This window comes from Kitasatospora sp. NPDC058444 (assembly GCF_042721415.1).
Taxonomy (GTDB): domain Bacteria; phylum Actinomycetota; class Actinomycetes; order Streptomycetales; family Streptomycetaceae; genus Kitasatospora.
In genome coordinates this window covers 1-57,671 of record NZ_JBHXLL010000003.1, presented here as the reverse complement: position 1 = coordinate 57,671, position 57,671 = coordinate 1, and the positions used below count along the sequence as shown (strand labels likewise).

Sequence of the window (57,671 nt, the reverse complement as noted above, 5' to 3'; positions counted from 1 at the left end):
TCGGCGGTGGCGCGGGCCTCGGACAGCTCGCGGCCGGCCTCGGCCCGGACGGTCGAGGCCTGCTCGTTGGCCAGGGCCAGCTCGGCGGCGGCCTTCTCGCGGGTGGCCTTGGCGTCCTTGGCGGCCTCGGCGCGGCGCTGCTCGGCGGTGGCCTCGGCGCGCTCCAGCGCCTCCTCGGCGGCGGTGCGCTGCTCGGTGGCGTAGCCGTCGGCCTGCTCGCGGACCTCGGTGGCGTGGGCCTCGGCGGCCTCGCGGACCTCGGTGGAGTGCTGCTCGGCGGCCTCGCGGACCTGGGCCGCGTAGGTGTCGGCGGCTTCGCGGACCTCGGTGGAGTGCTGCTCGGCCGCCTCGCGGACCTCGGCGACGTGCTTGTCTGCCGCCTCGCGGACCTCGGCGGTCTCGGCCGCCGTGCGCTTGGTGAGGTCGGTGGCGTGCTGTTCGGCCTCGGTGCGGACGCGGTCGGCGTAGGCCTCGGCGGTTTCGCGCTGCTGGGTGGTCTCGTGCTGGGCGAGGGCCCGCAGCTCCTCCGCGGCCTGCTCGGCCTCGGTCCGGGTCTGCGCGGCGTAGGTGTCGGCGGAGGTGCGCTGCTCGTCGGCGTAGGTGTCGGCGGAGGTGCGCTGCTCGTCGGCGTAGGTGTCGGCGGAGGCACGCTGCTCGTCGGCGTAGGTGTCCGCCGCCTCGCGGACCTCGGCGACGTGCTTGTCGGCCGCCTCGCGGACCTCGGCGGTCTCGGCCGCCGTGCGTTCGGTGAGGTCGGTGGCGTGCTGTTCGGCCTCGGTGCGGACGCGGTCGGCGTAGGCCTCGGCGGTTTCGCGCTGCTGGGTGGTCTCGTGCTGGGCGAGGGCCCGCAGCTCCTCCGCGGCCTGCTCCGCCTCCGCGCGGGTCCGTGCGGCGGCCTGCTCGGCCTCCTCGCGGGCGGCCTCGGCGGCGTCCAGGTGCTCGGAGGTCTCCTCGCGCTCGCGCCGCAGCCCGTCGGCCGCCTCCTCCCGCTCGCGCCGGCTCTCCTCGCGCAGCGCGTTCGCGGACGCCTCGGCCTCGGCCCGGGTCCGGGCGGACTCGGTGTCGGCCTCGGTGCGCACCCGTTCGGCGTCGGCCACCGCGGCGTCCCGGACGGCGTTCGCCTCGGCCTGCGCCTCGGTGGTCAGGGCCTCCGCCGCGGCGGTCGCCTCGGCGCGCACCCGCTGGTCGAACTCGGTTGCGTCGCGCCGGAGTTCGGCGGTCTCGCGCTCGGCCGCGGCCCGGTTCTCGGCGGCCGCGGCCCGGGCGGCGGCGAGCGCGTCCTGGCCCTGCTGCTCGGCCGCCTCGGTGATCTTCCCGGCCTCGGCGCGGGCCCGGGTCAGGGTCTGCTCGGCCCGGCCCTGGGTCTCGGCGGCCTGCTCCTGGGCCTGCTCGCGCAGCCGCTCGATCTCCCCGGCGGCACCCGCGCGCAGCTCGTCCGCGTCGGCCTTGGCCTTGGTGAGCAGCTCCTCGGCGTTCTTCGCCGACTCCTCGATCTGCACCACGGCCTGGCGGCGCGCTTCGCCGCGCACCCGGTCGGCCTCGGCGGCGGCCTGGGCGCGCAGCTCCTCGGCCTCGGCCCGCAGCCGGGCCGCCTCGTCCTGCATCCGCTCGATCCGCTCGCGGACCGCGGCGGCGTCGTCCAGGGCGGCGTTCTGGGCCTGCTCGACGGCGGCCTGGGCCTGCTCGCGCAGCCGCTGCGCCTCGGCGGCGGCCTCCGCGCGGATCCGCTCGGCCTCGGCGGCGGCCTCGCCGCGCGCCGTCTCGGCGTCCTGGTTGGCCCGGCCGAGCACCTCCTCGGCGGTCTTGGCGGCCTTGGCGAGGTGGACGGTGGCGTCCTTGGCGCCGGCCGCCCGGCCCGCCTCCTCGGCCTCGCCGCGCAGCCGCTGGGCGTCGGCCTCGGCCTGGGCGCGCAGCTCGGCGACGTCCCGTTCGGCCAGTGCGCGCAGTTCGGCGATCGCCGCCTCGGCGTCGGCTCTGAGCTCGGCGGCCACCGACTCGGCGGTGGCCCGCAGCCGTTCGCTCTCCTCCGCCGCGGCGGCCTTGGCCGCGTCGGCCTCGGCCTGCTTGGTGGCGGCCTGGGTACGGACGGCCTCGGCCTCGGCGCGGATCGCCGAGGCCTCCTTGGTGGCCTGGGCGACCATCCGGGCCACCTCGGCCCGGGCGGTCTGCGAGCGCTGCTCGTTCGCGGCCTCGCCGTCGGCGACCCTGCGTTCGGCGGCGGCCTCGGCGTCGGCCTGGAGCTGTTCGGCGGCCTGCTCGGCCTGGGAGCGCAGGGCGGCGGCCTCGTGGCGGGTGCGTTCCGCCTCGGCGATCGCCTCGGCGCGCAGCCGCTCTATCTCCGCCTTGGCCGCGGCGAGCTGCTGCTCGGCCCGGGCCTGCTCGGAGGCGGCCTGCTCCTTGAGCCGGCTGATCTCGGCGTGCGCGACGGTCAGCTGCTGTTCGGCGGCGACGTGCGCGGCGGCCAGCTCCTGCTGGGCCTGGCCGCGGGCGGCGTCCACGTCGGCGGCGGCCTGGGCGCCGGCCTGCTGGGCCTGCTCGGAGGCGGCGCGCAGCAGACGCTCGGCGTCGTTCTGGGCCCGCTGCAGGGCGGCCTCGGCGGCGGCCTGGGCCTCACCGCGGGCGGCGTCCACGTCGGCGGCGGTCTGGGCGCGGGCGTGGTCGGAGAGGGCGACGGCCTCCGCTCGGGCGGCGGCGACCATCCGCTCGGCCTCGGCGCGGGCCTCCTGGAGCAGCCGCTGGGCCTCCTGCTCGGAGCCGGCCCTGGTCTGCTCGGCCCAGCCGTTGACGTGCTGTTCGGCGGAGCGGCGCAGTTCGGTGAGCTCGTCCTCCAGCTGGCGCCGGCGGGCGGCGAGGTCGGCCTCCAGCCGGGCGGTGCGCTCGGCGGCCTCGGCCATGATCCGCTGGGTGGCGGCCTGGGAGTCGCGCAGCTGGCGCTCGGCGTCGGCGCGCAGCTGCTGGGCCTGCATCTCGGCGGTGCGGAGCATCTGCTCGGCCTGGCCGGAGACGGCGTCGAAGGCGCGCGGCTGGGCGAGCATGCGGCGGGACTCGTGCAGCTTGGCCCGCAGCACCTCCACCTGGTAGGCGAGGTCCTCGGCATGCTCGACTGCCTTGTCCCGCTCCTTCCGAGTCCGACCCATCTCGGCCTCGAACTGGGAGAGGTGATCGTCAGCCTCGTAGCGGTCGTTGCCCCGCACTCCGCGGTCCCATCCATCTCCTGGTCGCGTCCTCGACCCGGCCGGTGCCGGGCTCCGGTATCCCGGGCGCCGGTCCGACTGGCTCCTTGCATCCGCAGCCGGTGGACGGCTCCCCGTCATGCCGGGGCCGCCCGCCGCGGTCGTCGGAGTCCGGGCACGGGAGCGCGGGGGTGCCGCGTTCCCCCGTCCGAGTGGACTCCTGGGCGAACTCTTGCCTTGTGGAGAATGGTGACAGATCCGTCTTGCGACTGTTCAGCCGTGCCCGCGTAATGGACTCCCCTTGCGACGGGCCGACCACCGGCGGGCGGACGGGCCTGTCTTCGGCCGTGCCCGTCGCCTCCGTCCCCCGGAGCCTTCGCGCACCTGGGCATTGTAGTGGGAGCGCACTGCGGGGGAATGGCCGCAGGGGTGTTTTCCGGCTCTTCCCGCCAGGTTACTGACGGGTCATGACCGACGGACCGTCGGCCGCCCCCGGGGCGCCGCCCGCCCCGGGGCGGTCCGGGAGGGGGTCAGTGCCCGTCGTGGCCCTGCTGCGCGGAGGTCACCAGCTCGGTCAGGACGCCGCCGCAGTCCTTGGGGTGCAGGAAGGTGATCCGCGACCCCATCGAGCCGATCCGCGGCTGCTCGTAGAGGACCCGGACGCCCTTGTCCCGGATGGCCTCGGCGTCGCCGTCCACGTCGGCGGTGCCGAAGGCGATGTGGTGCACGCCCTCGCCGTTCTTCTCCAGCCACTTGGCCACGGTGGAGTCGGGCCGGGTGGGCTCCAGCAGCTGGAGGTAGGAGGCGCCGCCGTCGTCGGTGCCGTTGATCCGGAGCATGGCCTCGCGGACGCCCTGCTCCTCGTTGACCTCGGAGTGGAAGACCTCGAAGCCGTAGGTGGCGCGGTAGAACTCGACCGTCTTGTCGAGGTCGCGGCAGGCGATGCCGATGTGGTCGATTCGGGTCAGCACGACGGCCTCCGGGTGAGGGGAAGGGCGGTGGGAAAGGGTGCACCAAGTGCAGCGCATGCCCGCGCGGCACGCCAGTGTCCGGGGTGCGAGCCTGCTCACACGGCGGGCGGTTCACCCGGAGCGGGTCGGCACGGTGTTGACTGGAGGGTGCCAGTGCGCTCGATCACACCGTCGCTCCGGTGACGGCCGCGTAACGGGTCAGTACATTGAGCGCATCCTCACCTGGCCACGACGTGCGAAGGGGCCCGTCCCATGACCAACACCACCTCTGTGATCGTTGCCGGTGCGCGGACCCCGATGGGCCGCCTGCTGGGTTCGCTCAAGGGCTTCTCCGGCGCCGACCTCGGCGGCGTGGCGATCAAGGCCGCCCTGGAGCGGGCCGGGATCACCGGCGAGCAGGTCCAGTACGTGATCATGGGCCAGGTGCTCCAGGCCGGCGCCGGCCAGATCCCGGCCCGCCAGGCCGCCGTCAAGGCCGGCATCCCGATGAACGTGCCGGCGCTGACCATCAACAAGGTCTGCCTCTCCGGCCTCGACGCCATCGCGCTGGCCGACCAGCTGATCCGCGCCGGGGAGTTCGACATCGTCGTGGCCGGCGGCCAGGAGTCGATGACCAACGCCCCGCACCTGCTGCCGAAGTCCCGCGAGGGCTTCAAGTACGGCGCGATCGCGATGCTCGACGCGATGGCCCACGACGGCCTCACCGACGCCTACGAGAACATCCCGATGGGCGAGTCCACCGAGAAGCACAACACCCGCCTGGGCATCCCGCGCGAGGCGCAGGACGAGATCGCCGCCGCGTCCCACCAGCGGGCCGCCAAGGCGCAGGCCGACGGGGTCTTCGACGCCGAGATCGTCCCGGTCGCCATCCCGCAGCGCAAGGGCGAGCCGGTGCTGTTCAGCCAGGACGAGGGCATCCGCGCGGACACCACCGTCGAGGGCCTGGCCAAGCTGCGCCCGGCCTTCGCCAAGGACGGCACGATCACCGCCGGCACCTCCTCGCAGATCTCCGACGGCGCCGCCGCCGTGGTCGTGATGAGCAAGGCCAAGGCCGAGGAGCTCGGCCTGACCTGGATCGCCGAGATCGGCGCGCACGGCAACGTGGCCGGCCCGGACAACTCGCTCCAGTCGCAGCCGTCCAACGCGATCAAGCACGCGCTGGCCAAGGAGGGCCTGGAGGTCGCCGACCTCGACCTGATCGAGATCAACGAGGCCTTCGCGGCCGTCGCCCACCAGTCCATGAAGGACCTGGGCGTCTCCTCCGACATCGTCAACGTCAACGGCGGCGCCATCGCGCTCGGCCACCCGATCGGGATGTCCGGCGCCCGCGTGGTGCTGACCCTGGCGCTGGAGCTGCAGCGCCGCGGCGGCGGGGTCGGCGCGGCCGCGCTGTGCGGCGGCGGCGGCCAGGGCGACGCGCTGATCGTGCGCGTCCCGAAGGCCTGACCGGCCGATTGACCCCTAGGGCTGCGGACCGCGTGTGGCGGTCCGCAGCCCCTTTCGGCATTCGACGGCATTGCGCTAGGAGTTCCTGATGATCGATGTCGCCACGCTGGTCGAGCAGGCCCGGCAGGGCCGGCCGCGGGCGGTCGCCCGGCTGATCACGCTGGTCGAGAACGCCGCCCCGCAGCTGCGGGAGGCGATGGCCGCGCTCGCGCCGTACACCGGGCGGGCGTACACGGTGGGCCTGACCGGCTCGCCCGGGGTCGGCAAGTCCACCTCCACCTCGGCGCTGGTCTCCGCCTACCGGCGGCTCGGCAAGCGGGTCGGGGTGCTGGCCGTCGACCCGTCCTCGCCGTTCTCCGGCGGCGCGCTGCTGGGCGACCGGGTCCGGATGCAGGACCACGCCACCGACCCCGAGGTGTTCATCCGCTCGATGGCCACCCGCGGCCACCTCGGCGGGCTCTCCTGGGCGGCGCCGCAGGCACTGCGGGTGCTGGACGCGGCCGGCTGCGAGGTGATCCTCGTGGAGACCGTCGGCGTGGGCCAGTCCGAGGTCGAGGTCGCCGCCCAGGCCGACACCACCGTGGTGCTGCTGGCCCCCGGGATGGGCGACGGCATCCAGGCCGCGAAGGCGGGGATCCTGGAGATCGGCGACCTCTTCGTGGTCAACAAGGCCGACCGGGACGGCGCCGACGCCACCGCCCGGGAGCTCAACCACATGCTGGGCCTCGGCGAGGCCCGGGAGCCGGGGGACTGGCGCCCGCCGATCGTCAAGACCGTCGCGGCGCGCGGCGAGGGCGTGGACGAGGTGGTCGAGGCGCTGGAGAAGCACCGCGCCTGGCTGGAGGAGCACGGTGAACTCGCCGCACGGCGCCGCCGCCGGGCGGCCGAGGAGATCGAGGCGATCGCCCTGGCCGAACTGCGGGCCCGGATCGGCGACCTGCGCGGGGACCGGCGCCTGGTCGTCCTCGCCGAACGCGTGGCCGCCGGCGACCTGGACCCGTACGGCGCGGCCGACGAACTCGTCGCGGGCCTGACCGCGAGCTGACCTCCCGCCCAGCACCCCTCACTCCGCGTAGGAAGTCGGCGGGGCCGACTTCTGGTGCGGGCGGGAAATGCCGTCGCCGCTTCGGCGGGGCCGGAGCGGCGACGGGGGAGCTCGGTGCTGCGGGAGGTTACGGCTTGCCGCGCAGGCCGCGGAGGTGGTCGGCGATGGGGGCGAGGGCCTCGTACATGGCGTCGAGCTGCTCCGGGGTGAAGCGGTCGATGAAGTGGGCGCGGACGCTGCGCACGTGGTCCGGGGCGACCTGCTGCATGGTCTCCCAGCCGTGCTCGGTGAGGTGGGCGTAGAGGCCGCGGCGGTCGCCGGGGCACTCCTGGCGCAGCACCAGGCCGGCGGTCTCCATCCGGGTGATCTGGTGGGAGAGGCGGCTCTTCGACTGGAGGGTGGCGGTCGCGAGGTCGGTCATCCGCATCCGGCGGTCCGGGGCCTCGGAGAGCACGACCAGGATCTCGTAGTCGTTGATCGCCAGGTTGTGGGGCTGGAGTTCGCGGCTGAGCTGGTAGTCCAGCAGCTTGGCGACCTCCAGATGGGCGCGCCACATCCGCTGCTCCCTGGCGGTCAGCCAGGGAGTCTGCTCCTCGGGCTGCGACGGAGGGGTGTCCGCAGTGTCGATCGTGTGCGTATCCATGCCCTCTAGCATAGCCGATTTAGTTCAATCTTGTACAAGTTTACAGGCCGAAACGTCGCCCGAGGTCGCCCAGGTTACCGAGCCCGGGGATGTTGGGATTCCCGCCGCCGTGCCCGGCCGTGCCCGGCTGGGACGGCACGCCGCCCATCGGGACGCCCGCCTCGGCGCCGACCGCGCCGACCGACCGCTCCGCCAGCAGCTTCTCGCTGGACTGCAGCAGCACCTGGCCGGCGCCGATGAACTCGAACTGGTGCTCCTCGCCGGAGGCCCCGCCGAAGCCGGTCAGCCGGCGCAGGCCGCCGATCAGCCCGTGCATGTAGTCGTGGTCGTAGTGGTGGCACGGCGCCGGGCAGTCCGCCCAGCCGACCAGTGCCTGCGGGTCCACCCGGATCGGCGGCTCGACGAAGTGCACCGGCCCGTTGGAGGCGGCGACGAAGCGGCCGGTGCCGATCAGGGTCAGGAAGCCCGGGATGATCGACTGCTTGAGCCGCAGCGTCGGGTCGAAGGCCAGCAGGTTGCCGGAGCGGACGGTCAGGTTGCCCTCGTCCAGGTCGTACGAGTTGAGGTCGAAGGCCCGGTCGGCCAGCAGCAGCTTGCCCCGGCCCTCGGCGACCACCCAGTCCGCCGCGTGCATCGGCGAGTTGAAGTGCTGCCCGAGCATCCGGTCGACCGCTCCGGCGCCGACGCCCTTGAAGGTGATGTCGCCGTAGTAGGCGACCATCTTGCCCTTCTGGAGGAAGTACGAGCCGTTCAGGTCGACCGAGAAGGCGTACGGGTTGACGTTGTCGCCGGCCGGCAGGCTGTGGGCGTCCCACACCACCGGCCCGATGCCGCCGTGGCCGCTCGGCAGCGGTGCCACCGGTCCGCCGAACTGCTCCTGGGCGTAAGGCTGTTGCTGGGGCGGCGGCGGAGGCTGCTGGGCGTAAGGCTGCTGCGGCGGCGGGGGGTAGCCGCCGGGCGGGGGCGGCGGGTAGCCGCCCTGCTGCGGGCCGTACCCCGGCGGGACGGCGCCCGGCGGCACCGCGAAGCCGGGCTGGGTCGGCTGGTTGTGCGGCGAGCCGTACGGGGGCTGCGGCGGGTAGGACATCAGAGCTTCTCCTCGCTCGCCTGGACGTACACCGCGCCCTGCCCGGACAGTTCCAGCTGGAACGCCTCGCCCGAGCCGCGGCCGATCATGTCGCGCCAACCCAGCGCCGTGGACAGCTTGTTGCGCACGTCGCCGCGGTGCGCCACGTACGCCTGGGGGTCGACGTGCACCGACTGGCCGGGGACGATCGGCAGCTCGAAGACGCCGCCGTGGGCCATCACCGCGACCGAGCCCTGGCCCTCCAGCTTGGTGGTGAACAGGCCCTGCCCGGTGACCTGCCCGCGGACCATGCCCATCACCCCGCCCTGCGAGCCCATGAACATGGTGGACTGCCGCAGCGTGCCCTCGAAGGCGAGCAGCCGGTCCGCCTCGACGTAGAGGGTGTCGCCGAACAGGTCGATCACGTGGACGTGGTGGCCGCCGTGGCCGAACATCACCCGGCCCTGGCCCTCGACGGTCATCAGCGGGGTGTCCTCGTTGGCCACCCGGCGCCCGATCATCGACATCACGCCGCCCTGCCCGCCGGTGATGTTCGGCGTGAAGCGGACGTCGCCGCTGTACGCGAGCATCGCGCCGCGCTGGCTGAACAGGCGCTGCCCGGGGACGACCTGGGCCTCGACCATCTTGCCGTTGATCTTCGTGAAGCCCATCAGACGTCACCCCCGACGGTGACCTTCTCGGAGGGCTGGACGTACACCAGGCCCTCGCCGGTGAACTCGATCTGGACGGCCTCGCCGCCGCCCTCGCCGATGAGCGTGGTCCAGCCCGCGCCCGACTTCAGGCTGCGCTGCAGGGTGCCGGTGTGCGCCACGTACGCGCCCGGGTCCACCCGCAGCGGCATGCTCTTGTCGACCCGCAGGATGACGGCCGGCCCGTTGGAGGTGACGGCCGCCCAGCCGTGCCCCTCCACCTTGGTGGTGAACAGGCCGTTGCCGGAGGACATGCCGTTCAGCCCGGTGAAGCTGGTGCCGGTGTGCAGGGTGGACTCCGTGCAGAGCAGGTTGTCCGACTCGACGTACAGCGTCTCGCCGTTCAGCCGGACCAGATTGATCTCGGTGGCCTTGTCGGCGAAGTAGCAGGTGCCCTGTCCCTTCACCTCCATGACCGTCATCTTCTCGCCGGTCAGCCGGCGGGTGACCATGCCGCGCAGGCCGTCCCCGCCGCCGGTCAGTTTCTTGAAGGCCATCTGCCCGGTGTAGGCGACCATCGAACCGTTTCGCGCCTTGACGGCGTCACCGCCCAATTCGACGGCGAGCACGCGCGATCCCTGGAGTCTGAACTGTGCCACGGCCGCAATCTAGCCGCTGCGGCCGTGGCCCGGGGAGAGTGCGCGCGCCAACTGGTACCAGGCTGCGACAAACGCGCCGGTCAGGCCGGCGCGCACGCCCCCGCTCAGAGCCGGGCGTGCGCGCCGTGTCCGGGGCGCGCGGCGGTGCCGGCCGCCTGCTCGACCTCCAGCAGCGAGGCCGAGTGGCGCTCCGCCTCGAAGGCCACCACGCCGCCGCGCAGCCCGAACAGGCGCTTGGAGAGCAGGATCCAGAGCACCGCCGCGACGTTCAGCACCAGGGTGCAGACCTTCAGGGCGCTGACGTGGTGGCTGAGCTCGTAGCCCTCCAGCGGCAGGAAGGCCGCGGTGGCGACCACCGTCAGATACTCGGCCCAGCGCTTGTTCAGCCAGAGGCCGACCGCCTCGACGATCTCGACCACCGCGTAGGCGACCAGGGCGCCCGCGACGATCAGCAGGGTGCTCTTCTTGAAGTCGAAGGTCTTGCGGATCGTCTCGACGATCGGGGCGTGTTCGAGGTCCCAGTGGAAGTGGTCGGTGACCGGCCTGAAGACGGTGAGGTTCTCGTCGAACACCCGGTGCACGGCGTCCTGGCTGTTGGAGAACTTCCACACGGCCCAGGCGACCACGATGATCAGCAGTCCGCGCAGCACCCGTTCGACGGCCAGGAAGCGCAGGATGAACAGGTCCCGCAGCGCCTTGCCGCGCGGTACCAGCGGCGCGTCCTCGGCCGGGCCGGAGCCGTGCGGGGCGCCCAGCGCGAAGTCGCCGCAGCGCAGGCAGCGCCAGGCGTCGCCGAGGGCGGTCGAGGCGTGCAGCCGGGAGGCCAGTTCGGGCTCCGTCGGCGCGTAGGTGGTGTGGCCGCGCCTGGCGCAGGTCCTGCGGTCCCAGTCGAGCTTGAGCATGTGGCGACTACCCCCGTGTGTGATGCGTCGGCGCCCGGATCGGTGGGCGCGCGGGCAGCAGGATAGGGGTTCCCGGGGGCGGGTGGCCGCCCTTGGAGGCGTTCCGGCACACAGCTGTGACAGGGCCGGCGGGCGCTGTGAGATCGGGCACGGTGGCCACCCCCGGCCGGGGGGCCGCGGGTGTGCTCGGCGATAATGGCCGGAATGCTTGTGAGTGGCTTCACAAGCGCGCCCGCGCCTCCGACCCCCGTATTGAGGTATCCATCGTGAACAGCAGCGCCGTCCACCGCCTGCGCCTGGTCTCCGGCCCCGAAGGGGTCTCCTTCATCCTGCTGCTGATCTGCTCGGTGCTGAAGCGGACCACCTCGTTCGACGCCGTCCCGGTGATGGGCATGGTCCACGGCATCCTGTTCATCCTGTACGTGGTCTTCTGGATCCAGGCCTGGCAGGCGCAGAAGTGGGACGCCAAGCGCGGCGTCCTGCTGTTCGTGCTCGCGGTGGTGCCCACCGGCGGCTTCTTCGCCGAGCGGATGCTCGCCCGCGAGGAGCGGGGCGAGCCGAAGCCCGCCACCGCCTGAGCCCCGGCTCCTCGTGGACGGTCGACAGGCTGCCACGGCCTCCTCTCCCAAAGGGCCGCGGCAGCCTGTCGCCGTTTCTTACCGGGGGTGGCTCGTTCGCACCGGGGCCGGCGCGGGCCGGCCCGGCCGGCGGCCCGCGCCGTGGACGGCTAGCTGACGTTCACCGCGCTCCAGGCCGCGGCGACGGTGTTGTACTCGACGCTGCCCGTGCCGTACAGGTCGGTGGCGGCCTTCAGGGTCGCGGTGCGGGCGGCCTTGTAGTTGGTGGTGGAGGTCATGTAGACGGTCAGCGCGCGGTACCAGATCGCGGCCGCCTTGGTCCGGCCGATGCCGGTGACCGTCGAGCCGTTGGAGGTCGGGCTGTTGTAGCTGACCCCGCCGATGACCTTCGCGCCGCTGCCCTCGGACAGCAGGTAGAAGAAGTGGTTGGCGACGCCCGAGGAGTAGTGGACGTCCTTGTTGCCGACGGTGGAGGACCAGTAGTCGGCCGAGGCGCCGTCCTTGGAGGGCTTGTCCATGTAGCGCAGCGGCGTGCCGTTGCCGTTGATGTTGAGCTTCTCGCCGATCAGGTAGTCGCCCGGGTCGGACGCCAGGTTGGCGGACCACTCGACCATGGTGCCGAAGATGTCCGAGGTGGCCTCGTTGAGGCCGCCGGACTCGCCCGAGTAGATCAGGCCGGCGGTGGCGGAGGTGACGCCGTGGCTCATCTCGTGGCCGGAGACGTCGATGGCGGTCAGCGGGTGGGTGTTGCTCGCGCCGTCGCCGTACGTCATGCAGAAGCAGGAGTCGTCCCAGAACGCGTTGACGTAGTTGGTGCTGTAGTGGACCCGGCTCGCGGCGCCGACGCCGTTGTTCTTGATGCCGCTGCGGCCGAAGGTGTTCTTGTAGTAGTCCCAGGTGGCCGCCGCGCCGTACTGGGCGTCCACGGCGGCGGACTCGCGGTTGGAGGGCAGGCCGTTGCCCCAGGAGTTGGTGGTGTTGCTGAACAGCGTGCCGCTGCCCGAGGTGCCGCCCTTGAGGTCGGTGGTGGACTGGTTGCCCCGGGAGGCGTCCTTGAGCTGGTAGCTCGAACCGCTCTGGGTGGTGGTCAGCGTGACGGTGCCGACGTTGACGCCCTTGCCGGTGCCGGTGGCGGTCTGCACCTTCTCGTCGCTGGCGAGCACCTGGCCGGTGGCGGCGTCGGTGATCACCTCCTGGCGGCTCGGGGTGCCGTCGGAGCGCTGGCCCGAGACCACGGTGCGGTGGGCCAGCCGCGGGGTGCCGTCGGCGGCCCAGACGACCAGCTCGGGCGCGCCGGCGCCGTCGACCCGGGTGAGCGCCGCCTCGTCCGCGTCGGCGGTGATGCCGACGGTCGCCCGCACCGCGGCGGTGGCCGCCTCGGCGGCCTGCGGCGCGGCGAGGCCCGGGGTCAGGCTGGGCACCGACAGCTTGCCGGCGAAGGCCTGGTCGACGGACTTCACCGAGCCGTCGGCCTTCTGGTGGACGACCAGGTCGCCGCCGATCACCGGCAGGCCCGCGTAGGTCCGGTCGTACCGCAGGTGGCGCGTGCCGTCCTTGTCCACCACCACGTCCTTGGGCACCAGCTTCTCCTGGCCGCCGAGGCCGAGGGCCTGGGCGGCCGGGGCGCTCTGCCCGGCGGCCAGCGCGAGCAGCGCGGACTGCTGCTGCGCCGGCGAGGGGGCGGCGGCCTGGGCGGGAGCGGCGGCGATCTGGATGACGCCGGCCAGCAGGGCGGTGGCGGAGAGTACGGCTCCGACAGTCAGCTTTCGCTTCACGTGCGGGGGTTCCTTCCACGAGACCCGCGGGTGCGCTGCGGGTGCGCCGCGTACCGGGGCGCCGGGGTTGGCACCTTGGGGGCGGTAGGGCGCGGACGTGCCGGTCCCGTGCGGTTCCTGACGCTCCGCCGGAGTGGGTGGGGGCGGCGGAGGGTCGGACGGGACTTGGTCAGAAGCATGACAATCGTTGGCAGGGATGGACAGAGTGCCTCCGGGATTGGCCAGGAACCGCCAGTCCCGGTACGGATGGTTCGGTTGCCGCCCGTTGCCCGGTTTCGGCGGTTCGTCCCCCTGGCGGGACTCCGCCAGCCGGACGGCCTTGACAGCCCCGGGGGCCGCCGGGCACCCGCGCCCGCCGGAACGCCGGGCACCCGCGCTCCGGAACGCCGGAACGCCGGAACGGCCGGACGCCCGGGCCCTCCTGAGGGGGACCCGGGCGTCCGGTGCGCCTGTGCGGTGCGTCAGTTGACGTTGACGGCGGTCCAGGTCGCGGCGACGGCGCTGTACTCGGCGCTGCTCGCGCCGTACAGGTCGCTCGCGGCCTTCAGGGTCGCGGTGCGGGCACCCGCGTAGTTGGTGGTCGAGGTCATGTAGGTGGTCAGCGCCTTGTACCAGATCTGCGCGGCCTTGTCCCGGCCGATGCCGGCGAGGGTCGAGCCGTTGTAGGTCGGGCTGTTGTAGTTGACGCCGTTGATGGTCTTGGCGCCGCTGCCCTCGGCGAGCAGGTAGAAGAAGTGGTTGGCGACGCCCGAGGAGTAGTGGACGTCCTTGCTGCCGACGCTGGAGGACCAGTAGTCGGCCGAGGCGCCGTCCTTGGACGGCTGGTCCATGTAGCGCAGCGGGGTGCCGTCACCGTTGATGTCGATCAGCTCGCCGATGAGGTAGTCCGGCTTGTCGGCGGGCAGGTTGGCGTAGAACTCCACCATCGAGCCGAAGATGTCCGAGGTGGCCTCGTTGAGGCCGCCGGACTCGCCGGAGTAGTTCAGGTTGGCGGTGGCCGAGGTGACGCCGTGGCTCATCTCGTGGCCGGCCACGTCCAGCTCGGTCAGCGGGTGGGTGTTGCTGGTGCCGTCGCCGTAGGTCATGCAGAAGCAGCTGTCGTCCCAGAACGCGTTGACGTAGTTGCGGCCGTAGTGGACCCGGCTCGCGGCACCGACGCCGTCGTTCTTGATGCCGTTGCGGCCGAAGGTGTTCTTGTAGAAGTCCCAGGTGGCGGCCGCGCCGTACTGGGCGTCCACCGCGGCGGACTCCGTGTTGGAGGCCAGGCCGCTGCCGAAGCTGTTGGTGCTGTTGGCGACGAGGGTGCCGGAGCCGGAGGTCCTGCCCTTCAGGGTGTAGGTGGCCTGCCCGCCGCGGGTCGCGTCCTTCAGCTGGTACGAGCTGCCGCTCTGGGTGGTGGTCAGCGGGACGGTGCCGACGAAGACGCCCTTGCCGGTGCCGGAGGCGGTCCGGACCTGCTCGTGGCTGGAGAGCACCTGGCCGCTCGCCGCGTCGGTGACCAGCAGCTGGCGGCTCGGGGTGCCGTCGGCGCGCAGGCCCTCGACCGTGGTGCGGTACGCCAGGCGCGGGCTGCCGTCGGCGGCCCAGACCACCAGCTCGGCGGCGCCGGTCTGGTGGACCTCGGTCAGCGGGGACTCGTCCGCGTCGGCGGTGATGCCGATGGTGGACTGCACGGCGCCGGTCGCCTGGGCGGCGGCCTTGTCGGCGGGGATCTGCGGGGTGAGGCTCGGCAGGGCGAGGCTCGCGCCGGTCGCCTTGTCCACGGAGGTGGTCGAGCCGTCGGCCTTCTGGTGCACCACCAGGTCCCCGCCCAGGACCGGCAGGCCGGCGAGGGTGCGCTCGTAGCGCAGGTGGCGGGTGCCGTCGGCGTCCACCACGGCGTCCTTGGCCACCAGTTGCTCCTGGCCGCCGAGGGCGAGGGCGTGCGCCACCTTGGCGGCCTGGCCGTTCGCCAGGGCGATCAGGTCGGCGCGCTGCTGTGCGGCCCGGGAGTGCGGGGCGGGGTCCGCGACGGCCACGGTGCTCACCTGGACGACACCGGTGAGCAGGGCGGTGGCGGAGAGTACGGCGACTGCGGCGAGCTTTCGCTTCACGAACGGGTCCTTCCGGGAAACCGCGAGCGGACGCGGTCGCGGCGTTCCGGGGGCCGGGGGCCGGCACCTGAGGGGCGGAACGGGCGCTGACGTGCAGGTCCCCGTGCGGTCGAAGCGGCTTCGCCACCGGTGGGTGGGGGTGGTGGATGCCGAACGGGGTTGGCCGAAAGCATGACAATCGAGCAAATCAAATGACAGGTCTTGCTCATGAATTGGCCAAGTCCCGCCACGGCGGGGGAATGTGAACGGTCGGACAGAAGGGGTGAAAACGCCCGGTCTTGCGGCGGGTTACCGTCCGAACCGAGGCCTGGTGACGCGGCGCCGGGCCGATCGGAGCCCAACCCCGGTGCGCCGGACGCCCGTTGCCGCGCGTTCACACCGGCGCAATGTCCTGGTATGGACCTGGCCGTCCGATTGGCGGGTTCCCGCCACGTGTTGCGCTTGTCCACCATCAGGACGGCCTGGTAGCACCAGCCCCGTCCGCCGGTACGGTAAGGAGGTGGCCAAGCCCCTCGCTCTCGACTTCGACCCGATCGCCCGCGCCGACGAGCTGTGGACCCGCCGCTGGGGCGCGGTCCCCTCGATGGCGGCGATCACCTCGATCATGCGCGCCCACCAGATCCTGCTCTCCCGGGTGGACGCGGTGCTCAAGCCGTACGGGCTGACCTTCGCCCGCTACGAGGCCCTGGTGCTGCTGACCTTCAGCCGGACCGGCGAGCTCTCGCTCTCCAAGATCGGCGAGCGGCTGATGGTCCACCCGACCAGCGTCACCAACACCGTCGACCGCCTGGAGCGGGCCGGGCTGGTCGCCCGCCGCCCCAACCCGCTGGACGGCCGCGGCGTGCTGGCCGCGATCACCCGGCGCGGCCGCGAGGTGGTCGAGGAGGCGACCCGGGAGCTGATGGCGATGGAGTTCGGGCTGGAGGAGTACGACGCCGGGCAGTGCCGCCAGGTCTTCGATCTGCTCAGGCCGCTGCGGGTCGCCGCCGGCGACTTCGCCGATCCGGACGAGGGGGCTGCGAAGGCGCGGCCGTGAGGGCGGCTACCCTCGTGGGAGCGGTGCGCGGATCCGGGCGTACCGGCCGACACTGCCGAGCGAGGCGAGGAAGATCATGAAGGCGACCCCCCTGCTGGGCTGGTACCGGGCCCTGGCCGTCGCGACCGGTGTGGCGCTGCTGGTGTTCTGCGGCTTCATGGTCGCGAAGTACGGCTTCGGCGCGGCCGAGGACGTCACCACCTACGTCGCGATGCTGCACGGCTACCTCTACATCGGGTACTTCGTGGTGACCTTCCTGCTCGGGCAGAAGCTGAAGTGGCCGATGGGCCGGCTGGTGCTCACCCTGGCGGCGGGCTGCATCCCCTTCCTCTCCTTCGTCTTCGAGCGCAAGGTGGCCCGCGAGGCCGCCGAGAAGCTCCCGGCGGGCGACGGCGCCCGCCAGCCGGCCGAGGTCTGAGCCCCGCCGCCCGCGCCTTCCGGAGCGCCCCTTCCCCGACCGGGGGAGGGGCGCTCCCGTCGTTCCCGGGCCTGCCGCCGTTTCCGGGCCCGCCGCTCCCGGGCCTGCCGCCGTTTCGGGCCTGCCGTTTCCGGGCCCGTCAGGGTGGATTCCAGGCCGTGCGGGCGATCTTCCGTCGACAAGTACTAGGACGTCCGAGTAAATTGTTAGGACGTCCTACTAGCTGTGCCGCCCGTGCCGTGGCGGCCGTACGGAGCGGAGTTCGGGGTCATGGACGCCGAGGAGATCGAGCGCGGCCGGCAGCGCTGGCAGCAGCGGTACGACAAGGCCCGCAAGCGGGACGCGGACTTCAGCACCCTCTCCGGGGACGAGGTCGAGCCGGTCTACGGCCCGCCCGCCGGGCAGGCCTACGAGGGCTTCGAGCGGATCGGCTGGCCGGGCGAGTACCCGTACACCCGCGGCCTGCACCCGACCGGATACCGGGGCCGCACCTGGACCATCCGCCAGTTCGCCGGCTTCGGCAACGCCCAGCAGACCAACGAGCGCTACCGGATGATCCTGGACGCGGGTGGCGGCGGCCTCTCGGTCGCCTTCGACATGCCCACCCTGATGGGCTACGACTCGGACGACCCGAAGTCGCTCGGCGAGGTCGGCCACTGCGGCGTGGCCATCGACTCGGCCGCCGACATGGAGGTGCTGTTCGACGGCATCCCGCTCGGCGAGGTCACCACCTCGATGACGATCAGCGGCCCGGCCGTGCCGATCTTCTGCATGTACCTGGTCGCGGCCGAGCGCCAGGGCGTGGACCCGGCGGTGCTCAACGGCACCCTCCAGACGGACATCTTCAAGGAGTACATCGCGCAGAAGGAGTGGCTCTTCGCGCCCGAGCCGCACCTGCGCCTGATCGGCGACCTGATGGCCCACTGCGCCGAGGGCATCCCCGCGTACAAGCCGCTGTCGGTCTCCGGCTACCACATCCGCGAGGCCGGGGCGACGGCCGCGCAGGAGCTGGCGTACACCCTCGCGGACGGCTTCGGCTACGTCGAGCTGGGCCTGTCCCGCGGCCTGGACGTGGACGTCTTCGCGCCCGGCCTGTCCTTCTTCTTCGACGCGCACCTGGACTTCTTCGAGGAGATCGCCAAGTTCCGCGCCGCGCGCCGGATCTGGGCCCGCTGGATGCGCGAGCGCTTCGGCGCCAAGACCGACAAGGCGCAGTGGCTGCGCTTCCACACCCAGACCGCCGGCGTCTCGCTGACCGCGCAGCAGCCGTACAACAACGTGGTCCGCACCGCCGTCGAGGCGCTGGCCGCGGTGCTCGGCGGCACCAACTCGCTGCACACCAACGCCCTGGACGAGACCCTGGCGCTGCCCTCCGAGCAGGCCGCCGAGATCGCCCTGCGCACCCAGCAGGTGCTGATGGAGGAGACCGGCGTCGCCAACGTGGCCGACCCGCTGGGCGGTTCCTGGTACATCGAGGCGCTGACCGACCGGATCGAGCAGCAGGCCGAGGCGATCTTCCAGCGGATCCTGGACAAGGGCCGCGAGGACCACGAGATCGGCCCGATCACCTCCGGCATCCTGCGCGGCATCGAGGAGGGCTGGTTCACCGGGGAGATCGCCGAGGCGGCCTTCCAGTACCAGCAGTCGGTGGAGAAGGGCGACAAGCGCGTGGTCGGCGTCAACTGCCACCCGCGCAGCGTCACCCCCGAGCTGGAGATCCTGCGGGTCAGCCACGAGGTCGAGCGCGAGCAGGTCCGGGTGCTGCGGGAGCGCAAGGCGGCCCGGGACGAGGCGGCCGTCCGCGCCGGGCTGGACGCCATGCTGGCGGCGGCGCGCTCGGGCGAGTCGATGATCCCGCCGATGCTGGACGCGGTGCGCGCCGAGGCGACGCTCGGCGAGATCTGCAACGCGCTGCGGCAGGAGTGGGGGACGTACCAGGAGAACGCGGCGTTCTGAGGCTGCCGGGCCCGCGGGACCGAGGAGGAGCCGCCGTACGGAGTCCGTACGGCGGCTTCGCCGTGTCCTCGGTGGTCCTCGGGTGCCGCGCCCTCGGCCGGCGGGGGACGGTCAGCCCGCGAGGAACGGTCCGAGCAGCAGGTCGGTGAAGCGGCGGGTCCACTCCGGGGTGATCGGCTCGCCGCTGACCAGGACGCGGTGCTCGACGGTGCCCGCGATGGTGTCGAAGATGATGTCGACCTCCTCGCGGGCCACCGCGGCGTCGCAGTCCGCTTCGAGTTCCCCGCGCGCCTGGGCGGCCGCCCGGCCCTGGCGGACCAGCCGCTTCTGCGGATCCACGATGGACTCGCGGATCCGGCGCCGCAGCTGCCGGTCGCGGGTTCCCTCGGCGAACAGCGCGAGCAGCGCGGCCTGGGTCTCCGGGCGGGCCAGCAGGTCGGCGAACTGGGCCACCACGGCCTCGATGTCGGCCCGCAGGCTGCCGAGATCGGGCATCACGAGCTCGTCGAAGAGGCTGGCGACGGCGTCCACCACGAGCTCGTTCTTGGACGGCCAGCGGCGGTAGAGGGTGGTCTTGGCGACCCCGGCGCGGCTCGCCACGTGGCCCATGGTCAGCCCGCCCCAGCCGAGTTCGGCCAGTGCTTCGCGGGTGGCGTCGAGGATCGCGCGGTCGGCGGCGGCGCTGCGCGGGCGGCCCTTGGCCCGGGTGGTGCCCGCGGGTTCGGGGGCCGCGGGTTCGGGGGTCGAGCCGGCCCCGTCGGGGCGCGCCCGGCGGGGGTGCTCCGTGCGCTCCGTGCGCTCCGTGCTGTCCGGGTTCGCTGGGTTCGCTGGGCTCGCTGGGGGCTGGGCGGCCGGCACCGGGCCTCCTTGCGCTTTACTGGTGGGTAACTTGGGTGGGGCTGGTAACGGTAGCGACTGTTCGCCCGTTCGGGCATCGGGACGGCCCGGGAAAGTGGGGCAGGTCACGTCGCCGAACCGCCGGTGGGGCTTGCGGGCGGGGCCCCGGCTCCAGTTACGCTACGACTCGTAGCGAAAGCAGCGACAACCAGGCGCCGCGTCCCGTGGGACGGGAGCGGTGCGGGCGCGGGTGGGGATCCGCGCCGAACGGTCCAGGCTACCGGGGGAGGGGCACCGCGCCCGGAATCCCGCGCCGCGCGGCCCGCGCGGGGCGACTTTCCGGAGGTTGGTGCCCGCCAGCAGCGCGGACGGGGGAGGATGGTGCCATGCAGCCACGGAATTCGCGTCCCAACAGCTCCGCCCTGCGCGGCGCGGTCGACCTCGCCGCAGTGAAGGCGGCCGGCGAGGCCGCCCAGAAGGCCGAGCAGGCCCGGGCCGAGCGGGCCCGTCAGGCGGCCGCCGCCGAATCGGCCGGAGTCGCCCCCGCCCAGTCCGCCTACCAGCTCGTCATCGACGTCACCGAGGACACCTTCGAGACCGAGGTCGTCCAGCGCTCCACCGAGGTGCCGGTCGTCATCGACTTCTGGGCCGAGTGGTGCGGGCCCTGCAAGCAGCTGAGCCCGATCCTGGAGAGCCTGGCCGAGGAGTACGCCGGCCGCTTCGTGCTCGCCAAGATCGACGTGGACGCCAACCAGATGCTCTCCCAGCAGTTCGGCATCCAGGGCATCCCGGCCGTGATGGCCGTGGTGGCCGGCCAGCTGGTGCCGCTGTTCCAGGGTGCGGAGAGCGCCGCCAACGTCCGCAAGATCCTGGACCAGCTGATCCTGGTCGCCGAGCAGCGCTTCGGCGTGGCCGGCGGCGCGGCCGGCGCGGTCGCTCCGGGCGAGGCCGCGGCCCCCGCGCCGCAGCGCCCCGAGGACCCGGCGCTGTCCGCCGCGCACGACGCGCTGGACGCCGGCGACCTGGATGGCGCCATCCAGGCGTACCGGAACGTGCTGGCCGAGCAGCCGGGCAACATCGAGGCCAAGCTGGGCCTGGCCCAGGCCGAGCTGCTGAAGCGGATCGAGGGCCTGGACCTCCAGGCCGTCCGGGCGGCGGCCGCCGCCGACCCGAAGGACGTCGACGCCCAGCTCAAGGCGGCCGACCTCGACCTGGTCGGCGGTCACGTCGAGGACGCCTTCGGGCGCCTGGTGACCACTGTCGGTCGGACGGCCGGCGAGGACCGGGACACCGCCCGGCTGCGCCTGCTGGAGCTGTTCGAGGTGATCGGCCCGGAGGACCCGCGGGTCGTCGCGGCCCGTACGGCGCTGGCGCGCGTGCTGTTCTGAGCCCGGCTCGGGCCGGGCCGCGCGCCCGGCTCGGGGCCGTCGCCTGGCACGGCGGATGACCTGCGGTGTCGCCTGGTGATTTGGCGACAATCCGGTCAACCGGACAGAGGTTTACCAAATCTTGATTTCACCCGCGGGTGCTCACCATGTGTGACCGCCCGCGGGTGTTTCGCTTCTGTTTCCGGCGGATTTCGCCGTCACGATTCCTTCAAGGCGTCACGCTCGGTGCAGCTCGCCGGGATTCCATGATCAACGCCACCTGATGTTGCATTACCCGTCAGTAAGTCACCTCTTGTGCTTCGCCCGGGATTCAAGCACGATCGGCCACGCCCGGTCCCAGACTCCACATCCGCCGATTCCGGTCGGTCACGCGGAGCGAGGGATCCCCACCGGGCGGTCCGCCGGCCCCGGTCGGCGGCAGGGAGGGCAGGGGGGTATCCGCGGTCCCACGGCGGTTCCTGTCCTTCGACCGGCCGCGCGGCCCTGCGCGGTCGCTGGTTGTCGCTCGGGGGTGATCGCCGATGTCGTCGGTCCTGCCCGCCGCCCCACAAGGTCGGCCGGTGCTTGGACGGGAGGTCCGCCGCAAGCGGGCCGTTCCCGCGTCCGACGACGCCCAAGGCGCTCTCCGCTACCGAGGACGTAGCTCTCTCCCATCCCAGGCCCCCACCGGCGCGGGACGCGCCGCCGGGGAGCCGGAGATGTACGTCCTAGAAGGAGGACTCGCATGTCCCAGACCTACGGCAAGACCCGCTGGAAGCGCTTCGCACTGGTGATGGTGCCGAGCATCGCGGCCACCGCGATGGTCGGCGTCTCGATCGCCAACAGCGCGCTCGCCGCCTCGTTCAGCATTTCCGGCCAGCAGTTCAAGGTGAAGGCCTCCCACCTGGAGGGCACGAACTTCTCGCAGTTCGGCACCGTCGACATCGAGGCCAACGGCGCGGCGCACCCGGTCGCCGTCTCGGCCTTCGACTCGGCCGACATCACCAACATGTGCCAGTCCGTGGTGACCGACCTCACCAAGTTCGGCCTGGGCAAGATCACCCTCCAGCTGAACGCGGGCGGCAACGGCAAGCCGGTGCACGCCGACAACCTGCTGATCGACATGGAGTCGCTGAAGGCCGACGCGACCTTCAACCAGATCAACATCGGCCAGGACGCCTCCACCCTCCCCGGCACGGCGACCCAGGGCTGGACGCCCCACCCGGGTGTCTCCGCCGCCGGCGGTGGCAAGGGCCTGCCGACCGGTGCCACCGGTTTCGCCCAGGCCGCCAAGTCGGCCTCGCTGGACAACGTCGAGCAGACCGCCCGGGCCACCTCGGCCGGCAAGTTCGTGCTCAACGGCCTGAGCCTGTCGCTCAAGCAGGGCGACGGCCCGGGCAACGAGTGCTACTGAGCCCTGCCTGAGGGCGCGCCGACGGGCACGCCCGACAGCTGAGCCCTTTCGCGGGCCGGGGGCGGCGGGCTCCGCCGTTCCCGGCCCCACGCCAGTCGTTCACTCCCCTCGTAGCGATGCCGAGGAGCTGCACCATGTCCAGCGCAACGGTCGAAACCCGGACCGGCCGCCAGAATCCGATCGGATATGTCTGGCGGGGCTTCCGCACGTTCCGTCGCACCAGGCCCTTCTGGGGCGGCCTGCTGGCCATGATCGCCGGCGTCCCGATCCTCTACTTCCCCTACGCGCACCTGGCGCTCGGCAGCGTGACCATCGCGATGTCGACCACGGCGGGTGCCGGCTCCCTGCTCATCGGCGTCCTGCTGATCGCCCTCGGCATCGCCGGGTGGTTCCAGAAGGCCGTCAGGGTCTTCGCGGGCATCGCGACCATCCTGCTGACCCTGGTCTCGATCCCGATGTCCAACCTGGCCGGCTTCGGCCTGGCCCTGCTGCCCGGTCTGATCGGCGGGGGGCTGCTGGTCTCCTGGGCGCCGCTGCCCGAGGCGTCGGCCGAGTCGCCGGCCGGTCCGGCGGCGAAGCGCGGACGCCGGCTCCGGGCCGGTGACGCCGCGGACGCCGGTGACCAGGCGGCCGTGGCCGCCGCGCCCGCCGCGGAGGCCGCCACCCGGCCCGCCGCCGAGGCCGCCGTGCCGAAGCAGGCCGGTGCCGCCGTCCCGCAGCCGGCCGGCGCCGCGGACCAGGAGGAGGCGCGGTGACCGGGCCGGCCGAGCAAGCCGACGGTACGACCGTTCCCGCGCAGCGCTCCGGCCGGCACGCGGCCCCGCGCACGCCCGTACGGGTCCGGCTGAGGGGCCGGGCACTGGCGATGGCGGCGGTGCCGACCGCGCTGCTGATGGCCGCCGCCTACACCCCCAACCCGGCGGTCGCCGAGTCCGCGGCGGGCAAGCCCTGCGGCACCGCGCCGGCCGTGGTGCCGGACGTGGCGCCGATCGAGACGCCGGTGCCCAAGAGCGAGCTGCCCGAGCCGCCCGGCCCGTCCACCGCGCCGGGTTCGGCCCCGTCCGCCACGCCCCCGGCCGGCGGCCCGTCGACCGACCCGGGCTCGGTGCCGACCCAGGTGCCGACCACGGCGCCCGCCCAGCAGCCCGCCCAGCAGCCCACCTCGCCGGTCAAGCCGCCGGCGGCCGGGACGTCCACCGCGTCCACCCAGCCCTCGGCCCAGCAGCCCGCCGCCCGCTCCGCCGCCATCGGCGACGCCGGCACGGTGGCCCAGGCCGGGCTGATCGACGACCTGCTCGGCGGCGTCAGCCGGCTGTTCACCCCGAACGGCTCGCCGAGCGCGACCCCGAGCGGCGCCCCGGCCACCACCCCCGCGGCGCCCGGCGGTCCGGCCGCGCCCGCCGCCCCCGCCCCGCGCACGGCCGCCCCGGCGCAGCCCGCCCAGCCGCAGGCCCCGGCCGCCGCCGCCCAGCAGGCCGCGCCGCCCGCGACGCAGCCCGCCGCCGACGAGCCCTCGCCCGCCGCCACGCCGAGCGGCAGGGCGAGCACCAAGGCGGCCCCCTCGGCGACGCCGTCCGGGAAGGCCGCGGCGACGCCCTCCGCGGGGGCCTCCGGCACCCCGTCCGCGACGCCCACCGAGAACCCCAACTGCGATGTGGACGCCCGGAGTCTGACCGCGGGCGCCCCGGCCGCCGGGCACGTCGTCCCGGAGCAGAACTGGACCCTGAAGACCAGCCGGCTCGCCCTGCACGGCGCGGCCTTCCACGGCGTCTACGACGTGAAGACCCCGACCGGCAGCAAGCGCGTCCTGAAGTTCGTGGTCGACAGCGTGGACATCGACAACCTCGACATGTCCACCCTGGAGGGCAACGGCGTGACCTTCCACGTCCAGGGCGCGCCGGGATCCACCTCGACCATGCGCAACGGCCCGGTCACCATGTACGTGGAGCGGCTGTCCGGCCACCTCTCCAAGGTGCTCGGCCTGCCGATCCTGATCGACCTGGGCGAGATCACCCTCACCCCGGACACCCTGCCGCGCTGGCTGTACGACCTGATCGGCGCCATCCCGATCCCGCTGGACCTGGAGCTGACCGGCGTCACCGCCAAGCAGGCCGGTCAGTTCGGCGGCACCCTGCACATCCCCGGGATGCACCTGTTCAACGACGACGCCCCGTACAGCGACAAGTAGCCGAGGCCGACAAGTAGCCGAGGCTGACAACCAGCCGACGCCGACAAGCAGCCGAGGCCGCAAGGCCCGTGGGGCGGCCCTCCGGAAGGAGGACCGCCCCACGGGCGTTCAGGCCTGACGGGTGCTCACTCGCTCCGGGTGCCCAGGTGGTGCACCTGCACCATGTTGGTGGTGCCGGGGATGCCGACCGGGACACCGGCGGTGACGATGACGGTGTCGCCGTCGCCGAGCCGGCCCATCTTCAGCAGCTCCCGGTCGACCTGCGCGACCATCGCGTCCGTGGTGGCCACCTGCTCCGTCACGTACGCCTCGACGCCCCAGCTCAGCGAGAGCTGGTTGCGGGTGGCGCTGTCCGGGGTGAAGGCGATCACCGGGATCGGCGAGCGGTAGCGGGACAGTCGGCGGGCGGTGTCACCGGACTTGGTGAAGGCGACCAGCGCCTTGCCGTCCAGGAAGTCGCCCAGCTCGCACGCGGCGCGGGCGACCGAGCCGCCCTGGGTGCGCGGCTTGCGGCCCGGGTTGAGCGGCTGGAGGCCCTGGGAGAGCAGTTCCTCCTCGGCCTTCTCGCAGATCCGGCTCATGGTGCGGACGGTCTCGACCGGGTACTTGCCGACGCTGGACTCGGCGGACAGCATGACCGCGTCGGCGCCGTCCAGGATGGCGTTGGCGACGTCGGAGACCTCGGCGCGGGTCGGGCGCGAGGCGTGGATCATCGACTCCATCATCTGGGTGGCGACGATGACCGGCTTGGCGTTGCGGCGGGCCAGGGTGACCAGCTGCTTCTGGACCAGCGGCACCCGCTCCAGTGGGTACTCCACGGCCAGGTCGCCGCGGGCGACCATGATGGCGTCGAAGGCGAGGACGATCTCCTCCATGGCCTCGACGGCCTGCGGCTTCTCGATCTTGGCGATGACCGGCACCCGGATGCCGACCTCGTCCATGACCTCGTGGACGTCCTTGATGTCGTCCGCGTTGCGGACGAAGGACAGGGCGATCATGTCGACGCCCAGGCGCAGCGCGAAGCGCAGGTCGTCCTTGTCCTTCTCGGACAGGGCGGGCACGTTCACGGCCGCGCCGGGCAGGTTGATGCCCTTGTTGTTCGAGAGCACGCCGCCCTCGATCACCACGGTCTTCACCCGCGGGCCGTCGACGCTGACGACCTCCAGGGCGATGACGCCGTCGTTGATCAGGATCGGGTCGCCGGGCTTCACGTCGCCGGGCAGGCCCTTGTAGGTGGTGCCGCAGATGTGCTGGTCACCGGGGACGTCCTCGGTGGTGATGGTGAACTCGTCGCCGTTGTCGACGGTCACCGGGCCGTTGGCGAAGGTCGCCAGACGGATCTTCGGACCCTGGAGGTCGGCAAGGACGCCGATGGCCTTGCCGGTGTCCTCCGAGACCTGGCGGACCTTGCGGTACCGCTCCTCGTGGTCCGCGTGGTTGCCGTGGCTCATGTTCAGTCGGGCGACGTTCATGCCCGCCTCGACGATGGCCTTCAGCTGTTCGTAGGAGTCCGTGGCCGGACCCAGGGTGCAGACAATTTTCGCTCGGCGCATATGGATCAGTCTATCCGTTCGTGTTATAGGTGCATTCGGTACGCACCGGGAGGAATCGCCGACGAAAAGTTCCGAGGAGTGAGACGATTCCGTGTCAGTCCTCGGACTCCCGGCGTTCCCGGTGCACCAGCGCGAAGGCCTGTCGGGCGATCTCCAGCTCCTCGTCGGTGGGCACCACGGCGACCGCCACCCGGGCGTACGCGGGCGAGATGATCCGGGCCTCGCCGGACCGCACCGAGTTCAGCTCCGGGTCGACGGCGATGCCCAGTTCCTCCAGTCCCGCGGTGGCCGCCGCGCGCACCGGCGCCGCGTTCTCCCCGACGCCGGCGGTGAACGCGATCGCGTCCACCCGGCCGAGCACCGCGTAGTAGCCGCCGATGTACTTGCGCAGCCGGTGGACGTACGCGTCGAACGCCAGCCGCGCGTCCGCGTCCCCCTCGTCGGCCCGGCGCATGATCTCGCGCATGTCGTTCTCGCCGCACAGCCCGCGCAGGCCGCTGCGGCGGTTGAGCAGGTCGTCGATCTCGTCCACGGACAGGCCGCCCACCCGGTGCAGGTGGAACACCACGCCGGCGTCGACGTCGCCCGAGCGGGTGCCCATGACCAGGCCCTCCAGCGGGGTCAGGCCCATCGAGGTGTCCACGCAGCGGCCGCCGGCGACGGCCGAGGCGGAGGCGCCGTTGCCCAGGTGCAGCACGATCACGTTGACCTCGGCCGGGTCCTTGCCGAGCAGCCGGGCGGTGGCCCGCGAGACGTACTGGTGCGAGGTGCCGTGGAAGCCGTAGCGGCGCACCCGGTGCTCGTCGGCCACGGCCCGGTCGATCGCGTAGCGGGCCGCGTACTCGGGCATCGAGGCGTGGAAGGCGGTGTCGAAGACGGCCACCTGGGGGAGGTCGGGGCGCAGCGCGCGGGCCACCTCGATGCCGGTGATGTTGGCCGGGTTGTGCAGCGGGGCGACCGGGATCAGCCGGCGGATCTCCTTGAGCACCTCGTCGGTGATCACGGTCGGCTCGGTGAACCGCAGCCCGCCGTGCACCACCCGGTGGCCGATCGCGGCCAGCTCGGGGGAGTCCAGCCCGAGGCCGTCGGCGGACAGCTCCTCGGCGACGGCCTTGAGCGCGGCGGAGTGGTCCGGGAAGACCTGCACGGTCTCGCGGGCCTCGCCGCCGCGCGGGGTGTGCGCCAGCCGGCCGGTGCTCTCGCCGATCCGCTCGACCAGCCCGGAGGCCAGCTTGGCCCCGTCCAGCATGTCGATCAGCTGGTACTTCACCGACGAGGAGCCGGCGTTCAGCACGAGAACGCGGGTGCCCTTGCTCACTGTTCGGCCCCCTTGTGGTCCTGGGACTGGATGGCGGTGATCGCGACGGTGTTGACGATGTCCTGCACCAGCGCTCCGCGGGAGAGGTCGTTGACGGGCTTGCGCAGCCCCTGGAGCACCGGGCCGACCGCGACCGCGCCGGCCGAGCGCTGGACGGCCTTGTAGGTGTTGTTGCCGGTGTTGAGGTCCGGGAAGATCAGCACGGTGGCCCGCCCGGCCACCGGGGAGCCCGGCAGCTTGGTGGCCGCGACGTGGGCGTCCACCGCCGCGTCGTACTGGATCGGGCCCTCGACCAGGATGTCCGGCCGCAGCTCGCGGACCAGCTCGGTGGCCTTGCGGACCTTGTCGACGTCGGCGCCGGAGCCGGAGGTGCCGGTCGAGTACGAGAGCATCGCGACCCGCGGCTCCACCCCGAACTGGGCGGCGGTGGCCGCGGACTGGATGGCGATGTCGGCCAGCTGCTGGGCGTCCGGGTCCGGGTTGACGGCGCAGTCGCCGTAAACCAGCACCCGGTCGGCCAGGCACATGAAGAAGACCGAGGAGACGATCGAGGCGCCCGGCGAGGTCTTGATCACCTCGAAGGCGGGCCGGATGGTGGCGGCGGTGGAGTGCACCGCGCCGGAGACCATGCCGTCCGCGATGCCCTCCTGGACCATCAGGGTGCCGAAGTACGAGACGTCGGTGACCACGTCCAGGGCCAGCTCGACGGTCATCCCCTTGTGGGCGCGCAGCTTCGCGTACAGCTCGGCGAACTGGCGGCGCAGCGGGCTGGTGGCCGGGTCGACGATCCGGACCTGGGCCCGGTCGGCGCCCGGGTCTCCCCCAGCCTGGCGGCCGGGAGGTGCCCCCACCTGCGGCAGTTCGATGCCGGCGGCCGCGGCCTTGCGGCGGACGGCGTCCGCCTCGCCGAGCAGGGTGAGGTCGCAGATGTTGCGGCGCAGCAGGATCTCGGCGGCGCGCAGCACCCGCTCCTCGGTGCCCTCGGGCAGGACGACGTGTCGACGGGCGCCCCGGGCGCGCTCCAGCAGCTCGTGCTCGAACATCATCGGGGTGACCCGCTCGGACCGGTCGACCTCCATCAGAGTGGTCAACTCGGCGGTGTCGACGTGCAGTTCGAACAGGCCGAGGGCGATCTCGGCCTTCCGGGGGCTGGCCGAGGTGAGCTTGCCCTCCAGGTGCGTCAGATGGGCGGCGGTGGGCCAGCTGCCCTCGGGGACGACGGCGACCGGGGTGCCGGGGGCGAGCCGGGCGGCCAGCGCCATCACGTTGGGGCCGGGGTGCTGGCCGAGCGTCAGCAGCACGCCGGCGATCGGCGGGGCGCCGGCGGCGTGCGCGGCCAGCGAGCCGATCACCAGGTCGGCGCGGTCCCCGGGGGTGACGACCAGGGCGCCCTCGGTCAGCGCGTCCAGGAAGGTGGGCAGCATGGCGCCGCCGAAGACGTAGCCGCGCACGTCCCGGGCGAGCCCGGCGGCGTCCCCGAGCAGCACCTCGGCGCCGGTCGCCTCGACCAGCTGCGCGACGGTGGGCGCGGCCAGGGCCGGCTCCTCCGGGATGACGTAGGAGGGGAGCGGCAGCTTCTCGGTGAGGGCGCGCTGGATCCGCTGCTTGGCGCCGGGGGTGACCCGGTTGGCGATCATCGCCAGGGTCTCGCAGCCGAGGTCGGTGTAGGCGCGGTGGGCGCCCAGCACCTCGGCGATCACCGTGTCGGCGTCCTCGCCGTGCCCGCCGACCACCGGCAGCACGGCGGCGCCGAACTCGTTGGCCAGGCGGGCGTTGAAGGCCAGTTCGTCCGGGATGCTGGTGTCGGAGAAGTCGGTGCCGAGCACCAGGACCGCCTGGCAGCGCCGCTCCAGGGCGTGGAAGCGGTCGACCAGGACGGAGACCAGCTCGTCCTGCCCCATGGCGGCCTGGAGCGCGGCGGCCTCCTCGTAGGTGAGGCCGTACAGTTCGGTGCTCGGCAGGTCGAGCCGGTAGCGGCCGCGCAGCAGCTCGACCACGTGGTCCGTGCCCGGCCGCCCGGGGGCGGCGGCGTGCACCAGGGGGCGGAACACCCCGACCCGGTCCACCTGGCGGGTGAGCAGTTCCATGACCCCGAGTTCGACCGCCTGGCGGCCGTCCCCCCGGTCGATGCCGGTCACGTACACGCTGCGCGCCACGTGGGTGTCTCCGTCCCGTCGTCTCGGAAAGTGGTCATATCGACCATACCTTCGCACCCCGAACGGTCGTCCGCGAGCAGAACGGCGGGGTTCGGGCAAGGGGCGGAGGTCCCGCCCGGGGGCCCGCCCGGCGGGGCGGGCACCCGGGGGTCCGGGGGCTGTCCGGCCGCGCGTGACTCCCGTCGCGCGCGGCCCCCCGGCGGGCACGGCGCTCAGCGCGCGGGGCGGAGCCAGACGGTGGCGAGCGGGGGGAGGACCAGTTCGGCGGAGCGGGGCTGGCCGTCCCACTCCACCGGTTCGGCCTTGACCGGGTGGGAGTTGCCGACGCCGCTGCCGCCGTACTCCTCGGCGTCGGTGTTCAGCAGCTCCTCCCAGAGCTGGTCGCGGCCCGCCAGCCGGGGCAGGCCGACCCGGTGCCCGTGCCGGACGACCGGCGAGAAGTTGCAGACCGCGACCAGCGGCGAGCCGTCGGCCGCGTACCGGACGAAGGAGAGCAGGTTGTCCTCGGCGGCGCCGCCGTCGAGCCAGCGGAAGCCGGCCGGGACGGTGTCCAGCTCCCACAGCGCCGGGGTGTCGAGGTAGCGCCGGTTGAGGTCGCGGACCAGCCGGCGCACCCCGAGGTGGTCCTGGTGGGCCGGCCACTGCTCGTCGAGCACCCACCACTGCGGGCCCTGCTCGTGGTCCCACTCCGCGCCCTGGGCGAACTCCTGCCCCATGAACAGCAGCTGCTTGCCCGGGTGGGACCACATGAAGCCGAGGTAGGCGCGGTGGTTGGCGCGCTGCTGCCACCAGTCGCCGGGCATCTTGGAGACCAGCGCCTGCTTGCCGTGCACCACCTCGTCGTGCGAGATCGGCAGGACGTAGTTCTCGGAGTAGGCGTACACCATCGAGAAGGTGATCTCGTTGTGGTGGTACTTGCGGTGCACCGGCTCCTTGGACACGTAGACCAGCGAGTCGTGCATCCAGCCCATGTTCCACTTCAGCCCGAAGCCGAGGCCGCCGGCGTCGGTGGGCCGGGTGACCCCGTCCCAGGCGGTGGACTCCTCGGCGATGGTGATCACGCCCGGGCAGCGCCGGTAGACGGTGGCGTTCATCTCCTGGAGGAAGGAGGCCGCGTCCAGGTTCTCCCGGCCGCCGTGCTGGTTGGGCGTCCAGGAGCCGCCCTCGCGGGAGTAGTCGAGGTAGAGCATGGAGGCGACGGCGTCCACCCGCAGGCCGTCGATGTGGAACTCCTCGCACCAGTACACCGCGTTGGCGACCAGGAAGTTGCGCACCTCCTTGCGGCCGTAGTCGAACTCCAGCGTCCCCCAGTCCGGGTGCTCGGCGCGCAGCGGGTCGGCCGGCTCGTACAGCGGCTCGCCGTCGAAGCGGGCGAGCGCGAAGTCGTCCTTGGGGAAGTGCGCGGGCACCCAGTCGACGATCACGCCGATGCCGTGCCGGTGCAGGGTGTCCACCAGGTACCGGAAGTCGTCGGGGCTGCCGAGCCGGGCGGTGGGGGCGTAGTAGCCGGACACCTGGTAGCCCCAGGAGCCGCCGAAGGGGTGCTCCATCACCGGCATGAACTCCACGTGGGTGAAGTTCAACTCCTTGAGGTAGCGCGGCAGTTCCTCGGCGATGGCGCGGTAGGTGGTGAGCTCCGGGCGCCAGGACGGCAGGTGCAGCTCGTACACCGACATCGGTGCCCGGTGGTGTGCGGCGCGGCCCCGGCGGGCCATCCACTCGCCGTCCTGCCACCGGTGGTCGGAGGAGGTGACCACCGAGGCGGTGCCGGGCGGGCACTGGGCGGCCCGGGCCAGCGGGTCGGCCTTGTCCAGCACCCAGCCCTGCCGGGTGTGCACCTCGTACTTGTAGGTGGCGCCCTCGGCCAGGCCGGGGACGAACAGCTCCCAGATCCCGGACGAGCCGAGCGAGCGCATCGGGTGCCCGGTGCCGTCCCAGTGGTTGAAGCCGCCGATCAGCCGCACCCCGGCGGCGTTCGGCGCCCAGACCGCGAAGGCGGTGCCGGCCACCCCGTCGACGGTGCGCGGGTGCGAGCCGAGCGCCCGCCACAGCTGTTCGTGCCGGCCCTCGGAGATCAGGTGCAGGTCGAGCTCGCCGAGGGTGGGCGGGGTGCGGTAGCCGTCGTGCTGGCGCAGCGGCTCGCCGCCGGGGTACGTCACCAGCAGGGTGTAGTCCGGCGGGTCGCCGCCGGCCACCAGGCCGGTGAACAGTCCGCCCTGCTGGTGGGTGAGTTCGGCCGGGCCCTGGGCGGTCTCGACGACCACCCGCTCGGCGAAGGGGCGCAGCACCCGGATCGCCGTGCCGCCGAGCACCGGGTGGGCGCCGAGCAGGGCGTGCGGGTCGTGGTGCTGCCCGCCCACCAGCCGGTCGACCTCGGAGGGCGGCAGCGGCGCCTCGGGCAGCCGCAGCGCCCCGCCGGGGGCCGGGCGGGCGGCCTCCCGGGGGTGCCCGGGGGTGGGCCGGGGGGCGGCCGGGGGCTCCGAGGGGGCCCCGGTGCCTTCCTCCTCCTCGGTCGCCCGGCGTTCCGCGCGCTCGTGGCCGGCGGGCCCTTCGGCCGCCCGCCCTTCGGCTGGGAGCGGTCCGGCCAGGAAGGTGGCCGGTACGGGGCGGGTGGGGCGGCCGGTCGGGTCGATCGGCGTCACGGCGGGGTCCTCCTGCGGCGGGGTGGGCGAACTCCTGCGGGCGGTACAGGACGGGCGGTACTGACGGGGGGAACAGGACGGGGGATCAGGACGGGGGAACAGGACGGGGGAACAGGACGGGGGTACGGGACGCGGGGGTCAGACGGGCAGGGCCAGCCGGTTGATCGCGGCCAGGGGGATCGGCAGCCAGCTCGGCCGGTGCCGGGCCTCGTACACCACCTCGTAGACCGCCTTGTCGATCTCCAGCGCGCGCATCAGCTCCGGCGAGGCGGCCGGGTCGGCGCCGCCGCCGGCGGTGTAGCCGGCGCAGTAGGCGGTGCGGTTGCGCTGGGCCCAGGCGGCGGCCAGGTGGGCCAGTTCCGGGTCGACCGGGCCGCCGGCCAGCAGGTGGGCGGCCGCGTAGTCGAAGGAGCGCAGCATCGCGGCGACGTCGCGCAGGGCCGGCTGCGGCTCGCGGCGCTCGTTGACCGACTTGGCGGGCTCGCCCTCGAAGTCCAGCAGCACCCAGCCGTGCGGGGTGCGCATCGCCTGTCCGAGGTGCAGGTCGCCGTGGATGCGCTGGACGGGCAGACCGTCCGGGTGGGCGTCGGCGAGCTGCTGGAAGGCGGCGCGCAGCGCGGCCCGGAAGCGCATCAGCCCGGGGACGGCGGCGACGGCGCTGTCCAGCCGGTCGGCCATCGCGCCGGCCAGGCGTCCGGTCTGGGTGCGGTCGAGCCGGGCGACCGGCATCGAGCGGGCCAGCACCCGGTGCACCTCGGCGGTGGCCCGGCCGAGCCGGTGCGCCTCGATGGCGAAGTTGCCCGGGGACCGGTCGCCCTTGAGCCGGCCGACCTGGTCGAGGGCCAGCTCCCAGCCGTCCTCGGCGTCCGGCAGGTAGCGCTGCAGAAGCCCGAGGGTGGCGGGCTCGGCGCGCTCCATCCGGCTCTCGAACCAGGCGGCGACCCGGGGGATGCGGGTGGAGCCGGCCCGGGAGAGCGCGAGCGAGAGTTCGAGGTCGGGGTTGGTGCCGGGGTGGATGCGGCGGAACAGCTTGAGGATGTACGAGGTGCCGTAGATGACCGAGCTGTTGGACTGCTCGGCGGTGGAGGCGCGCCCGGGGAGGTTGGCGGGCAGCCCCGAGCCGGGGGTGCGGCGGAAGGACAGGGCGCCGAAGCGGTCCCCGGTGGCCAGGTGTTCCAGTAGCCGCCCGGTGAGTTCCGGGTCGTGCACCGCGTCGTAGAGGGTCGCGCCGTCGTACGGGCCCTGGCTGAGCCGGCCGAGCACGGCGCCGGGTTCGATGTCCCCGAGCCCGCCGGAGCGGATGCCGAGCAGCAGCTGGTAGATGTCGCCGTGCGGGGCGCCGGCCGTGGTGGCGTGCTCGACCCGTAGCAGCAGGTGGAGCAGGGCCGGGTCGCCGACCTGGAGGGGGGTGCCGACCACCGGGGTGAGGCCGGTGATCGGCCGCCCCTTGCCGGCGTACCAGCGCTGGGTGGGCAGCCACGCCGCGATCAGCGGCAGGGCCGCCTGGACGAGCTCGCTGACGCCCAGGGCGGTTCTCCGGACCCCGGCGCCCCGGGTGCCCGCCGCGGCGGCGGGAGCGGCGGGGGTGCCGTCCTGGGGGTGGGCTTGAGAACGGGAGGTTTCGGACATGGCTCCCTTTCCCCGGAAGCACGCGGACTGCCCGACGGGTCGTGGCCGGGTCCGTCAGTCTTCCGGATTGCGGCGGCGCGGCGGTCGCGGCACGCGAGCACGGCTCGGGTGTCACGCCTTCGTGTGGGTGGCCGTTGGGCTGTTCTCCGTACGCGGTGGTGCAGAGAACTCCGGGGGCGCGGGGGTTCAACTCGCGCCCCCGGAGGGTCTGGTGGTGCTGTTCGCGCTGGTGTGCGGCGTGCGGCGGATCGTTACTTCGATCGGCTGGTCCCGCTCAGGCGCGGAGGCTGCCGGAGCTGGAACCAGTAGAAGCCGTGTCCGGCCAGGGTGAGCAGGTAGGGCCACTCGCCGATCGACGGGAAGCGCACCCCGCCGATCAGCTCGACCGGGTACCGGCCGCCGTACTGCCGCAGGTCCAGCTCGGTCGGCTGCGCGAACCGCGAGAAGTTGTTCACGCACATGACCAGGTCCCCCTCGTACTCGCGCACGAAGGCCAGGACGGCGGGGTTGCTGGAGGGCAGTTCGGCGTAGCTGCCGAGGCCGAACGCCGGATTGAGCTTGCGGATCTCGATCATGCGACGCGTCCAGTGCAGCAGCGAACTCGAACTGCTTTGCTGCGCCTCGACGTTGGTCACCTGGTAGCCGTATACCGGGTCCATGATGGGCGGCAGACTGAGCCTGCCCGGGTCGGCGGAGGAGAAACCCGCGTTGCGGTCCGGGGTCCACTGCATCGGGGTGCGCACGCCGTCGCGGTCGCCGAGCCAGATGTTGTCGCCCATGCCGATCTCGTCCCCGTAGTAGAGCACCGGGGAGCCGGGCAGGGAGAGCAGCAGGGCGGTGAACAGCTCGATCTGGTTGCGGTCGTTCTCCAGCAGCGGGGCGAGCCGGCGGCGGATGCCCACGTTGGCGCGCATCCGCGGGTCCTTGGCGTACTCCGCGTACATGTAGTCGCGCTCCTCGTCGGTGACCATCTCCAGGGTCAGCTCGTCGTGGTTGCGCAGGAAGATCCCCCACTGGCAGCCGCCGGGGATCTGCGGGGTCTTGGCGAGGATCTCCGACACCGGGTAGCGGGACTCCCGGCGCACCGCCATGAAGATCCGCGGCATCACCGGGAAGTGGAACGCCATGTGGCACTCGTCGCCGCCCGAGGCGAAGTCGCCGAAGTAGTCGACGACGTCCTCCGGCCACTGGTTGGCCTCGGCGAGCAGCACCGTGTCCGGGTAGTTGGCGTCGATCTCCTTGCGGACCCGCTGGAGGAACTCGTGGGTCTCCGGCAGGTTCTCGCAGTTGGTGCCCTCGCGGGCGAACAGGTACGGCACCGCGTCCAGCCGGAAGCCGTCGATGCCGAGGTCGAGCCAGAACCGCAGCCCGGCGATCATCTCGTCCTGGACCCGGGGGTTGTCGTAGTTGAGGTCCGGCTGGTGCGAGAAGAAGCGGTGCCAGAAGTACTGCTTGCGAACGGGGTCGTAGGTCCAGTTGGACGTCTCGGTGTCGACGAAGATGATCCGGGCGTCCGGGTACTGCTTGTCGTCGTCGGCCCACATGTAGAAGTCGCCGTACGGCCCGTCCGGGTCCGTCCGGGAGGCCTGGAACCACGGGTGCTGGTCGCTGGTGTGGTTCATGACGAAGTCGATGACGATGCGCATGCCGCGGGCGTGCGCGGCGTCGACGAACTCCATGAAGTCGGCGAGGTCGCCGAACTCCGGCAGCACCGAGGTGTAGTCGGAGACGTCGTACCCGCCGTCGCGCAGCGGGGAGGCGAAGAACGGGGGGAGCCAGAGGCAGTCGATCCCGAGCCACTGGAGGTAGTCGAGCTTGGCCGTGAGCCCCTTGAGGTCCCCGACCCCGTCGCCGTTGCTGTCCTGGAAGGACCGCACCAGCACCTCGTAGAAGACCGCACGCTTGAACCAGTCGGGGTCGAGCGTCTTCTTCGAGCTCTCGGGGAAGGTGTCGGGGACGGGCTCGTTCACTGTCACGCTGGGTTCCTCCGAACCGTGAGGAGGTGAGCCGGCTCGGCTGAGGGATCGAGCCGGACGTAGTTGTGCCGGCCCCAGGTGTAGACGGCGCCGGTGAGCTCGTCGTGCACCGCGTACGGGCCGTCGCCGTCCAGCGTGACGGTGGCCTCCTGGACGTGGTGCGGGTCGAGGTTCACCACGGTGATGACCTGGTCGGTGAGCCCCTCGGGGGTGGTCGCGGTCTTGGAGTAGGCGAGCACCTGGTCGTTGTCGGTGGCGTGGAAGCGCAGGTCGCGCAGCTGCTGGAGGGCCGGGTGGCGGCGGCGCAGCCGGTTCAGCACGGTCAGCAGCGGGGCCAGGGTGTCGGTGCGGCTCCAGTCGCGCGGGCGCAGCTCGTACTTCTCCGAGTGCAGGTACTCCTCGGAGCCCGGGTGGGCCGGCTCGTTCTCGTACAGCTCGTAGCCGGCGTAGACGCCGTAGCTGGGGGAGAGGGTGGCGGCGAGCACCGCGCGGACGGCGAAGGCGGCCCGGCCGCCGTGCTGGAGGTACGCGTGCAGGATGTCCGGGGTGTTGGCGAAGAAGTTGGGGCGCATGTAGGCGGCGGCGTCACCGGTGAGTTCGGTGAGGTACTCGGTGAGTTCCGGTTTGGTGGTGCGCCAGGTGAAGTACGTGTACGACTGGTGGAAACCGATCTTCGCCAGGGTGTGCATCATCGCCGGGCGGGTGAAGGCCTCGGCGAGGAACACGACGTCGGGATCGGTCCGGGCGACGTCGGCGAGCACCTTCTCCCAGAACACCACCGGTTTGGTGTGGGGGTTGTCGACCCGGAAGATCCGGATGCCGTGGGACATCCAGAACCGAAGGATCCGGATGGTTTCCTTGACGATTCCGTCCATGTCCTGGTCGAAGTTGACCGGAAAGATGTCCTGGTACTTCTTCGGCGGATTCTCGGCGTACGCGATGGTGCCGTCCGCGCGGTGGCTGAACCATTCCGGGTGCTTGTTCACCCAGGGGTGGTCGGGGGAGCACTGGAGGGCGAAGTCCAGCGCCACCTCCAGGTGCAGCGACCGCGCCTCGGCGACGAAGTGGTCGAAGTCCTCGATGGTGCCGAGGTCCGGGTGGACCGCGTCGTGGCCGCCCTCGGGGGAGCCGATCGCCCAGGGCGAGCCGACGTCGTGCGGACCGGCCGTCAGGGTGTTGTCCGGGCCCTTGCGGTAGGCCCGGCCGATCGGGTGGACCGGCGGAAGGTAGACCACGTCGAAGCCCATCGCGGCGACGGCCGGCAGCCGCTCGGCGGCGGTGCGCAGGTTCCCCGGGCGCGGCGGCTCGACGCCGGCCGGGTCCACCACGGCGCCCTCCGAACGGGGGAAGAACTCGTACCAGGAGCCGAACAGCGCGCGCTCGCGGTCCACCTGGAGCGGCAGCGGGCGGGAGGCGCTGAGCAGTTCGCGCAGCGGGTGGCGGGCGAGCACGTCGAGCACCTCGGGGGCGAGCGCGGCGGCCAGCCGGGACAGCGGCGGCATGGTCGGGTCGCGCAGCGCGTCGGCGGCGGCCAGCACGTCGGCGCGGCCCTCCTTCTTGGGCACCCCGGCCGCGGCCCGTTCCAGCAGCCGGGCGCCCTCCTCCAGGACCAGCGCGGTGTCGATCCCGGCGGGCAGTTTCACCGCGGCGGCCTTGCGCCAGGTGGCGAGCGGGTCGCTCCACGCCTCCACCAGGTACGACCAGCGGCCGGGCGCGGTCGGGGTGACGGACGCGCCCCAGCGGTCGGTGCCCTCGGCCAGCTCGCGCATCGGCGTCCACGGGCCGCTGCGGCCGCGCGGGTCGCGCAGCACCACATTGGCGTTGACGGCGTCGTGGCCCTCGCGGAAGACCGTCGCGGTGACCGGGAAGGTCTCGCCGACGACGGCCTTGGCCGGGCGGCGGCCGGCGTCGATGAGGGGACTGACGTCCAGGACGGGGATGCGGCCGATCACGGTGTCGCTCTCTGTCGTCTTGCGGGCGGAGGGCTTGGTGGAGGGCTTGGCGGCGGCCTTGCCGACGGTCTTCCCGGCGGGCCCGGCCGCGGTCCGGCGCGCGGCCGCCGGTTCGGCGGGGGCCTTGGCGGCGGACGTGCGGCGCGGTGCGGGATCGGCCCCGGCGCCGGCCTTCGGGGTGGTGGCCGACGCGGTGGCGGTGGTGCGGCGCGTGGTGGTGCGCCGGCGGGGCGCCGCGGTCCGGTCCTCCGCCGTCCCGGGGTGTCGGGTCGTGGAGGGCTGTGCCGTGGAGGGCTGGGCTTCGGAGGATCCGCCACCGACCGCCCCGGACGCCCTCGGCGCCGGCATCGCCGGATCTGTCCGAGTGTCAGAATCCATCCGTCCGGCCGATTCCGCGACCGCTGCGTCGAGGCCTTCGGCCACCGGTGTGGACTGGTCCCGCGTGTCGCCGTGCATGCCAAGCTCCTGCCCGAGATCGGCGGCAGCTCCCCGCGGGCCGGGGTCGGGCCGGGGGAGTACCGGAGGACTGCTGGGTGGGGAGGACGTGCGACCGGAAGCCTGCCCGCGCCGCTGTTCCCGGCAACCTGCCCGGCGCCCGCCGAGCCGGTGGTGGGACGCCCCGGAGCCCGTGTGCGTCCCGGCGCACGCCTGCGCGGGGCACGTCCCCGGCCGCCCCGGTCCCCCCGTGAACGAGCGGGCCGGGCGCGAGGACACGCGTCCGTGCGAGGTGATCGCCGAATGGGCTAAGAAGGGCGGGAACGGCCAACGCGAAAAGGATTCGGACGTGCTGCTTCGCGGGGGACGCCACCCGTCGTCGCACGCCCCACAGCATCCACGACCTTCGGTCATCCTCGCACCGGGGGCGAGGTTTTCGCAGCGGTACGACAGTAGTTTCGGGCCTTCTCCCGAGGGGACGGGCCATCGGAAATGGAGCCGTACCGAAGAGTTCACGTATTGGTAGCGCGGACCCTCGAAATGTGCGCCTCGCGCGCCCCCCGTGCAGACCAATGCGCCGAATGCGATCTCATCAATAGCCCGAACGGATGCCCAATAGCCCACTTGACGCACTGTCGGGCCGACCGCCGAGGCTACGCTTCACGCCGTGAAGGCAATCCGCAGATTCACCGTCCGCACCGTCCTGCCCGAACAACTCCAGCCGTTGCACGAGCTGGCCCTCAACCTGCGCTGGTCCTGGCACCCCGAGACCAGGGACCTCTTCCGGTCCGTGGACCCGGAGGTCTGGGCCGCGACCGGCGAGGACCCGGTGCGGCTGCTCGGGGAGGTCCCGGCCGCCCGACTGGCCGCGCTCGCCACCGACCGGCGCTTCCTGCGCAGACTCGGCGACCTCGCCGACGACCTGCGCGAGTACCTCACCGGCCCCCGCTGGTACCAGAACCGGCAGCAGTCCGACGCCGCCCCGCTGCCCGCCGCGATCGCCTACTTCTCGCCCGAGTACGGCATCGCCGCCGCGCTGCCCCAGTACTCCGGCGGACTCGGCATCCTGGCCGGCGATCACCTCAAGGCCGCCAGCGACCTCGGCGTACCGGTCATCGGGGTCGGCCTGTTCTACCGGCACGGCTACTTCCGCCAGTCCCTGAGCCGGGACGGCTGGCAGCAGGAGCGCTATCCGCTGCTCGACCCGGACGAACTGGCGGTCAGCCTGCTGCGGGAGGCCGACGGCACCCCCGGCCGGGTCGACCTCGCCCTGCCCGGCGGCCGCACCCTGACCGCCCACATCTGGAAGGCCCAGGTCGGGCGGGTCCCGCTGCTGCTGCTCGACTCCGACATCGAGGCCAACTCACCCGCCGAGCGGGACGTCACCGACCGGCTGTACGGCGGCGGCAGCGAACACCGGCTGCTCCAGGAGATGCTGCTCGGCATCGGCGGCGTCCGGGCGGTGCGCACCTACTGCCGGCTCACCGGGCACCCCGCCCCCGACGTCTTCCACACCAACGAGGGCCACGCCGGCTTCCTCGGCGTGGAACGCATCCGCGAACTGGTCGCCGACGGCCAGAGCGGCCTCGACTTCGCCGCCGCCCTGGAGGCCGTCCGGGCCGGCACCCTCTTCACCACCCACACGCCCGTCCCGGCCGGCATCGACCGCTTCGACCGCGAGCTGGTCGCCCGCCACTTCGGCGGCGACGCCGCGCTGCCGGGCGTACCGGTCGACCAGGTGCTCGCGCTCGGCGCCGAGAGCTGGCACGACGGGGACCCGAAGCTCTTCAACATGGCCGCCATGGGCCTGCGGCTGGCCCAGCGCGCCAACGGGGTCTCCACCCTGCACGGCGAGGTCAGCCGCTCGATGTTCAACGGCCTGTGGCCAGGCTTCGACCCCGCCGAGGTGCCGATCACCTCGGTCACCAACGGCGTGCACGCCGCCACCTGGATCGACCCGGCGGTGGTCCGGCTCGGCGCCGCCGAACTCGGCGCCGAGCGCGCCGAGGAGGCGATGACCACCGGCGAGACCGGGCGCTGGAGCGGACTGGAGAGGATCGGCAACACCGAGGTCTGGGAGCTGCGGCGCACCCTGCGGGCCCAGCTGGTGGAGGAGGCCCGCCGTCGGCTGCACGCCTCCTGGCGCCGGCGCGGGGCCGGCGCGGCCGAGCTCGGCTGGGTCTCCACGGTGCTCGACCCCGACGTGCTCACCATCGGCTTCGCCCGCCGGGTGCCCTCGTACAAGCGGCTCACCCTGATGCTGCGCGACCCGCAGCGGCTGCGCGCGCTGCTGCTGCACCCCACCCGGCCGGTGCAGATCGTCGTCGCCGGCAAGGCCCACCCGGCCGACGACGGCGGCAAGCGGCTGATCCAGCAGATGGTCGCCTTCGCCGACGACCCGGAGGTGCGGCACCGGATCGTCTTCCTGCCGGACTACGACATGGCGATGGCCCAGCGGCTCTACCCGGGCTGCGACGTCTGGCTGAACAACCCGCTGCGCCCGCTGGAGGCCTGCGGCACCTCCGGGATGAAGGCCGCGCTCAACGGCTGCCTCAACCTGTCCGTCCTGGACGGCTGGTGGGACGAGTGGTTCGACGGCCGCAACGGCTGGGCGATCCCCACCGCCGACGAGAGCGGCGGGGTGCTCGACCCGGACAGCGGCGAGGCCGAGCGGCGCGACGACATCGAGGCGGCCGCGCTCTACGACCTGATCGAGAACCAGGTCGCCGCCCGGTTCTACGACCGGGACGCCGACGGGCTGCCGCAGCAGTGGATCGCCATGGTCCGGCACACCCTGGTCACCCTCGGGCCCAAGGTGCTGGCCGGGCGGATGGTCCGGGAGTACGTCGAACGGCTGTACGCCCCGGCGGCGCAGGCCCAGCGGGAGCTGGCGGGGCAGCACCCGAACGGGCGGTTCACGGGCGCGCGCGAGCTGGCGGTCTGGAAGGCGAAGGTCCGGGAGGCGTGGCCGGCCGTCCGGGTCGAGCACGTCGAGGCGGACTGCCCGGCCGAGGCGCAGGAGCTGGGCAGCTCGCTGGCGCTGCGGGTGCAGGTCGCGCTCGGGACGCTGGAGCCGGGCGACGTCGAGGTGCAGGTGGTCTCCGGCCGGGTGGACGAACGGGACCGGATCTCGGACGCCTGCCTGCTCGCCCTCAAGCCGGTCGGCGGGCCCGACCTGGACGGCCGCACCCGCTACGAGGGCTCGCTGGAGCTGTGCCGGACCGGCCCGTTCGGCTACACCGTCCGGGTGCTGCCCGCGCACCCCCGGCTGGCCTCGCCGGCCGAGCTGGGGCTGGTCGCCCTGCCGGCCGAGTCGGCCGGGATGGACGCCGGGCTGCTGCGCTGACCCCGTGGGCGGCTGCCGTGCGTCCCGGCGAGGACGGCAGCCGCCGCACGGCGGCCTTCGCACGGCGGCCTTCGCACGGCGGCCTTCGCGTGGCGGCCTTCGCTCGGCGGCCGTGAACCGCGGCCGCGGCCGCGCCCGTAGGCACGATCGGGAAGTGGGGCGGCCCGGCCGGGTGCGTGACGGCGCACCCGGACGGGCACATTCAGGGGGCCCGGAGGCCCGGAGCGGGACTCTAGACCAGGCTGTCCCGCCAGGCCCGGTGGAGGGCGGCGAAGCGGCCGGAGCCGTCGATCAGCTCCTGTGGGGAGCCATCTTCCACGATCCGGCCCTGATCCATCACCAGGACACGGTCGGCGATCTCCACGGTGGAGAGCCGGTGGGCGATGATCACCGCCGTCCGTCCGGCCAGCACGGTGCGCATCGCACGCTGCACGGCCTGCTCCCCGGGGACGTCCAGCGAACTGGTCGCCTCGTCCAGGATCAGCACCGCCGGGTCGGCCAGCAGGGCGCGGGCGAAGGCCACCAGCTGGCGCTGGCCGGCCGAGATCCGGCCGCCGCGCTTGCGCACGTCGGTGTCGAAGCCGTCCGGCAGGGCGGCGACGAACTCGTACGCGCCGATGTCGCGGGCGGCCTGCTCGACCTCCTCGCGGGTGGCGCCGGGGCGGCCGATCGCGATGTTCTCGGCGACGGTGCCGGAGAACAGGAAGGACTCCTGGGTCACCATCACCACCCCGCGCCGCAGCTCGGAGGCGGCCAGGTCGCGCAGGTCCACGCCGTCCAGCCGGACCCGGCCGTCGGTGGGGTCGTAGAAGCGGGCCAGCAGCTTGGCGAGCGTCGACTTGCCCGCGCCGGTCGCGCCGACCACCGCCACCGTCTGCCCGGCCGGGATCACCAGGTCGAAGGCCGGCAGCACCTCCTTGCCGGTCCGGTAGGCGAAGCGGGTGCCCTCGAAGGCCACCTCCCGGCCCTTGCGGTCGGCCTGCGGCAGTTCGGCGGGCTCGGCGGGCTCGGCGACGGTCGGCTCGTGGGCGAGCAGGCCGGCGATCTTCTCCAGGGCGGCCGCGGCCGACTGGTAGCTGTTCAGGAACATCGCCAGCTGGTCGATCGGGTCGAAGAGCCGGCGCAGGTAGAGCGCGAAGGCGGTGAGCACGCCCAGCTCCAGCGCGTCGTCCACGACCAGGTAGGCGCCGACCAGCACCACGCCGGTGGTCCACACGTTGGCGGTGACGCGGGAGAGGCCGACGTAGCGGGCGATCTCCAGCAGGCCGTCCGCCGTCGCGGTGGCGGACTGCTGGTTGACCACGGCGAAGGCGGCGTCGTTGGCCTTCTCGCGGCGGAAGGCCTGCACCGGACGGATGCCGTTCATGGTCTCGGTGAAGCGGACGATCAGCGAGGCGGCCGAGGTGCGCGAGCGCCGGTAGACCCGGCGCGAGCGGCGGCGGAAGGAGCGGGCGATCAGGGCCAGCGGCAGGAAGGCCGCCAGCGAGACCAGGCCGAGCCGCCAGTCCAGCGCCAGCAGCAGCAGCGAGATGTAGCAGACCGACAGGAAGACCGTCAGCAGCTCCTGGAGGCCCTCGGAGAGCAGTTCGCGCAGCGCGTCGATGTCACTGGTGGCGCGGGAGATGATCCGGCCCGAGGTGTAGCGCTCGTGGAAGTCCAGGCTGAGCCGCTGGGCGTGCCGGAAGATCCGGCCGCGCAGCTCCAGCAGGATGTCCTGGTTGACCCGGGCGCTGATCTTGATGAACGCCCACTGGAGCACCGGGCTGAGCAGCGCGCAGAACAGGTAGGCCGCGACCACCGCGATCAGCGGGCCGGAGTCGTGCTCGCGCAGGGCCGGGATGCCGCGGTCCATCGCCACCGCGACCAGCAGCGGCCCGGACTGGAGCGCCGCCTGCTGGACCAGGATGATCACCATCGCGATGGCGATCCGGGCCCGGTGCGGGCCGAGCAGGGAGCGCAGCAGCGCCCCGGGCGCGCCCGGCGGGACGGGGATGTCCTCCTCGTCGGCGGGCGGCGGGGGCAGTTCCTCCTCGGGCGGCGCGGCGGGTCCGGTCCGCACGGGTTCGGCGGTGGTGGTCATGCGCGCCCTCCTTTCGACACGAGGGCGCCCTGGGGCACCGGGGCACCCTCGGGCACCGGGGCGGCCTCGCCCGACATCAGTTCCCGGTAGTGCGCGCAGTCGCGCAGCAGCTCCTGGTGGGTGCCGACGGCCGTGATCCGGCCGTCCGCCAGCACCGCGACCCGGTCGGCGAGCAGCACGGTGCTGGGGCGGTGGGCGACCACCAGGGCGGTGGTGGTGCCGAGCACCTCGCGCAGGGCCCGCTCGACCAGGGCCTCGGTGTGCACGTCCAGGGCGGAGAGCGGGTCGTCCAGCACCAGGAAGGCCGGGTCGCCGACCACCGCGCGGGCCAGCGCGAGGCGCTGGCGCTGGCCGCCGGACAGGCTCAGGCCCTGTTCGCCGACCTCGGTGTCCGGGCCCTGCGGGAGCTTCTCGACGAAGCCGGCCTGGGCGGTGGCGAGGGCGGTGCGCAGCTGCTCCTCGCCGGCGCCGGGGGCGCCCATCAGGACGTTCTCCCGGACGGTGGCGGAGAACAGGGTGGGCTCCTCGAAGGCGACGGCGACGAGTTCGCGCAGCCGCCGCCGGGGCAGCTCGCGGATGTCCCGGCCGTCCAGCGTGATGGTGCCGGCGGTGGCCTCGTACAGCCGGGGGAGCAGGGCGGTGAGCGTGGTCTTGCCGCTGCCGGTGGCGCCGACCAGGGCCATCGTCTCGCCGCTGCGGACGTGCAGGTCGATGCCGGTCAGCAGGTCGGGGCTGTCCTCGGGGGCGTCGGGGTAGCGGAAGCGGACGCCGGTGAAGCGGATGCCGTCCGGGGCGCCGGGGCCGGTGGCGGTGCCCGGGGCAGGGGTGCCCGGGGCAGGGGTGTCCAGGGCGGCGGTGTCCGTCTCGGGGGCCTCCGGCTCGTCCAGCACCTCGAAGAAGCGGTCGGTGGCGGTGGCCGCGTCGTTGCCGTAGGCGAGCAGCCAGCCGAGCGACTCGATCGGCCAGCGCAGCGCGAGCGCGGTGGAGAGGAAGGCGACCAGGGTGCCGGCGCTCAGCCCGCCGTCGGCCACCAGGTAGGCGCCGACGGCGAGGGCGCAGCCCAGCGCGATCTCCGGCAGGCCGACGGTGATCGCCCAGAGGTTGGCGAGCAGGTGCGCCTTGCGCAGCTCGGTGCGGCGCAGTTCCTGGGACTGGGCGCGGAAGCGCTCGGCCATCGAGCGGTGGCGGCCGAAGGCCTTGAGGATGCGGATGCCGAGGACGGACTCCTCGACCACGGTGGCGAGGTCGCCGTTCTGGTCCTGGGCGAGCCGGGTGGCGCCGGAGTAGCCGGCCTCGAACCGCCGGGTGGCCACGAACAGCGGGACGACCGGGGCCAGGGCGATCAGGGCGAGCCGCCAGTCCTGGGTGAACATCAGCACCGCGCCGGCCAGGAACATCACCGAGTTGACGATCAGGAAGACCAGCGGGAAGGCCAGGAACAGCCGCATGGTGTACATGTCGGCGGTGGCCCGGGAGAGCAGCTGGCCGGAGCCCCAGCGGTCGTGGAAGGAGACCGGCAGCCGCTGGAGCTTGGCGAAGAGGTCCCCGCGCATGGCCGTCTCCAGCCCGGCCAGCGGGCGGGCCAGCACCACGCGGCGGGTGTAGAACAGCGCGGACTCGACCAGGCCGAGGACCAGCAGCAGGCCGACCAGGGGCCAGAGGCCGTCCAGGTCGCGCTCGGCGAGCGGGCCGTCCACGATCCGGCCGAGGACCACCGGGACGGCGAGGGTGCTGAGCATGGCGAGGGTGGCGGCCGTCACCGAGACGGCCAGCCGGCCGCGGACGGCGCGGGCGTAGGGCCACAGGCGCAGCAGGGAGCGGACCGCGGAGCGTCGCGGACCGGACCCGGTCGGGGCGGCCGCGTGGGGTTCGGCGGGTTCGTCGGTTCTGCCGGTGCCGTCCGGTCCGTCGGTTCGGGGGCCCGTCCGGGGCGGTTGCTCGGTGTCCTGCCTGTTCTCGGCCATCGCCGTGAGGGTAGGCAGAGAGGCCGTCACTTCTCATCCGGTTTTTCGCCCCTGTCGTCGGCGCCCGGCGAGAACCGGCCACCCGAACGGGCGGGGCGCGCGCGAAGGAGGGGGCGCGCACGGTCGTTCGTGCGGGGAGGAGTGCGCCGCGCGCCTCTTGCGAGCGCCCTGCCGATCGGCCGATGACATCTCCTGACGGATGCCCTTTGACGCGCGAGTGACAGGAGTGCACACATGACGGTCGAAACCGAACCCACCCCCGGGCCCGGCTCCGCAATCGTGCAGGTGCGGGCCCAGCTCAGTCTCAGCACGACCGCCGCGCGGAACCTGGCGACGACGACCAAGTCGAAGCCGCAGATGCAGGAGATCACCTCCCGCTGGCTGCTGAAGATGCTGCCGTGGGTGCAGGTCAGCGCGGGCACCTACCGGGTCAACCGGCGGTTGAGCTTCGCCCCCGGGCAGGGCCGGGTGAGCTTCACGAAGACCGGCTCCGCGGTGACGGTGATCGCCCCCTCGCTGGCCGAGGTGCCGGCGCTGCGCGGTTTCGAGGACGAGGAGGTGCTGGCCGAGATGGCCCGCCGGTTCGTGCAGCGGGACTTCGCGCAGGGCGAGGTGCTGGTGCAGGAGGGGGCGCCGATCGAGCAGGTGTTCCTGATCGCGCACGGCAAGGTGGACCGGATCGGCACCGGCAAGTACGGCGAGCAGACCGTGCTCGGCTCGCTCGCCGACGGCGACCACCTCGGCGACGAGGCGATCACCGAGGGCGGCGGCACCTGGCCGTACACCGTGCGGGCGAGCACCTCCGGGGTCGCGATGGCGCTGTCCTGGCCGGTGCTCCAGGAGCTGGTCGGCCGCTCCGAGTCGCTGCGCGAGCAGCTGCTGGGCTTCGCCGCCGACGCCGCGCAGGCGCAGAACGAGCACGGCGAGGCAGCGATCGACCTCTCGGCCGGCCACCTGGGCGAGTACGAGCTGCCCGGCGCCTTCGTGGACTACGAGCTGAAGCCGCGCGAGTACGAGCTGAGCGTCGCGCAGACCGTGCTCAAGGTGCACAGCCGGGTCGCGGACCTCTACAACAAGCCGATGAACCAGACCGAGGAGCAGCTGCGGCTGACCATCGAGGCCCTGCGGGAGCGGCAGGAGCACGAGATCATCAACAACCCGGAGTTCGGCCTGCTCAACAACGCCGACTTCGATCAGCGGATCCAGACCCGCACCGGGGCGCCCACCCCGGACGACCTGGACGAGCTGCTGAGCATGCGCCGCGACACCGACTACCTGTTCGCCCACCCGCGGGCGATCGCGGCCTTCGAGCGGGAGTGCAACCGGGCCGGCGTCTACCCGTCGACCGTGGACGTCCTCGGCAAGCAGCGGCCGACCTGGCGCGGGGTGCCGATCTTCCCGTGCAACAAGATCCCGGTGTCCGACCAGCAGACCACCGCGTTCATCGCGATGCGCGTCGGCGAGGACAACCAGGGCGTGGTCGGTCTCACCCAGATCGGCATCCCGGACGAGGTGGAGCCGGGCCTGAACGTCCGGTTCATGGGCATCGACGAGAAGGCGATCGCCTCCTACCTGGTCAGCACCTACTACTCGGCGGCGGTGCTGGTGCCGGACGCGATCGGCGTGCTGGAGAACGTCGAGCTCGGGCACGCCCGCGGCTGAGTCCGGGCGTTCAGGCGGCGGGCGCGCGCAGCAGTCGCAGCGAGCGCCCGCCCAGGACGACGGAGCCGCGCTGGTCCGGTTGGCCCGGGTCCGGTCCGCCCGCGCCCACGGCGGTGTCGACCACCGTCCGCCACGCGGCGCCCGGCGCCGCCCAGGGCTCGCCGGGCAGGGTGAACACCACCGGTTCGTGGCCCGCGTTGAGCAGCAGCAGGAAGCCGTCGTCGCTGAGCGGCAGTCCGGCCTCGTCCCGTTCGGACAGCGCGGTGCCGGAGAGCAGCATGCCGAGGCAGGCGGTCGGCGCGAACCAGTCGGCCTCGGTCATCCCGGTGCCCCGCGGGGTGAACCAGACGAGGTCGGGCCGGCCGCCGGGGGTGGTGGCGCGGCCGGAGAAGAACGCCCGCCGGCGCAGCACCGGGTGGGCCCGGCGCAGCCGGACCAGCCGGGCGGTGAGCTCGCACAGCTGCTGCCACCCGGGCTGCTCCAGCAGCGACCAGTCCAGCCAGCCGACCTCGTTGTCCTGGCAGTAGGCGTTGTTGTTGCCGCCCTGGGTGCGGCCCAGCTCGTCCCCGGCGGTGATCATCGGGATGCCGGCGGAGAGCAGCAGGGTGGCCGTCAGGTTGCGCAGCTGGCGCAGCCGCAGGGAGTTGACCGCCGGGTCGGTGGTCTCGCCCTCGGCGCCGTGGTTCCAGGAGCGGTTGTCGTCGGTGCCGTCCCGGTTGTCCTCGCCGTTGGCCTCGTTGTGCTTGCGGTCGTAGGAGACGAGGTCGCGCAGGGTGAAACCGTCGTGCGCCGTCACGTAGTTGACCGAGGCGCCGGGGCGGCGGCCGGCCCGCTGGTAGAGGTCGGAGGAGCCGGAGAGGCGGTAGCCGAGCTCGCGCACGTCCGGGCGGGCGCCGCGCCAGAAGTCCCGTACGGTGTCGCGGTACTTGTCGTTCCACTCGGCCCACAGCGGGGGGAAGCCGCCGACCTGGTAGCCGCCCGGGCCCACGTCCCAGGGCTCGGCGATCAGCTTCACCCGGCGGAGCAGCGGATCCTGGGCGACGGCGGCGAGGAAGGGGTGCTCCATGTCGACGGCGTCGCCGCCGTTCGGGCCGCCGCGGGCCAGCGCGGCGGCCAGGTCGAAGCGGAAGCCGTCCACGCCCATCTCGGCGACCCAGTAGCGCAGTGAGTCGGTGACCAGCCGGATCACCTGGGGGCGGCGGGTGTCCAGGGTGTTGCCGCAGCCGGTGTAGTCGGCGTAGCCGCGCGGGCGGTTGGGCGGGAGGCGGTAGTAGGCGGCGTTGTCGATGCCGCGCAGCGAGAGCGCCGGGCCGAGTGCGCCGCCCTCGGCGGTGTGGTTGAACACCACGTCCAGGATCACCTCGATCCCGGCGGCGTGCAGGGCGCGGACCATCCGCTTGAACTCGCCGACCTGGCCGCCGCGGGATCCGGAGGCCGAGTAGCCGGCGTGCGGGGCGAAGTAGCCGATCGTGTTGTAGCCCCAGTAGTTGACCAGTCCGCGGGCTTGGAGGTGGTCCTCGCTGGCGTGCTGGTGCACCGGGAGCAGCTCGACGGCCGTCACCCCGAGGCGGGTGAGGTGGGCGAGGGCGGCGGGGTGGGCGAGGCCGGCGTAGGTGCCGCGCAGCTCCGGCGGGACGTCGGGGTGGCGCATGGTGAAGCCGCGCACGTGCAGCTCGTAGAGCACCGTCTCGGACCAGGGGGTCTTCGGGCGGGTGTCGTCGGACCAGTCGTCCTCGTCGTGGACGACCACGGACCTGGGCACGTACGGGGCGGAGTCGCGGTTGTCCCGGACGGTGTCGGCGACGTCCGCCTCGGGCCAGTTGCGGACGGCGGAGCAGGCGGCGTCGTGCGAGGTGTAACAGCCGTCGACGGCGCGGGCGTACGGGTCGAGCAGCAGTTTGGCCGGGTTCCAGCGGGCGCCGGTCCACGGGTCCCAGCGGCCGTGCACGCGGAAGCCGTAGCGGGTGCCGGGGCGCACGCCGGGGAGGAAGCCGTGCCAGACCTGGACGTCCTGCTCGGTGAGGGGGTGCCGGCTCTCCCGGCCGTCATCGTCGAACAGGCACAGCTCGACGGCCTCGGCGCCGGCCGCCCAGAGCGCGAAGTTGGTGCCGGGTTCTCGGCGGCCGGCGGGGCCCCGGCGGCCGGTGTGGAAGCGGGCGCCCAGGGGGTGCGGGCTGCCGGGGGTCAGCTCCTGGTCCGACGCCATGGCGGGGGCCTCCCTGGGGTGGGGTGTTCCGGGTCCGTTCACCTTTCCTTTCCCGGATTGCGCGGAGCGGAAGCGGTGGGGGTGGGTGGGGTGGCGTGTCTTCGCCGGGAGGGGGCTCGTTGTTCCGGGCGTCGGACGGTGAACAGTGGGAGGGCCCCGGGATGCGGCGCCGAGGACGGGTGTGGGCTCGGGGTGCGGCGGCGGTGGCCTGCTGCCTGGCCGTTCTGGCGGGGTGCGGCGGGCCGCCGGTCGCGCCGGACGGGGACGCGGTCGCGGGGGGCGGGCGGGCGGTGCCGGCGGCGCCCTCGCGGGCGGTGCTCTCCGTGCAGCCGGCCGACGGGGCGCAGGACGTGCAGCCGGAGGGGGCCGTCCGGGTGGGGGTGGCGCAGGGGCGGCTGGTGTCCGTGCGGCTGGCGGACGGCAAGGGCGCCGAGGTGCCGGGCACGATCGGGCCGGACGGGAGCGGGTGGGTGCCGGACGGGCCGCTGCCGCTCGGGACGGCCTTCACCGTGGACGCCGTCGCCGAGGACGAGCAGGGCCGGAAGGCGGCCCAGCACTCGGCGTTCACGACCGTCACCCCGACGCACACCTTCGTGGCCTTCTTCACCCCGGAGGACGGCTCCACGGTCGGCGTCGGCATGCCGGTCTCGCTGCGCTTCAGCCGGACGATCACCGACCGGGCGGCGGTGGAGCGGGCCGTGCAGGTGACGGCGGACCCGCCGGTGCCGGTGGCGGCGCACTGGTTCGGCGGCCAGCGGCTGGACTTCCGGCCGGAGCAGTACTGGGCGGCCGGCACCAGGGTCACGGTGACGCTGCGGCTCAAGGACGTGCAGGGCGCGCCGGGGGAGTACGGCACCCAGAGCCGGGACCTGCACTTCACCGTCGGCCGGGCGCAGGTCTCCACCGTCGACCTGGACGCCCACACGCTGACCGTCCGGGCCGGCCAGGGCGGCAAGGTGGTCCGGGTGCTCAAGGTCTCCGGCGGCAGCCGCGACCACTCGACCTACCGGGGGGTGATGGTGGTGTCGGAGAAGTACAAGGTGACCCGGATGAACTCGCAGACCGTCGGCATGGGCGACGAGTACGACATCCAGGACGTGCCGCACGCGATGCGGCTGACCACCTCCGGCACCTTCGTGCACGGCAACTACTGGGCCGGCCCGGGGGTGTTCGGCGCCGCCAACACCAGCCACGGCTGCATCGGGCTGGCCGACGCGAAGGGCGGGGCGAGCAAGGACTCCCCGGCGGGCTGGCTGTTCGAGCACACCATCCCGGGGGACGTGCTGGAGGTGAAGGCCTCGTCCGGGGACTTCGTGCCGCCGCAGAACGGGCTCAACGGCTGGAACGTGCCGTGGGAGCAGTGGGTGGCCGGGAGCGCGCTGCGGCAGGTTCCGTCGGCCGGGGCGTCCGCGCCGGCCGGGGGCGCCGTGTCGGCCGGGGCGTCCGTGTCGGCCGTGCCGTCCGTGTTCGCTGTGCCGTAGGGGGCACTTGCGCCCGTTCCGTCCGGCTTTACCACTGCTTCACATGCCGTCAACCCGACTCCTCTCAGCTTTCACTCGGAAGGCTTAGTTATCCTGCTCCGGCGCGTCCGGGATCCGGCCGGAAAGATCGGCCGGACGGTGCAACTCATGGGGGCACTCAACGCGTCAAGTGAGTGAAGACCGGGAGGGGAGAAACCGTGAAGACGGGTAAGACGGCCGGCGCGGCGATACGCACCACCAACCGCTACGGGCGCAGGACTGCGATGGCGCTGGTCATGGGTGGGGTGCTGCTGCTGACCGCCGCGTGCAACGACGACAAGGGCAGCGGTTCGGGCGGTTCGGGTGGTTCGGAGGCCGGTGGTGCGGCCTCGGCGCCGGCCGCGGCGGACGGGGGCGGGTCGGCCACGCCGAAGCCCTCGGCCGCGGTGCTCGCCGTCGAGCCGAAGGACGGTGCGCTGGACGTCCCGCCGAACGGGCTCCAGGTGTCCGTCTCCAACGGCAAGCTCACCACGGTCGAGGTGACCGACAAGGACGGCAAGCCGGTCGAGGGCGCGATCGCCCCGGACGGCAGCGGCTGGAAGCCCGCGGGGGCGCTGGCCGTCGGCATGGCCTACAAGGTGAACGCGCAGGCCAAGGACGGCGAGGGCCTGGTGGCCGCGTCCACCACCTCGTTCACCACGCTGACGCCGGAGAAGAAGATCTCCACCAACGACAACATCAGCGACGGCGCCACCTACGGCGTCGGCATGATCGTCTCGGTGAACTTCAACAAGGACGTCAAGAACAAGGACGCCGTCCTCAAGGGCATCAGCATCGAGTCCAGCAACGGCACCGTGGTCAAGGGCCACTGGTTCGGCGACCGCCGGGTGGACTTCCGTCCGGAGAAGTACTGGGTGCCGGGCACCAAGGTGACCGTCAAGTACCGGCTGAAGAACGTCGAGGTCGCCCCGGGCATCTACGGCGACGTGGACAAGGACGAGCCGTTCACCATCGGCCGCTCGATGATCTCCACCGCGGACGCCAAGTCGCACCAGATGACCGTCGAGCGGGACGGTCAGAGCGCCACCCTGCCGGTCACCCTGGGCGCGGACGCCACGCCGTCCTGGGGCGGGACGATGGTGGTCATGTCCAAGGAGAAGGTCACCCGGATGAACTCGCAGACCGTCGGTCTCGGCGGCGAGTACGACATCCAGGACGTGCCGCACGCGATGCGGCTGACCACCTCCGGCACCTTCGTGCACGGCAACTACTGGGCCAGCCCGTTCGGCAAGACCAACGCCAGCCACGGCTGCGTGTCGATGCAGGACGTCAAGGGCGGCAGCGACAGCTCGGTCGCGGGCAAGTTCTTCAACGACTCGATGATCGGCGACCCGATCAAGGTCGTGAACACCAAGGAGAAGACCGTCGCGCCCTCCAACGGGCTGGGCGGCTGGAACGTGGACTGGGCCAACTGGTAGGCCCTACCCGGAGGTGAGCCCGGCTACCCGGGCCCTCCGGCGAGTCCTTCGTCGCGCGGCCCGATCCTCACCCGTTGGGGGCGGGCCGCCGCGGTTTCCGGGGCGGCGAGCCCCGTGCATGGCGCAACCTTTCCGGTGGCCGGGTGCGTGTACCGGTCGGGTCCGTCGGGTCCACGGGGAGTTTCTCGGATCTTCTGAGGGAGGGAATCGACGTTGAGGTCGATACGCAGAGTGGTGGCGGTCGGTCTGGTCGGCGGGGCGATGGCGCTGACGGCCGCCTGCGGCGGGGGTGACGGGGGCAGCGGGGGGAGCGCGGCCAAGGCCGACCTGGGGGCCGGCGCGGCCGCTGCGGGCAGCGCGAAGCCCACGGCGGCGGCCGCGCCCACCAGCGCGGCGCCGAAGGTCTCCACGGCCGCCGTGAGCATCGAGCCCAAGGCCGGCTCGGTGGACGTGGCGCCGAACGCGCTCAAGGTCGGCGCGACCGGGGGGAAGCTCACCACCGTCAAGGTGAACGACAAGGCCGGCAAGGAGGTCCCCGGCACCATCTCCGCCGACGGCGCCTCCTGGACGCCCGCGGCCCCGCTGGAGGTGGGCACCGCCTACCAGGTCAGCGCGATGGCCGCGGACGCCGGCGGCGCGGTCGCCACGGCGGACAGCAACTTCACCACGCTGACCCCGACGGCACTCGCCAAGGCCTCGGACAACGTGGACAACGACGCCACCTACGGCGTCGGCATGATCGTCTCGGTGAACTTCAGCAAGGACGTCAAGAACAAGGACGAGGTCGCCCGGGGCATCACCTTCCAGACCGACAACGGCACCGTGGTGAAGGGCCACTGGTTCGGCGACCGCCGACTGGACTTCCGCCCGGAGGACTACTGGAAGTCCGGGACCAAGGTGGTCGTGCACTACCGGCTCAAGAGCGTCGAGATCGCCCCGGGGGTGTACGGCACGGACCGGGACGAGCCCTTCACGATCGGGCGGTCCCAGCTTTCGACGGTTGACGCCGCGGCGCACAAGATGACAGTCGTACGGGACGGTGTGCCGAGCGACATCGACATCAGCGCCGGTGCGCCCGAACACCCCACCTGGAACGGCACGATGGTGATCATGTCCAAGGAGGGTGTGGTGCGGATGCAGTCCAGCACCCTCCCCGGCATGACCGGCGCGCCGTACGACCTCCAGGTCCCGCACTCGATGCGGCTCACCGACTCCGGCACGTACGTGCACGGCAACTACTGGAGCAGCAGCAGCACCTTCGGCGAGGACAACGTCAGCCACGGCTGCGTGGGCCTCAAGGACGTCGAGGGCGGCGGCGCCAACACCTCCATGGGCAAGTTCTACGACGGCTCGCTGGTCGGCGACGTGATGGTCGTGAAGAACTCGATCCGGAAGGAGACGCTCGACCCGGCGAACGGGCTGAGCGGTTGGAACGTGCCGTGGAGCGCCTGGTGACGGGCTGCTGAGACGGCGGAGGGGTCAACCCGGGCTTGACGGAAGTCGGCCCGGGGAGACCCCTTCTTGCTTCCGGCATATGCCGCGCCGGGGAGATCGTTTGCTCATTGTCCGTACGCGGCTGCTTGCGTTCCGCAATGATGGTCCGCATGGCGGGTTGGGGCGAAACAGATCAGTCACTGGTTCCCGGGGCCGGCGTGGTGGCCGAGTACTCCTGGATCGACGTCCAGGGCGGCGGGCTCTCGGCGTTGGAGCGGCTCACCTCCAAGGAGTTGGAGGAGCTGTACTCCGGCAGACTGTGCGACCAGTCCGCGCCCAACGAGGTGCGGCTGCCGTCCCGGCCGGAGTCGGGCCCGGTGGCCCGCAGACTGGTGCTCTCCGTCCTGGAGAACTGGGACCTCCACCAGCACCTGGAGGCCGGGGAACTGCTCACCAGCGAGCTGGTGGCCAACGCGGTGCGGCACGCGGCCGGGCGCACCATCGGCCTGCACGTCAGCCGCAAGCCCGGCTGGCTCCGGATCGAGGTCCGGGACTCGTCGAGGGCGCTGCCCTGCATGATCCTCGCCGAGGCCAAGCCGGTGAACGAGCGCGGGCGGGGGCTGAAGGTGGTCGACGACCTGGCCGACCGCTGGGGCGCGGACCTGCTGCCGCGGGGCAAGGGCGTCTGGTTCGAGCTGAAGGTGCGGGAGCGGGGCTGAGCGCGTCCGGGCGGATTCCCCTGGAAAACGCGCAAGGCCCCCGGATTCGCCGTGGTCCGGCGGGCGGGGGCCCTTGCAAGTCATCGCGCCGGCCAAGGGGGTGCGTGCCGCGCGATGGGCGTCGGCAGTGCCAGGTCGGGCCCGCCGAAGTCATCGACCCAGGGCGGCGCGCTGTGTCGCCCGCCGTTGGGATGCTTCGACTATCGCACGGATCTCAGCATGCGGGCAAACCAGCTGTCTTGGATTTCAAGGTTTGTTACCTAGTTCACCTTGGGATTCCGCATAGGTTAACGCTTAGGCCTGTGAATATTCATGATCCCCGGGGCTGAGAAGCGCCGCACCCGCCTGCCCGTGGCGGGCTCCGCCGCCAGGGGCCGCCTTGCTCCGGGGTTGGTGTCCCAGGCGCTGCCAGGCGGGCGTGACGGCCGAGCCGGTGTCGCCGACCAGGCTGTGGAGCCGGGCGCCGACCAGGTCGTTCCCATGAGCCGGGCGACATCGCGCTGCGTGAGGCCGCGCTTCTTGCGGGCCGCGACGAGTGCCTCCACGAGCGCGGCGTGGGCCTCGGCGTCTTCCCGGCCTGCTGCGGCGCGGGGGTCGTCCGGGTCGGTGCCGAGTGGATCGCGTGGTGCGGGTGCCGTGGTCGACATGTCAACGAGCGGGTGCTGTAGGGCTGTTGTGGCTTCGGAGGGCGTCGCGGGCTCGGGCGGCGTGCTGGTGGACGGTGGCGGGGGAGAGGCGTCGGTGGGACGGCGGGGTCGCGGGAGTGCCGCGACAGGCGTGGCAGAGACCGCCGAGGAGCGCTGGCGGGCGGCACGGGGTGCGGCAGGCGGTGCACTCGGGAATGCGGGCGACTGCCGGATCGGGCCGTGGGCGTACCGGGGGCAGCTTGTCGAGCAGGCGGCGGCGGGTGAAGGCCGCCGGACTGTGCACCGGGGTGGGCAGGCCCGCGGTGAGGGCGGCCGTGAAGAGGGCCGGAGTGGTGCCCCGCTCGAACCACTCGGCGGCGAGCGGTTCGAGCGCTTCGCAGTCGGCGGCGGAGAGGGAGAGGCGGGTGTCCGCGAGGCCGAGGCCGGCGAGGGCGGCGTAGGCGGCCGAGACGGGGGAGGTGCGGTTGCGGATTCCCTCTTCCGGGGGGTCCGGTGCCGAATCCGTTGACGCCTCCCCGGCGTCCCGGGCCTCCCCGGTGGCGAGGAAGTGGTTCCACCAGGCGTCGGAGCGGGGCGTGCGGGAGAAGTAGGTGCGGAACACCCACTGGGGCCGTTCGGCGTTCACGCGCTCCCGGACGCGGCGCAGGTGACCTGCGGCGGAGAGCCTGTTGAGAGCGGTGCGGCACGCCATCTGCCCGAAGAGGGGCTGGTGTGCGGCGAGCGTCTTGACGTCCATCGCGGCGCCGTCGGGGAGCCGGTTGATCAGGCTGGCGAGGTACGCCTCGCGGGCCGGGAGGTGGGCGAAGTCGTCGGCGGCCGGGGGAAGTTGCCCGGGGGCGGACTGCTTGCCGTATCCGGGGGAGGCCATGACGGTAGAGTCGTGGGTAGCCACAGGATCGAGCTCGCATTTCGATCGTGCCGGTCAGACCCCCGTTCGGTGTTGGTAGCACCGGCGGGGGTTGTTTCGTTAGTGCGCACGCTACATGGGGGAACCGACTGTGGCGAAGCGATGACGATAAGTCATATCTGCTGCGTGCGGGGGTGGTTGGAAGGTGGTTACCCACCCGTTCCATTAAGGGGTCACTCGGGCTTGGTGACTTGAGCTTCGGCCGCGAAGGTGACGAAGGCCGACCAGGCGGCGGGGGTGAAGGAGAGGGTCGGGCCGGCCTTGTCCTTGGAGTCCCGGACGTGGATGGTGGAGGGGGAGGGGGCGACTTCGATGCACTCGCCGCCCTCGTAGTTGCTGTAGCTAGAGCGGAACCACGGCATGGTGGCGTTCATAGTTGCTCCAGTGTCTTTCTGATGAGCTGTGCCGATTCCTGTGTGTTCAAGCCTCGCGCGCGGATCATCGCGTGACGTCGGCTGAGTTCGCCGACCAGGCGCGGTTCGGAGTGGAGAGCGTTCGTTCCGTGCGTCTCAACATACGCGTACTGCTCGTTGTCGATCGTTTCGAGGATGATCAGCGAACCTGAGAGTCCGGAGGGAGCCACCTGTCCGATGGGTACGACCTGGATCTGAATATTGCGCGTGTGCTCGACCGCAAGCAGACGATGGAGCTGCTCCTTCATGACCTCCTTGCCGCCGATGGAGGTGTGGAAGGCCGCTTCGTAGATGGTGAAGCTGAATAGCACCTCGGGCAGTTCCAGTCGCTCCTGCCGCTTGAGGCGCTGGGCCAAGCGTTCTTCAACCGTAGCGTTGTCCACAGGCGGCATGTGATGGCTGAGGAGTGTCCTGGCATAGGCCTCGGTCTGCAACAGGCCCGGGATGTGGAGGGCCTCATAGAAGTAAAAGGCGACGGCCTCCTTCTCGACATCGAAGTAGACATCGCTGCGTGAGGGCTTTGGTTCCGGCACCAGGTACGGGTGCGCCCCCAGAAGCATCCCCTGTGCGTCGCACAGCTCATCTGCCACCTGAAGCACCTTGAGTGACGGCCTCCGTCTCCCGGCCTCCATCGATCGAATGCTCTCGATGTCGTAGCTGGCTGCCTGACTCAACTGTTCCCGCGTCACACCTGCCCGTTGGCGCCACCGCTTGATCTGATCGCCGCAGTACTTCCACGACATCGGGTTGTCCTTCGGCGCGCTCATCGCCCCGTGCCCCTCCCTGCCCTGGTCGCAGGGCGGTCAAGCTCTCGCTGTACCTGCGGCGTTACTGCTGAGGCTATGCCCGGCTGCCGACGCTTGAAGGGTGAAATGGCCGAACTCAGCTCTTGCGAGTGAAGCCGTCCGTACGCCCCCCAAGGACTCTGATGCTCGCTCAGCCCTTCGACCTCGTCGAGTGGATGTTCCCCCGCCTCCCTCGCAGCGCCGGTCGTGCCCGTATCCGGTTCATCCGGCAGGCCTTCGAGTGGGAGGTGCCGATCGACTCCGCCGAGACCGGCCTGATCCTCCTCAGCGAACTCGTCACCAACGCCTGCCGCCACGCCCGTGGCCCCCGTGACCGGATGATCGGCGTGCGCGTCCTCCTCCCCACCGACTCCCTCCTCCGCATCGAGGTCTCGGACGCGAACTCCGACCTGCCGACGCTGCGCCACGCCACCGCCGAGGACGAGTCCGGCCGGGGCCTCGAACTCGTTGCCGCCCTCGCCACCTCCTGGGGCGCCCACCTGCGCGGCAAGGGCTACATCGGCAAGACCGTCTGGTGCGAACTCGCCCTCCCCACCCCGGCCAACCCGCACGGCTGAGCCGGCCCACCGACCGCGGGGGGAGTGGGGCCCCCCCCCCGCGGGCGCGGGGGGGGGCCGCCGCAATGACCCCCCCCCCCCCAGCCGCCCCCCGCCGGCGGGCCGGGTGCAAGA

40 protein-coding genes (1 of these 40 running past the window's edge) are annotated in these 57,671 nt (G+C 72.7%); 17 read left to right on the top strand and 23 right to left on the bottom strand.

The annotated features are described in order from the left end of the window. On the bottom strand, positions 1–3,194 hold the 5' portion of the coding sequence (locus ACFWP2_RS04825) for a hypothetical protein (protein ID WP_380448311.1). Its footprint begins 1,864 nt before the window's first position; only the first 3,194 of its 5,058 coding nucleotides appear in the window; it begins with the start codon at positions 3,192–3,194; the stop codon falls past the left edge of the window. Between the two features lie 509 nt (positions 3,195–3,703). Beyond that, positions 3,704–4,144, bottom strand: a complete 441-nt coding sequence (mce, locus tag ACFWP2_RS04820; protein ID WP_380448309.1) for a methylmalonyl-CoA epimerase — start codon at positions 4,142–4,144, stop codon at positions 3,704–3,706. A 252-nt stretch (positions 4,145–4,396) separates the two neighbouring features. Here mce and ACFWP2_RS04815 point away from each other — a divergent pair, with 252 nt between their 5' ends. Further along, positions 4,397–5,590, top strand: coding sequence for an acetyl-CoA C-acetyltransferase (locus ACFWP2_RS04815; protein ID WP_380448307.1), 1,194 nt, complete (start codon positions 4,397–4,399; stop codon positions 5,588–5,590). 88 nt (positions 5,591–5,678) lie between these two features. Further along, positions 5,679–6,635, top strand: coding sequence for a methylmalonyl Co-A mutase-associated GTPase MeaB (gene meaB, locus ACFWP2_RS04810; RefSeq protein ID WP_380448304.1), 957 nt, complete (start codon positions 5,679–5,681; stop codon positions 6,633–6,635). 127 nt (positions 6,636–6,762) lie between these two features. Here the strand turns inward: meaB and ACFWP2_RS04805 are convergent, their stop codons facing one another. From ACFWP2_RS04805 to ACFWP2_RS04785, 5 genes are all read right to left on the bottom strand, one after another. Continuing rightward, the gene (locus tag ACFWP2_RS04805; protein WP_380448302.1) at positions 6,763–7,278 is read right to left on the bottom strand and encodes a MarR family winged helix-turn-helix transcriptional regulator; all 516 of its coding nucleotides are present in this window, start codon (positions 7,276–7,278) and stop codon (positions 6,763–6,765) included. A 40-nt stretch (positions 7,279–7,318) separates the two neighbouring features. Next, on the bottom strand, positions 7,319–8,128 hold the full coding sequence (locus ACFWP2_RS04800; protein WP_380448917.1) for an AIM24 family protein: 810 nt from the start codon (positions 8,126–8,128) through the stop codon (positions 7,319–7,321). Between the two features lie 236 nt (positions 8,129–8,364). Continuing rightward, entirely contained in the window at positions 8,365–9,015 is a 651-nt protein-coding gene (locus ACFWP2_RS04795; RefSeq protein WP_224281209.1) for an AIM24 family protein, read from the bottom strand. After that, positions 9,015–9,653 (bottom strand): AIM24 family protein, encoded by a 639-nt coding sequence (locus tag ACFWP2_RS04790; protein WP_380448299.1) that lies wholly within the window; start codon positions 9,651–9,653, stop codon positions 9,015–9,017. The genes ACFWP2_RS04795 and ACFWP2_RS04790 overlap by 1 nt, the downstream gene beginning before the upstream one ends. A gap of 104 nt (positions 9,654–9,757) precedes the next feature. Continuing rightward, on the bottom strand, positions 9,758–10,555 hold the full coding sequence (locus ACFWP2_RS04785; protein WP_380448297.1) for a DUF2127 domain-containing protein: 798 nt from the start codon (positions 10,553–10,555) through the stop codon (positions 9,758–9,760). Positions 10,556–10,821: 266 nt separating this feature from the next. Here ACFWP2_RS04785 and ACFWP2_RS04780 point away from each other — a divergent pair, with 266 nt between their 5' ends. Next, positions 10,822–11,133 carry a DUF3817 domain-containing protein gene (locus ACFWP2_RS04780; protein ID WP_380448295.1) on the top strand — a complete coding sequence of 104 codons (312 nt, stop codon included), beginning with the start codon at positions 10,822–10,824 and terminating at the stop codon, positions 11,131–11,133. A gap of 149 nt (positions 11,134–11,282) precedes the next feature. Here ACFWP2_RS04780 and ACFWP2_RS04775 read toward each other — a convergent pair whose 3' ends face one another. Together ACFWP2_RS04775 and ACFWP2_RS04770 are read right to left on the bottom strand one after the other, a co-directional pair. Next, positions 11,283–12,908 (bottom strand): M4 family metallopeptidase, encoded by a 1,626-nt coding sequence (locus ACFWP2_RS04775; RefSeq protein WP_380448293.1) that lies wholly within the window; start codon positions 12,906–12,908, stop codon positions 11,283–11,285. A 461-nt stretch (positions 12,909–13,369) separates the two neighbouring features. Further along, entirely contained in the window at positions 13,370–15,001 is a 1,632-nt protein-coding gene (locus tag ACFWP2_RS04770) for a M4 family metallopeptidase (protein WP_380448291.1), read from the bottom strand. A 499-nt stretch (positions 15,002–15,500) separates the two neighbouring features. Between ACFWP2_RS04770 and ACFWP2_RS04765 the strand changes: the two genes are divergently transcribed. From ACFWP2_RS04765 to ACFWP2_RS04755, 3 genes are all read left to right on the top strand, one after another. Further along, positions 15,501–16,037, top strand: coding sequence for a MarR family winged helix-turn-helix transcriptional regulator (locus ACFWP2_RS04765; RefSeq protein ID WP_380448288.1), 537 nt, complete (start codon positions 15,501–15,503; stop codon positions 16,035–16,037). Between the two features lie 76 nt (positions 16,038–16,113). Beyond that, entirely contained in the window at positions 16,114–16,455 is a 342-nt protein-coding gene (locus ACFWP2_RS04760; RefSeq protein WP_380448286.1) for a DUF3817 domain-containing protein, read from the top strand. A 270-nt stretch (positions 16,456–16,725) separates the two neighbouring features. Beyond that, on the top strand, positions 16,726–18,411 hold the full coding sequence (locus tag ACFWP2_RS04755; protein WP_380448284.1) for a methylmalonyl-CoA mutase: 1,686 nt from the start codon (positions 16,726–16,728) through the stop codon (positions 18,409–18,411). 111 nt (positions 18,412–18,522) lie between these two features. Here ACFWP2_RS04755 and ACFWP2_RS04750 read toward each other — a convergent pair whose 3' ends face one another. Next, entirely contained in the window at positions 18,523–19,074 is a 552-nt protein-coding gene (locus ACFWP2_RS04750) for a TetR/AcrR family transcriptional regulator (protein WP_380448915.1), read from the bottom strand. Between the two features lie 560 nt (positions 19,075–19,634). Here ACFWP2_RS04750 and ACFWP2_RS04745 point away from each other — a divergent pair. The 4 genes from ACFWP2_RS04745 (at position 19,635) to ACFWP2_RS04730 (ending at position 24,217) form a co-directional block, all read left to right on the top strand. After that, positions 19,635–20,636 (top strand): tetratricopeptide repeat protein, encoded by a 1,002-nt coding sequence (locus tag ACFWP2_RS04745; RefSeq protein WP_380448282.1) that lies wholly within the window; start codon positions 19,635–19,637, stop codon positions 20,634–20,636. Positions 20,637–21,360: 724 nt separating this feature from the next. Further along, a complete protein-coding gene (locus tag ACFWP2_RS04740) occupies positions 21,361–22,029 on the top strand; it encodes a DUF6230 family protein (protein ID WP_380448280.1) in 669 nt (222 codons plus the stop codon). Positions 22,030–22,163: 134 nt separating this feature from the next. Then, positions 22,164–22,784, top strand: coding sequence for a DUF6114 domain-containing protein (locus ACFWP2_RS04735; RefSeq protein ID WP_380448278.1), 621 nt, complete (start codon positions 22,164–22,166; stop codon positions 22,782–22,784). Then, the gene (locus ACFWP2_RS04730; RefSeq protein WP_380448276.1) at positions 22,781–24,217 is read left to right on the top strand and encodes a hypothetical protein; all 1,437 of its coding nucleotides are present in this window, start codon (positions 22,781–22,783) and stop codon (positions 24,215–24,217) included. Before ACFWP2_RS04735 ends, ACFWP2_RS04730 begins: the two co-directional genes overlap by 4 nt. Positions 24,218–24,342: 125 nt before the next feature. Here ACFWP2_RS04730 and pyk read toward each other — a convergent pair whose 3' ends face one another. From pyk to ACFWP2_RS04695, 7 genes are all read right to left on the bottom strand, one after another. After that, positions 24,343–25,770 carry a pyruvate kinase gene (gene pyk, locus ACFWP2_RS04725; RefSeq protein WP_380448274.1) on the bottom strand — a complete coding sequence of 476 codons (1,428 nt, stop codon included), beginning with the start codon at positions 25,768–25,770 and terminating at the stop codon, positions 24,343–24,345. A 94-nt stretch (positions 25,771–25,864) separates the two neighbouring features. After that, positions 25,865–27,088, bottom strand: a complete 1,224-nt coding sequence (locus ACFWP2_RS04720) for an acetate kinase (RefSeq protein WP_380448272.1) — start codon at positions 27,086–27,088, stop codon at positions 25,865–25,867. Then, complete coding sequence (gene pta, locus ACFWP2_RS04715; RefSeq protein ID WP_380448270.1) at positions 27,085–29,244, bottom strand: phosphate acetyltransferase; 2,160 nt, start codon at positions 29,242–29,244, stop codon at positions 27,085–27,087. The genes ACFWP2_RS04720 and pta overlap by 4 nt, the downstream gene beginning before the upstream one ends. A gap of 212 nt (positions 29,245–29,456) precedes the next feature. Beyond that, positions 29,457–31,886, bottom strand: a complete 2,430-nt coding sequence (glgB, locus tag ACFWP2_RS04710) for a 1,4-alpha-glucan branching enzyme (protein ID WP_380448268.1) — start codon at positions 31,884–31,886, stop codon at positions 29,457–29,459. Positions 31,887–32,024: 138 nt separating this feature from the next. Then, the gene (locus ACFWP2_RS04705; RefSeq protein WP_380448266.1) at positions 32,025–33,515 is read right to left on the bottom strand and encodes a maltokinase; all 1,491 of its coding nucleotides are present in this window, start codon (positions 33,513–33,515) and stop codon (positions 32,025–32,027) included. Between the two features lie 251 nt (positions 33,516–33,766). Further along, positions 33,767–35,491 carry a maltose alpha-D-glucosyltransferase gene (gene treS / locus ACFWP2_RS04700; RefSeq protein ID WP_380448264.1) on the bottom strand — a complete coding sequence of 575 codons (1,725 nt, stop codon included), beginning with the start codon at positions 35,489–35,491 and terminating at the stop codon, positions 33,767–33,769. Continuing rightward, the gene (locus tag ACFWP2_RS04695) at positions 35,488–37,443 is read right to left on the bottom strand and encodes an alpha-1,4-glucan--maltose-1-phosphate maltosyltransferase (protein ID WP_380448913.1); all 1,956 of its coding nucleotides are present in this window, start codon (positions 37,441–37,443) and stop codon (positions 35,488–35,490) included. Before ACFWP2_RS04695 ends, treS begins: the two co-directional genes overlap by 4 nt. A 1,102-nt stretch (positions 37,444–38,545) precedes the next feature. On the opposite strand from ACFWP2_RS04695, the gene glgP reads away from it, so the two are divergent. Then, complete coding sequence (glgP, locus tag ACFWP2_RS04690) at positions 38,546–41,224, top strand: alpha-glucan family phosphorylase (protein ID WP_380448262.1); 2,679 nt, start codon at positions 38,546–38,548, stop codon at positions 41,222–41,224. 232 nt (positions 41,225–41,456) lie between these two features. On the opposite strand, the gene ACFWP2_RS04685 is transcribed toward glgP, so the two are convergent. Together ACFWP2_RS04685 and ACFWP2_RS04680 are read right to left on the bottom strand one after the other, a co-directional pair. Beyond that, positions 41,457–43,304 carry an ABC transporter ATP-binding protein gene (locus ACFWP2_RS04685; protein ID WP_380448260.1) on the bottom strand — a complete coding sequence of 616 codons (1,848 nt, stop codon included), beginning with the start codon at positions 43,302–43,304 and terminating at the stop codon, positions 41,457–41,459. Next, on the bottom strand, positions 43,301–45,268 hold the full coding sequence (locus ACFWP2_RS04680; protein WP_380448258.1) for an ABC transporter ATP-binding protein: 1,968 nt from the start codon (positions 45,266–45,268) through the stop codon (positions 43,301–43,303). The genes ACFWP2_RS04685 and ACFWP2_RS04680 overlap by 4 nt, the downstream gene beginning before the upstream one ends. 234 nt (positions 45,269–45,502) lie before the next feature. Between ACFWP2_RS04680 and ACFWP2_RS04675 the strand changes: the two genes are divergently transcribed. Beyond that, positions 45,503–46,930, top strand: coding sequence for a family 2B encapsulin nanocompartment shell protein (locus tag ACFWP2_RS04675; protein ID WP_380448256.1), 1,428 nt, complete (start codon positions 45,503–45,505; stop codon positions 46,928–46,930). Positions 46,931–46,940: 10 nt separating this feature from the next. Here ACFWP2_RS04675 and glgX read toward each other — a convergent pair whose 3' ends face one another. After that, positions 46,941–49,136 carry a glycogen debranching protein GlgX gene (gene glgX / locus ACFWP2_RS04670; RefSeq protein ID WP_380448254.1) on the bottom strand — a complete coding sequence of 732 codons (2,196 nt, stop codon included), beginning with the start codon at positions 49,134–49,136 and terminating at the stop codon, positions 46,941–46,943. Positions 49,137–49,297: 161 nt separating this feature from the next. On the opposite strand from glgX, the gene ACFWP2_RS04665 reads away from it, so the two are divergent. The 4 genes from ACFWP2_RS04665 (at position 49,298) to ACFWP2_RS04650 (ending at position 54,227) form a co-directional block, all read left to right on the top strand. After that, positions 49,298–50,617 carry an Ig-like domain-containing protein gene (locus ACFWP2_RS04665; protein ID WP_380448252.1) on the top strand — a complete coding sequence of 440 codons (1,320 nt, stop codon included), beginning with the start codon at positions 49,298–49,300 and terminating at the stop codon, positions 50,615–50,617. A gap of 197 nt (positions 50,618–50,814) precedes the next feature. Beyond that, positions 50,815–52,074 carry an Ig-like domain-containing protein gene (locus ACFWP2_RS04660; protein WP_380448250.1) on the top strand — a complete coding sequence of 420 codons (1,260 nt, stop codon included), beginning with the start codon at positions 50,815–50,817 and terminating at the stop codon, positions 52,072–52,074. Between the two features lie 213 nt (positions 52,075–52,287). Further along, the gene (locus ACFWP2_RS04655) at positions 52,288–53,529 is read left to right on the top strand and encodes an Ig-like domain-containing protein (protein WP_380448248.1); all 1,242 of its coding nucleotides are present in this window, start codon (positions 52,288–52,290) and stop codon (positions 53,527–53,529) included. A 149-nt stretch (positions 53,530–53,678) separates the two neighbouring features. Next, complete coding sequence (locus ACFWP2_RS04650) at positions 53,679–54,227, top strand: ATP-binding protein (protein ID WP_380448246.1); 549 nt, start codon at positions 53,679–53,681, stop codon at positions 54,225–54,227. Between the two features lie 648 nt (positions 54,228–54,875). Here the strand turns inward: ACFWP2_RS04650 and ACFWP2_RS04645 are convergent. The 3 genes from ACFWP2_RS04645 to ACFWP2_RS04635 form a co-directional block, all read right to left on the bottom strand. Next, entirely contained in the window at positions 54,876–55,742 is an 867-nt protein-coding gene (locus ACFWP2_RS04645) for a hypothetical protein (protein ID WP_380448244.1), read from the bottom strand. Positions 55,743–55,954: 212 nt separating this feature from the next. After that, on the bottom strand, positions 55,955–56,155 hold the full coding sequence (locus tag ACFWP2_RS04640) for a DUF397 domain-containing protein (protein WP_380448242.1): 201 nt from the start codon (positions 56,153–56,155) through the stop codon (positions 55,955–55,957). Continuing rightward, complete coding sequence (locus ACFWP2_RS04635) at positions 56,152–56,961, bottom strand: Scr1 family TA system antitoxin-like transcriptional regulator (protein ID WP_380448240.1); 810 nt, start codon at positions 56,959–56,961, stop codon at positions 56,152–56,154. Before ACFWP2_RS04635 ends, ACFWP2_RS04640 begins: the two co-directional genes overlap by 4 nt. 161 nt (positions 56,962–57,122) lie before the next feature. On the opposite strand from ACFWP2_RS04635, the gene ACFWP2_RS04630 reads away from it, so the two are divergent. Continuing rightward, positions 57,123–57,557, top strand: a complete 435-nt coding sequence (locus ACFWP2_RS04630; protein ID WP_380448238.1) for an ATP-binding protein — start codon at positions 57,123–57,125, stop codon at positions 57,555–57,557. The last annotated feature ends 114 nt before the right edge of the window (positions 57,558–57,671 follow it).

Excerpts from the sequence above, each read along its gene's own strand:
- ACFWP2_RS04685 (WP_380448260.1), bottom strand. The coding sequence starts at position 43,304 with ATGACCACCACCGCCGAACCCGTGCGGACCGGACCCGCCGCGCCGCCC.
- ACFWP2_RS04740 (WP_380448280.1), top strand. The coding sequence starts at position 21,361 with ATGTCCCAGACCTACGGCAAGACCCGCTGGAAGCGCTTCGCACTGGTG.
- ACFWP2_RS04760 (WP_380448286.1), top strand. The coding sequence starts at position 16,114 with ATGAAGGCGACCCCCCTGCTGGGCTGGTACCGGGCCCTGGCCGTCGCG.
- glgX (WP_380448254.1), bottom strand. The coding sequence starts at position 49,136 with ATGGCGTCGGACCAGGAGCTGACCCCCGGCAGCCCGCACCCCCTGGGC.
- ACFWP2_RS04785 (WP_380448297.1), bottom strand. The coding sequence starts at position 10,555 with ATGCTCAAGCTCGACTGGGACCGCAGGACCTGCGCCAGGCGCGGCCAC.
- ACFWP2_RS04795 (WP_224281209.1), bottom strand. The coding sequence starts at position 9,015 with ATGGGCTTCACGAAGATCAACGGCAAGATGGTCGAGGCCCAGGTCGTC.
- ACFWP2_RS04675 (WP_380448256.1), top strand. The coding sequence starts at position 45,503 with ATGACGGTCGAAACCGAACCCACCCCCGGGCCCGGCTCCGCAATCGTG.
- pyk (WP_380448274.1), bottom strand. The coding sequence starts at position 25,770 with ATGCGCCGAGCGAAAATTGTCTGCACCCTGGGTCCGGCCACGGACTCC.
- ACFWP2_RS04665 (WP_380448252.1), top strand. The coding sequence starts at position 49,298 with ATGCGGCGCCGAGGACGGGTGTGGGCTCGGGGTGCGGCGGCGGTGGCC.
- ACFWP2_RS04640 (WP_380448242.1), bottom strand. The coding sequence starts at position 56,155 with ATGAACGCCACCATGCCGTGGTTCCGCTCTAGCTACAGCAACTACGAG.
- ACFWP2_RS04645 (WP_380448244.1), bottom strand. The coding sequence starts at position 55,742 with ATGGCCTCCCCCGGATACGGCAAGCAGTCCGCCCCCGGGCAACTTCCC.
- ACFWP2_RS04650 (WP_380448246.1), top strand. The coding sequence starts at position 53,679 with ATGGCGGGTTGGGGCGAAACAGATCAGTCACTGGTTCCCGGGGCCGGC.
- ACFWP2_RS04635 (WP_380448240.1), bottom strand. The coding sequence starts at position 56,961 with ATGAGCGCGCCGAAGGACAACCCGATGTCGTGGAAGTACTGCGGCGAT.
- ACFWP2_RS04705 (WP_380448266.1), bottom strand. The coding sequence starts at position 33,515 with ATGTCCGAAACCTCCCGTTCTCAAGCCCACCCCCAGGACGGCACCCCC.
- ACFWP2_RS04735 (WP_380448278.1), top strand. The coding sequence starts at position 22,164 with ATGTCCAGCGCAACGGTCGAAACCCGGACCGGCCGCCAGAATCCGATC.
- meaB (WP_380448304.1), top strand. The coding sequence starts at position 5,679 with ATGATCGATGTCGCCACGCTGGTCGAGCAGGCCCGGCAGGGCCGGCCG.
- ACFWP2_RS04745 (WP_380448282.1), top strand. The coding sequence starts at position 19,635 with ATGCAGCCACGGAATTCGCGTCCCAACAGCTCCGCCCTGCGCGGCGCG.
- ACFWP2_RS04815 (WP_380448307.1), top strand. The coding sequence starts at position 4,397 with ATGACCAACACCACCTCTGTGATCGTTGCCGGTGCGCGGACCCCGATG.
- ACFWP2_RS04680 (WP_380448258.1), bottom strand. The coding sequence starts at position 45,268 with ATGGCCGAGAACAGGCAGGACACCGAGCAACCGCCCCGGACGGGCCCC.
- ACFWP2_RS04805 (WP_380448302.1), bottom strand. The coding sequence starts at position 7,278 with ATGGATACGCACACGATCGACACTGCGGACACCCCTCCGTCGCAGCCC.
- ACFWP2_RS04755 (WP_380448284.1), top strand. The coding sequence starts at position 16,726 with ATGGACGCCGAGGAGATCGAGCGCGGCCGGCAGCGCTGGCAGCAGCGG.
- ACFWP2_RS04630 (WP_380448238.1), top strand. The coding sequence starts at position 57,123 with ATGCTCGCTCAGCCCTTCGACCTCGTCGAGTGGATGTTCCCCCGCCTC.